This is a genomic window from Cupriavidus ulmosensis (assembly GCF_977008105.1).
This window is the reverse complement of the sequence record NZ_CDRMWP010000001.1, coordinates 897570-951156: the sequence shown is the minus strand read 5'-3', so window position 1 is coordinate 951156 and position 53587 is coordinate 897570. Positions and strand designations below refer to the sequence as shown.

65 protein-coding genes (2 of these 65 only partly in view) are annotated in these 53587 nt (G+C 70.7%); 21 read left to right on the top strand and 44 right to left on the bottom strand.

What is annotated here, in order from left to right:
• Positions 1–1433, top strand: partial view of a tripartite tricarboxylate transporter permease gene (locus ACWTPI_RS04390; RefSeq protein WP_059410676.1) — the 3' portion only. Its footprint begins 70 nt before the window's first position; the window shows 1433 of its 1503 coding nt (coding positions 71–1503); the start codon falls outside the window, past its left edge; its stop codon occupies positions 1431–1433.
• Between the two features lie 21 nt (positions 1434–1454).
• On the opposite strand, the gene ACWTPI_RS04385 is transcribed toward ACWTPI_RS04390, so the two are convergent.
• The gene (locus tag ACWTPI_RS04385) at positions 1455–1676 is read right to left on the bottom strand and encodes a hypothetical protein (RefSeq protein WP_020202061.1); all 222 of its coding nucleotides are present in this window, start codon (positions 1674–1676) and stop codon (positions 1455–1457) included.
• Between the two features lie 202 nt (positions 1677–1878).
• Between ACWTPI_RS04385 and ACWTPI_RS04380 the strand changes: the two genes are divergently transcribed.
• Positions 1879–2121: a hypothetical protein gene (locus tag ACWTPI_RS04380; RefSeq protein WP_020202062.1), complete on the top strand. Its 243-nt coding sequence runs from the start codon at positions 1879–1881 to the stop codon at positions 2119–2121.
• A gap of 5 nt (positions 2122–2126) precedes the next feature.
• Here ACWTPI_RS04380 and ACWTPI_RS04375 read toward each other — a convergent pair whose 3' ends face one another.
• The 28 genes from ACWTPI_RS04375 to nifH all read right to left on the bottom strand — a co-directional run bounded on the left by ACWTPI_RS04375 (position 2127) and on the right by nifH (position 27178).
• Positions 2127–2504, bottom strand: coding sequence for a hypothetical protein (locus ACWTPI_RS04375; protein WP_020202063.1), 378 nt, complete (start codon positions 2502–2504; stop codon positions 2127–2129).
• A gap of 142 nt (positions 2505–2646) precedes the next feature.
• A complete protein-coding gene (locus tag ACWTPI_RS04370; protein ID WP_020202064.1) occupies positions 2647–2931 on the bottom strand; it encodes a hypothetical protein in 285 nt (94 codons plus the stop codon).
• A 151-nt stretch (positions 2932–3082) separates the two neighbouring features.
• A complete protein-coding gene (locus ACWTPI_RS04365; RefSeq protein ID WP_020202065.1) occupies positions 3083–3286 on the bottom strand; it encodes a cold-shock protein in 204 nt (67 codons plus the stop codon).
• Positions 3287–3546: 260 nt separating this feature from the next.
• Positions 3547–3741 (bottom strand): hypothetical protein, encoded by a 195-nt coding sequence (locus tag ACWTPI_RS04360; RefSeq protein WP_059410674.1) that lies wholly within the window; start codon positions 3739–3741, stop codon positions 3547–3549.
• Between the two features lie 168 nt (positions 3742–3909).
• Positions 3910–5067, bottom strand: coding sequence for a CaiB/BaiF CoA transferase family protein (locus ACWTPI_RS04355; RefSeq protein ID WP_020202068.1), 1158 nt, complete (start codon positions 5065–5067; stop codon positions 3910–3912).
• Between the two features lie 30 nt (positions 5068–5097).
• Positions 5098–6072, bottom strand: a complete 975-nt coding sequence (locus ACWTPI_RS04350) for a Bug family tripartite tricarboxylate transporter substrate binding protein (protein WP_059410673.1) — start codon at positions 6070–6072, stop codon at positions 5098–5100.
• A 214-nt stretch (positions 6073–6286) separates the two neighbouring features.
• Positions 6287–7234: a transcriptional regulator GcvA gene (gene gcvA, locus ACWTPI_RS04345; protein ID WP_043365935.1), complete on the bottom strand. Its 948-nt coding sequence runs from the start codon at positions 7232–7234 to the stop codon at positions 6287–6289.
• Positions 7235–7461: 227 nt separating this feature from the next.
• Entirely contained in the window at positions 7462–8667 is a 1206-nt protein-coding gene (locus tag ACWTPI_RS04340; protein ID WP_454731025.1) for a CaiB/BaiF CoA transferase family protein, read from the bottom strand.
• An 8-nt stretch (positions 8668–8675) separates the two neighbouring features.
• Entirely contained in the window at positions 8676–9113 is a 438-nt protein-coding gene (locus tag ACWTPI_RS04335) for a MaoC family dehydratase (RefSeq protein ID WP_059410672.1), read from the bottom strand.
• A 34-nt stretch (positions 9114–9147) separates the two neighbouring features.
• Positions 9148–10329 carry a CaiB/BaiF CoA transferase family protein gene (locus ACWTPI_RS04330; RefSeq protein WP_454731024.1) on the bottom strand — a complete coding sequence of 394 codons (1182 nt, stop codon included), beginning with the start codon at positions 10327–10329 and terminating at the stop codon, positions 9148–9150.
• On the bottom strand, positions 10329–11102 hold the full coding sequence (locus tag ACWTPI_RS04325; protein WP_454731023.1) for an enoyl-CoA hydratase/isomerase family protein: 774 nt from the start codon (positions 11100–11102) through the stop codon (positions 10329–10331). The genes ACWTPI_RS04330 and ACWTPI_RS04325 overlap by 1 nt, the downstream gene beginning before the upstream one ends.
• A gap of 61 nt (positions 11103–11163) precedes the next feature.
• Positions 11164–12159, bottom strand: a complete 996-nt coding sequence (locus ACWTPI_RS04320) for a Bug family tripartite tricarboxylate transporter substrate binding protein (protein WP_020202075.1) — start codon at positions 12157–12159, stop codon at positions 11164–11166.
• 55 nt (positions 12160–12214) lie between these two features.
• A complete protein-coding gene (locus ACWTPI_RS04315) occupies positions 12215–13876 on the bottom strand; it encodes an FAD-binding protein (RefSeq protein ID WP_454731022.1) in 1662 nt (553 codons plus the stop codon).
• A gap of 197 nt (positions 13877–14073) precedes the next feature.
• Positions 14074–15114: an alpha/beta fold hydrolase gene (locus tag ACWTPI_RS04310; protein WP_454731021.1), complete on the bottom strand. Its 1041-nt coding sequence runs from the start codon at positions 15112–15114 to the stop codon at positions 14074–14076.
• Positions 15115–15351: 237 nt separating this feature from the next.
• Positions 15352–15921 (bottom strand): globin family protein, encoded by a 570-nt coding sequence (locus tag ACWTPI_RS04305; RefSeq protein WP_020202078.1) that lies wholly within the window; start codon positions 15919–15921, stop codon positions 15352–15354.
• A 285-nt stretch (positions 15922–16206) separates the two neighbouring features.
• Positions 16207–16776, bottom strand: a complete 570-nt coding sequence (locus ACWTPI_RS04300) for a nitrogen fixation protein NifQ (RefSeq protein WP_020202079.1) — start codon at positions 16774–16776, stop codon at positions 16207–16209.
• 14 nt (positions 16777–16790) lie between these two features.
• Complete coding sequence (fdxB, locus tag ACWTPI_RS04295) at positions 16791–17099, bottom strand: ferredoxin III, nif-specific (protein WP_059410666.1); 309 nt, start codon at positions 17097–17099, stop codon at positions 16791–16793.
• Between the two features lie 35 nt (positions 17100–17134).
• Positions 17135–17326 carry a CCE_0567 family metalloprotein gene (locus tag ACWTPI_RS04290; RefSeq protein WP_454731020.1) on the bottom strand — a complete coding sequence of 64 codons (192 nt, stop codon included), beginning with the start codon at positions 17324–17326 and terminating at the stop codon, positions 17135–17137.
• 36 nt (positions 17327–17362) lie between these two features.
• Positions 17363–17875 (bottom strand): NifX-associated nitrogen fixation protein, encoded by a 513-nt coding sequence (locus tag ACWTPI_RS04285; RefSeq protein WP_454731019.1) that lies wholly within the window; start codon positions 17873–17875, stop codon positions 17363–17365.
• Positions 17868–18281: a nitrogen fixation protein NifX gene (gene nifX, locus ACWTPI_RS04280; RefSeq protein WP_020202083.1), complete on the bottom strand. Its 414-nt coding sequence runs from the start codon at positions 18279–18281 to the stop codon at positions 17868–17870. The genes ACWTPI_RS04285 and nifX overlap by 8 nt, the downstream gene beginning before the upstream one ends.
• Positions 18282–18339: 58 nt before the next feature.
• On the bottom strand, positions 18340–19731 hold the full coding sequence (gene nifN, locus ACWTPI_RS04275; protein ID WP_020202084.1) for a nitrogenase iron-molybdenum cofactor biosynthesis protein NifN: 1392 nt from the start codon (positions 19729–19731) through the stop codon (positions 18340–18342).
• A gap of 29 nt (positions 19732–19760) precedes the next feature.
• Positions 19761–21248 (bottom strand): nitrogenase iron-molybdenum cofactor biosynthesis protein NifE, encoded by a 1488-nt coding sequence (gene nifE / locus ACWTPI_RS04270; protein ID WP_454731018.1) that lies wholly within the window; start codon positions 21246–21248, stop codon positions 19761–19763.
• A gap of 179 nt (positions 21249–21427) precedes the next feature.
• Complete coding sequence (locus ACWTPI_RS04265; protein ID WP_020202086.1) at positions 21428–22279, bottom strand: hypothetical protein; 852 nt, start codon at positions 22277–22279, stop codon at positions 21428–21430.
• A 9-nt stretch (positions 22280–22288) separates the two neighbouring features.
• Positions 22289–22768: a hypothetical protein gene (locus ACWTPI_RS04260; RefSeq protein WP_020202087.1), complete on the bottom strand. Its 480-nt coding sequence runs from the start codon at positions 22766–22768 to the stop codon at positions 22289–22291.
• Between the two features lie 34 nt (positions 22769–22802).
• Positions 22803–23123 (bottom strand): hypothetical protein, encoded by a 321-nt coding sequence (locus tag ACWTPI_RS04255; RefSeq protein WP_454731017.1) that lies wholly within the window; start codon positions 23121–23123, stop codon positions 22803–22805.
• A 15-nt stretch (positions 23124–23138) separates the two neighbouring features.
• Positions 23139–24698 carry a nitrogenase molybdenum-iron protein subunit beta gene (gene nifK / locus ACWTPI_RS04250; protein ID WP_454731016.1) on the bottom strand — a complete coding sequence of 520 codons (1560 nt, stop codon included), beginning with the start codon at positions 24696–24698 and terminating at the stop codon, positions 23139–23141.
• Positions 24699–24766: 68 nt separating this feature from the next.
• The gene (gene nifD, locus ACWTPI_RS04245; RefSeq protein ID WP_020202090.1) at positions 24767–26230 is read right to left on the bottom strand and encodes a nitrogenase molybdenum-iron protein alpha chain; all 1464 of its coding nucleotides are present in this window, start codon (positions 26228–26230) and stop codon (positions 24767–24769) included.
• 66 nt (positions 26231–26296) lie between these two features.
• Complete coding sequence (nifH, locus tag ACWTPI_RS04240) at positions 26297–27178, bottom strand: nitrogenase iron protein (RefSeq protein ID WP_020202091.1); 882 nt, start codon at positions 27176–27178, stop codon at positions 26297–26299.
• A gap of 394 nt (positions 27179–27572) precedes the next feature.
• On the opposite strand from nifH, the gene ACWTPI_RS04235 reads away from it, so the two are divergent.
• The 5 genes from ACWTPI_RS04235 (at position 27573) to ACWTPI_RS04215 (ending at position 30081) form a co-directional block, all read left to right on the top strand.
• On the top strand, positions 27573–28046 hold the full coding sequence (locus ACWTPI_RS04235; protein WP_020202092.1) for a group II truncated hemoglobin: 474 nt from the start codon (positions 27573–27575) through the stop codon (positions 28044–28046).
• A gap of 56 nt (positions 28047–28102) precedes the next feature.
• A complete protein-coding gene (locus ACWTPI_RS04230; RefSeq protein ID WP_020202093.1) occupies positions 28103–28711 on the top strand; it encodes a hypothetical protein in 609 nt (202 codons plus the stop codon).
• A gap of 70 nt (positions 28712–28781) precedes the next feature.
• The gene (locus ACWTPI_RS04225; protein WP_059410657.1) at positions 28782–29342 is read left to right on the top strand and encodes an ankyrin repeat domain-containing protein; all 561 of its coding nucleotides are present in this window, start codon (positions 28782–28784) and stop codon (positions 29340–29342) included.
• 12 nt (positions 29343–29354) lie between these two features.
• Positions 29355–29804 carry an ArsC/Spx/MgsR family protein gene (locus ACWTPI_RS04220; RefSeq protein ID WP_454731015.1) on the top strand — a complete coding sequence of 150 codons (450 nt, stop codon included), beginning with the start codon at positions 29355–29357 and terminating at the stop codon, positions 29802–29804.
• Positions 29805–29844: 40 nt separating this feature from the next.
• Positions 29845–30081: an FmdB family zinc ribbon protein gene (locus tag ACWTPI_RS04215; protein WP_454731014.1), complete on the top strand. Its 237-nt coding sequence runs from the start codon at positions 29845–29847 to the stop codon at positions 30079–30081.
• Here the strand turns inward: ACWTPI_RS04215 and ACWTPI_RS04210 are convergent.
• The 15 genes from ACWTPI_RS04210 to nifA form a co-directional block, all read right to left on the bottom strand.
• Positions 30078–31754: a flavin monoamine oxidase family protein gene (locus ACWTPI_RS04210; protein WP_454731013.1), complete on the bottom strand. Its 1677-nt coding sequence runs from the start codon at positions 31752–31754 to the stop codon at positions 30078–30080. The two genes, ACWTPI_RS04215 and ACWTPI_RS04210, sit on opposite strands and share 4 nt — an antisense overlap.
• A gap of 8 nt (positions 31755–31762) precedes the next feature.
• On the bottom strand, positions 31763–32059 hold the full coding sequence (locus ACWTPI_RS04205) for a 2Fe-2S iron-sulfur cluster-binding protein (protein WP_020202098.1): 297 nt from the start codon (positions 32057–32059) through the stop codon (positions 31763–31765).
• Positions 32060–32111: 52 nt separating this feature from the next.
• Positions 32112–32984, bottom strand: coding sequence for an SIR2 family NAD-dependent protein deacylase (locus tag ACWTPI_RS04200; RefSeq protein ID WP_454731012.1), 873 nt, complete (start codon positions 32982–32984; stop codon positions 32112–32114).
• A gap of 9 nt (positions 32985–32993) precedes the next feature.
• The gene (locus ACWTPI_RS04195; RefSeq protein ID WP_454731011.1) at positions 32994–34157 is read right to left on the bottom strand and encodes a DegT/DnrJ/EryC1/StrS family aminotransferase; all 1164 of its coding nucleotides are present in this window, start codon (positions 34155–34157) and stop codon (positions 32994–32996) included.
• Positions 34158–34164: 7 nt separating this feature from the next.
• Entirely contained in the window at positions 34165–34425 is a 261-nt protein-coding gene (locus ACWTPI_RS04190; protein WP_020202101.1) for a hypothetical protein, read from the bottom strand.
• 1 nt (position 34426) lies between these two features.
• The gene (nifT, locus tag ACWTPI_RS04185) at positions 34427–34645 is read right to left on the bottom strand and encodes a putative nitrogen fixation protein NifT (protein ID WP_020202102.1); all 219 of its coding nucleotides are present in this window, start codon (positions 34643–34645) and stop codon (positions 34427–34429) included.
• 2 nt (positions 34646–34647) lie between these two features.
• On the bottom strand, positions 34648–35829 hold the full coding sequence (locus tag ACWTPI_RS04180; RefSeq protein WP_454731010.1) for a cysteine desulfurase family protein: 1182 nt from the start codon (positions 35827–35829) through the stop codon (positions 34648–34650).
• A 118-nt stretch (positions 35830–35947) separates the two neighbouring features.
• On the bottom strand, positions 35948–36343 hold the full coding sequence (locus ACWTPI_RS04175) for a DUF3024 domain-containing protein (protein ID WP_454731009.1): 396 nt from the start codon (positions 36341–36343) through the stop codon (positions 35948–35950).
• Positions 36340–36615, bottom strand: coding sequence for a nitrogen fixation protein NifZ (locus ACWTPI_RS04170; RefSeq protein ID WP_020423720.1), 276 nt, complete (start codon positions 36613–36615; stop codon positions 36340–36342). The genes ACWTPI_RS04175 and ACWTPI_RS04170 overlap by 4 nt, the downstream gene beginning before the upstream one ends.
• Positions 36612–36992 carry a nitrogen fixation protein NifZ gene (locus tag ACWTPI_RS04165; protein WP_454731008.1) on the bottom strand — a complete coding sequence of 127 codons (381 nt, stop codon included), beginning with the start codon at positions 36990–36992 and terminating at the stop codon, positions 36612–36614. The genes ACWTPI_RS04170 and ACWTPI_RS04165 overlap by 4 nt, the downstream gene beginning before the upstream one ends.
• Positions 36985–37824 (bottom strand): 4Fe4S-binding leucine-rich repeat protein, encoded by an 840-nt coding sequence (locus ACWTPI_RS04160; protein ID WP_454731007.1) that lies wholly within the window; start codon positions 37822–37824, stop codon positions 36985–36987. Before ACWTPI_RS04160 ends, ACWTPI_RS04165 begins: the two co-directional genes overlap by 8 nt.
• Before the next feature lie 15 nt (positions 37825–37839).
• Positions 37840–38244, bottom strand: coding sequence for a HesB/IscA family protein (locus ACWTPI_RS04155; RefSeq protein WP_454731006.1), 405 nt, complete (start codon positions 38242–38244; stop codon positions 37840–37842).
• Positions 38245–38281: 37 nt separating this feature from the next.
• Positions 38282–38476, bottom strand: a complete 195-nt coding sequence (locus tag ACWTPI_RS04150) for a 4Fe-4S binding protein (protein WP_020202109.1) — start codon at positions 38474–38476, stop codon at positions 38282–38284.
• 48 nt (positions 38477–38524) lie between these two features.
• Entirely contained in the window at positions 38525–40123 is a 1599-nt protein-coding gene (nifB, locus tag ACWTPI_RS04145; protein ID WP_454731005.1) for a nitrogenase cofactor biosynthesis protein NifB, read from the bottom strand.
• Positions 40124–40440: 317 nt separating this feature from the next.
• Positions 40441–42141 carry a nif-specific transcriptional activator NifA gene (gene nifA / locus ACWTPI_RS04140; RefSeq protein ID WP_454731004.1) on the bottom strand — a complete coding sequence of 567 codons (1701 nt, stop codon included), beginning with the start codon at positions 42139–42141 and terminating at the stop codon, positions 40441–40443.
• A 321-nt stretch (positions 42142–42462) separates the two neighbouring features.
• On the opposite strand from nifA, the gene ACWTPI_RS04135 reads away from it, so the two are divergent.
• The 14 genes from ACWTPI_RS04135 to ACWTPI_RS04070 all read left to right on the top strand — a co-directional run.
• Positions 42463–43707, top strand: coding sequence for an IscS subfamily cysteine desulfurase (locus ACWTPI_RS04135; RefSeq protein ID WP_059410644.1), 1245 nt, complete (start codon positions 42463–42465; stop codon positions 43705–43707).
• A gap of 53 nt (positions 43708–43760) precedes the next feature.
• Complete coding sequence (gene iscU / locus ACWTPI_RS04130) at positions 43761–44156, top strand: Fe-S cluster assembly scaffold IscU (protein ID WP_020202113.1); 396 nt, start codon at positions 43761–43763, stop codon at positions 44154–44156.
• A gap of 164 nt (positions 44157–44320) precedes the next feature.
• Positions 44321–44653, top strand: a complete 333-nt coding sequence (gene erpA / locus ACWTPI_RS04125) for an iron-sulfur cluster insertion protein ErpA (protein WP_052165828.1) — start codon at positions 44321–44323, stop codon at positions 44651–44653.
• 7 nt (positions 44654–44660) lie between these two features.
• The gene (gene iscA, locus ACWTPI_RS04120) at positions 44661–44984 is read left to right on the top strand and encodes an iron-sulfur cluster assembly protein IscA (protein ID WP_020202115.1); all 324 of its coding nucleotides are present in this window, start codon (positions 44661–44663) and stop codon (positions 44982–44984) included.
• A 43-nt stretch (positions 44985–45027) separates the two neighbouring features.
• Positions 45028–46890, top strand: a complete 1863-nt coding sequence (gene hscA, locus ACWTPI_RS04115) for a Fe-S protein assembly chaperone HscA (protein ID WP_454731003.1) — start codon at positions 45028–45030, stop codon at positions 46888–46890.
• A 13-nt stretch (positions 46891–46903) separates the two neighbouring features.
• Positions 46904–47239: a 2Fe-2S iron-sulfur cluster-binding protein gene (locus ACWTPI_RS04110; protein ID WP_454731002.1), complete on the top strand. Its 336-nt coding sequence runs from the start codon at positions 46904–46906 to the stop codon at positions 47237–47239.
• A gap of 264 nt (positions 47240–47503) precedes the next feature.
• Positions 47504–48640, top strand: coding sequence for a homocitrate synthase (nifV, locus tag ACWTPI_RS04105; protein WP_020202118.1), 1137 nt, complete (start codon positions 47504–47506; stop codon positions 48638–48640).
• A complete protein-coding gene (cysE, locus tag ACWTPI_RS04100) occupies positions 48637–49422 on the top strand; it encodes a serine O-acetyltransferase (RefSeq protein WP_020202119.1) in 786 nt (261 codons plus the stop codon). Before nifV ends, cysE begins: the two co-directional genes overlap by 4 nt.
• 11 nt (positions 49423–49433) lie before the next feature.
• Positions 49434–49772 (top strand): nitrogenase stabilizing/protective protein NifW, encoded by a 339-nt coding sequence (gene nifW, locus ACWTPI_RS04095; protein WP_059410740.1) that lies wholly within the window; start codon positions 49434–49436, stop codon positions 49770–49772.
• Positions 49773–49789: 17 nt separating this feature from the next.
• Entirely contained in the window at positions 49790–50638 is an 849-nt protein-coding gene (locus ACWTPI_RS04090) for an electron transfer flavoprotein subunit beta/FixA family protein (RefSeq protein ID WP_020202121.1), read from the top strand.
• Positions 50635–51768 carry an electron transfer flavoprotein subunit alpha/FixB family protein gene (locus ACWTPI_RS04085; RefSeq protein ID WP_454731001.1) on the top strand — a complete coding sequence of 378 codons (1134 nt, stop codon included), beginning with the start codon at positions 50635–50637 and terminating at the stop codon, positions 51766–51768. The genes ACWTPI_RS04090 and ACWTPI_RS04085 overlap by 4 nt, the downstream gene beginning before the upstream one ends.
• An 11-nt stretch (positions 51769–51779) precedes the next feature.
• Entirely contained in the window at positions 51780–53090 is a 1311-nt protein-coding gene (locus ACWTPI_RS04080) for an FAD-dependent monooxygenase (RefSeq protein ID WP_020202123.1), read from the top strand.
• A complete protein-coding gene (locus ACWTPI_RS04075) occupies positions 53087–53386 on the top strand; it encodes a ferredoxin family protein (protein ID WP_020202124.1) in 300 nt (99 codons plus the stop codon). Before ACWTPI_RS04080 ends, ACWTPI_RS04075 begins: the two co-directional genes overlap by 4 nt.
• A gap of 13 nt (positions 53387–53399) precedes the next feature.
• Positions 53400–53587, top strand: the beginning of a protein-coding gene (locus ACWTPI_RS04070) for an IclR family transcriptional regulator (RefSeq protein ID WP_454731000.1). It continues 598 nt past the right edge of the window; 188 of the gene's 786 nt are visible here — the first part of the coding sequence; its start codon is at positions 53400–53402; the stop codon falls past the right edge of the window.

Here is a 53587-nt window from a genome sequence, read left to right as displayed (position 1 = left end):
TCCTCGGCTGCGTGCTCGGCACGCTGATCGGCGTGCTGCCGGGCATCGGCCCGCTGGCCACCATCGCCATGCTGCTGCCGGTGACCTACACGCTGCCCCCGGTGGCCGCGCTCATCATGCTCGCCGGCATCTACTACGGCGCGCAGTACGGCGGCTCCACCACCGCCATCCTGGTCAACCTGCCCGGCGAGTCGTCCTCGGTGGTGACCACCATCGACGGCTACCAGATGGCGCGGCGCGGGCGGGCGGGGGTGGCGCTGGCCACCGCCGGACTCGGCTCGTTCTTCGCCGGCTGCGTGTCGACGCTGATCCTGGCGGCGTTCGCCACGCCGCTGTCGGAGCTGGCCTTCAAGTTCGGCCCCGCCGAATACTTCTCGCTGATGGTGCTGGGCCTGATCGGCGCCGTGGTGCTGGCCTCGGGCTCGCTGCCCAAGGCGGTGTCGATGATCGTGCTGGGGCTGCTGCTGGGGCTGGTCGGCACCGACGTCAACTCCGGCGCCGCGCGCTTCTCGTTCGACGTGCCCGAACTGACCGACGGCGTGGACTTCGTCGCGCTGGCGATGGGCATGTTCGGCTTCGCGGAGATCATCGCCAACCTCGAACAGAAGGAAAACCGCGAGACCTTCACCGACCACGTCACCAACCTGTGGCCGAGCCGCGCCGATTTCCGCCGCATGATCCCGGCGGTATTGCGCGGCACCGCGCTGGGCTCGGTGCTGGGCATCCTGCCCGGCGGCGGCGCGGCGCTGGCCTCGTTCGCGGCCTACTCGCTGGAAAAGAAGACCTCGAAGTATTCGAGCGAATTCGGCAAGGGCGCCATCGAAGGCGTGGCCGGCCCCGAGTCGGCCAACAACGCCGCCGCGCAGACTTCCTTCATCCCGCTGCTGACGCTGGGCATTCCGCCCAACGCCGTGATGGCGCTGATGGTGGGCGCCATGACCATCCACAACATCCAGCCCGGCCCGCAGGTCATGACCAGCAACCCGGCGCTGTTCTGGGGCCTGATCGCCTCGATGTGGATCGGCAACTTCATGCTCATCATCCTGAACCTGCCGCTGATCGGCATCTGGGTCAAGCTGCTGCAGGTGCCCTACCGCTACCTGTATCCGGCCATCCTGACGTTCTGCTGCATCGGCGTGTACTCGGTCAACAACCAGACCTTCGACGTGTTCACCGCGGCGGCCTTCGGCGTGATCGGCTACCTGTTCATCAAGCTCAAGTGCGAGCCGGCGCCGCTGCTGCTGGGCTTCGTGCTGGGGCCGATGATGGAAGAGAACTTCCGCCGCGCGCTGCTGCTGTCGCGCGGCGCGTTCACCGTGTTCGTCACGCGCCCGCTGTCGCTGGGCCTGCTGATCGCGGCGGCCGTGCTGGTGTGCATCGTGGCGCTGCCGTCGATCAAGGCCAAGCGCGAGGAAGCGTTCCAGGAAGAATGACGCGGGCGGCGCGCAGCCGCGCTAGGCGTTGCTGCGCGCCTCCGCGCGGTCGTGCCCGGCCCAGGTCAGGCGCCATCCGGACGTGGCCGTCTTGGCCACCAGGCCCGCGTCCTGCAGCAACAGCAGGTGGTGGCCGAGCTTGGATGCCTCGACGTTGCCAAGCGCCTTGGCCAGCTGGAGATCGCTCAGCATGGCCTGGCTGTCGGCCCGCAGCGCCGTCAGAACGCGGTCCGCGAAAGACATGTCTCGCCGCATTTGGTCCCCCTCCCGACGTGTCGGGCGCGCCGCCGGCGGCGCGCTCCTGCTGCCAGCATAGGCGCTAACGCGCGCGTCCACCGTGGGATTTTGCGCGGCCCGCCACACTGCCGCGCGCGCCAAACAAATCGCACACCCTCGCCGGCAAACGGCGTATGCTGCCCGGAAAACGCCGGCACGGGAGACAACGATGGCCAGACAGATCAAGCACAAGGCGGAACTGCGCGCGATGATCCGCGCCGAGCAGCAGAAACACGCGGAATGCGCCGGCACCTGCTTCGGCGACGTGGTCTGGCATGCGCCCGATGCCGATGGCTGCAACTGGACCCTTTCCACGATGGAAGGCGAGAACGGCAAGGCCTGCCTCGACAAGATCCGGCCCTTCACCGCATCGCTGCAGCAGACCTACAACGTGCCCGACGAGGGCAAGTAGTCCGGCTAGCTGGGGAAGCGCATGCGCGGCACGCCCGCGGCGGCGCGCGAGCCGACCGGGCGCAGTTCGCCGTCCCACGGCTGCGCCTGCGGGTCGAGCACGTAGTCGCCCTCGCCGCTCTTGTCGTAGAGGTTGTCGCGGATGGCCTGGCCGATGGCCAGGCGGCAAAGCGCCTCGGAGCTGCCGGCGACGTCGCCGGCCAGCGCCGTGTCATCGCTGGCCTGCACGCCGAACGAGCGCCGGCCTTCGCCGACGAAGCTGGTGAAGCGCACGCCGTTCGGGCGGCTGGCGTCGACGAAGCTGACGGCGACGTGATAGGCGATGCCCTTGCCCTCGCCCGGCAGGGTACACAGGAAGTTCGACGGTGCGGCAACCTTGCTCATGGTGTATGCGCTCGCAAGGCCGCGGCGCGCGCGGCCGGATTTGACAGCCGGACAGGCCGCCGGCGCGGACCGTCCCGCGCTGCGGGGGTCCGGCCATGTTACCGGGGATCGCCGCGGCCCGCGCGGCGGCCCCGCGCCGGTGTCAGAGCGATACCACGGACTGCCCGGGAACCGCGCCGTTGATGATGTCCTCGGCATAGCGCAGCACGCCGCGGCGCGCTGCGCCGACGTTGTCCCACTGGGTGCTGTCGAGGCGGAACGTGCGGGCCTGTCCGCCGCTGGGCTCGCCGCCCTCGCGGCAGATCACCACGGCGGCGTCGAAGGTCCGGTCGGGCCTGCGCTCGGGCCAGTTGCGCACCACCGCATGCTTGTAGACGAGCGGGTACAGGTCGTACCCCTTGTAGCTGGCAATCGGGTTGGTATCCATGATGCGCTCCGCGGTTCGATGCTCCCCACTCTACTCCTATCGCCCGCGCGGCCTGCCTTTTATTTGCGGCGGCGGCGGGCGTCGCGGCCATAAAAAAAACCCCGCCAGGCGGGGTTTTTTTCAGCGGTGAAGCTGGGTGAAGCTGCGGCGATCAGATCGGTTCGATCTTGGTCGCTGCCGGGCCCTTCTGGCCCACGCCGGCGACGTAACGCACCTTCTGGCCTTCCTGCAGGGACTTGAAGCCGCTGCCCTGGATTTCGGAGAAGTGCGCGAACAGGTCGTTGCCGCCTGCGTCCGGGGTGATGAAGCCGAAGCCCTTGGAATCATTGAACCACTTGACGGTACCGGTTTCCATGCTGGATATCCTTTAAACCTTAAAAGTTCTGAATGAGCCTGATGCTCACCAGGCACGACGATCAAGGAAGGAACATGGAGCAATTGAATCGCCGCTTGGAGGGGACGATCCATAACATCGGAGTAACCGCTTGAAAGACCTGCACCAGCGTTTATACAGGCCGGCGGGGATGGTGTCAACGAAGCTGCGAAAAAAGTCTGCCGCGCGGCGCAAAAAGGACCGGGGCGAGACCCTTTTGCCGGGCGCCCGGCCCCGCGCGCTCAGTCTTCGTAGCCATCCAGCCCGACCCGGTACAGCGTGGCGCCCACTTTCTCGAGCAGGGCGCGCGCCGCGTCCGTGAACGGCTCGCTGGCCAGCAGCGCGGCCAGTCCCGCCACGGCGTCGTCGACCGAAAGCTCGACCGTTTCGTCGGTGGCGATGCGCTCGAAGGTACTGATCACTACGGTGGGATCCATCCGGACTCTCCTGCAAAGACGTGTTTGGCCGCCCGCGCGCCATGCCCGGGCCGGCAAGCTGCCGCGCATGGTAGCACCAGCGCGCGGCGCCGGCGCCCCTGCCCGCCCGGGGCCAGGCAGGGCCGCGGCGGCGGGCACGGCTTCAGCCCCGGGAGGGCAGCGCCGCGCCTAGCCGAGCCATTGCCGCATGACGTCTTCGTTGTGCTCGCCCACTTCGGGGGGCGCCGTCCAGCCTTCGGTGATGTCGAAGCCGCTGTAGCGCACCGCCGGGCCGAGCGTGGGGACCTCGCCATAGCGCGGGTGGCGCAGGGTCAGCTGCATGCCCCGGTGGCGCACCTGCCGGTTGGCGAAGACCTGGCTCATGCTGTTTACCGGCGCGCAGGGCACGCCGGCTTCCTCCAGCCGGGCGAGGATGTCGTCGGTGGCCCACTTGCGCACTTCCTCGTCGAGCGTGGCATAGAGCTCGTCGCGGTGCACCACGCGGGCCGGCATCGTGCCGTAGCGTTCGTCCCGCAGCAATTCCGGGCGGCCCAGGATCTTCACGAACGATTCGAAGAAATTCTGGAAGCCCGCGCCGATCACGGCCCAGCCGTCGCGCGTCTCGAACGCTTTGTAGGGCACCTGCTGCGCGTGTTCGGAACCCCACTTGCGGGGTTCCTCCCCGGTCATCAGGTACTCGAGCGCGGCGTTGGCGAGGAAGGCGACCTCGCTTTCCAGCAGGCTGGTCATGACGTGCTGCCCCCGGCCGGTGCGCTCGCGCTGCAGCAGGGCGGCGACGATCGCCGTCTGGCAGTTCATCCCCGCCAGCATGTCGAACGCGGACGTGCCGAGCTTGACCGGCGCCCCCTCGCGGGAGCCGGTGATGCTCATGTACCCCCCCACCCCCTGGATGGTCAGGTCGAACGCGCCGAGCGCGGCGTCCGGGCCGTCGGCGCCGAACCCGGATATCGACGCATAGACCAGCCGCGGCGACGCGGCCGCGAGCGTCTCGTAGTCCAGGCCCATCCGTCCCATGACGTCGGGACGGAAGTTCTCCAGCACGACATCGGCCTTGAGGCACAGCGCGCGCGCGGTCTGCCGGCCCTCGTCGCTGCGCAGGTCGAGCACGATGGAGCGCTTGTTGCGGTTGGTCGCGTACCAGGTGATGCCGTTGTCCTTGAAGTACGGCGGCCCTTGCTCGCGCAGCGGATCGCCGCCGCCGGGGGACTCCACCTTGACCACGTCCGCGCCGAGGTCCCCGAGCAACTGGGCACAGTAGGGCCCGGCGAAAAAGCGGGTGAAATCGAGCACCCGTACGCCGCTCAGCGGCTTGTCTGTCTTCTGCATGGTTTTCTCTCTCCTTGGGATGGGCGCGATCTACTCGGCCTTGATTTTCGCTTCCTTGACGATCCTGGACCAGTTGTCGACCTCGGAACGGATGCGCGCCTGGACCTGCTCGGCGGGAAGGTTCACCGCCTGCACGCCCTGCTTGTCGAAGGCGCGCCCGACCTCCGGCGACGCCACGATGCGCGCGACCTCGGTGCCCAGCTTGTCCACGGCGGCCCTGGGCGTCCCCTTGGGCACGGCAAGGCTGTAGAGCGCCGTCACCTCGAACCCGGGGATGCCGGTCTCGGCCACGGTGGGGACATTGGGATACTGCGCCAGGCGCTGCCCGCTGGTCACGGCCAGCACGCGCAGCTTGCCGGCGCGGACGTGGGGCTCGATCGTCGACGTGCTCTCGACGGTGAAGGCCACTTCGCCGCCCAGCAGCCCGACGACGGAGGGGCCGCCCCCCTTGTAGGGAACGTGCGTGGCCTCGAAGCCGGCGGCCCGCTTGAGCATCTCCGTGATCAGGTGCGGCGTGCTGCCGATGCCGGAGGAGGAATAGTTGTACTTGCCCGGGTCCGCCTTCATGAGCTTGATGAATTCGGCGAAGTTCTGCGCCGGGAATTTGTCGGCGACCACCAGCGCGTAGGAGCCGACGCCCAGGCTGGCGACGGGCATGAAGTCGCTCACCGGATCATAGGGAATGCCCTTGTAGAGGCTGGGGCTGGCCGAGAACATGATGGAATTGACCATCAGCATGGTGTAGCCGTCGGCCGGGGACTTGGCCGCGATGGAGGTGCCGACCGTGATGCCCGCGCCGGGGCGATTGTCCACCACCACCGGCTGCCTGATCGTGAGCGAGAGCTTGTCGCCCACGATGCGCGCGAGGTTGTCGTTGGCGCCTCCGGGCGGCTGCGGGACGATGAGCCGGATCGGCTTGTCGGGATAGGTGGGCTCGGCCACGGCCGACGTGGCGAATACCGCGGCGCTCAGCACGACCATCGAAGCCATGAACTTCTGCAGCATGGATGTCTCCTTTTTTTATGGTTTCCACCGTGGTGGCGACACCACTGTGTCACGGTGCCGCGAGGGTAGAAAGCGATAAAAAGTTGTCAGGTCATGCGTGCGGAAGGGGCGAGCGCCAGGCAGGGCGCGTGCCGTGCGTCAAGCGCCGTGTGTCAAGCGCCGTGTGTCAGCGCCGGGCGTCGAAACGGCGCGGCGGCCGGCGCGGGGGAAGGATTCAGGCCTGCTGCGCGGCGCCGGCGCCGGCGTCGCGGACGTCCCGGACCGTCTGCCGGCGCGCTTCTTCGTGGATCCAGGAACGGAACAGTTCGAGCCTCGACTCGTTCTTCTTTGCCTCCGGAAATACCAGGCAATAAGCGTCCTCGCTGGTGAACGTGCCGGGGAACGGCGCCACCAGGCGGCCGGTCGCCACCTCGTCCTCGATCAGGATGCGCGGCAGCAGCCCGAGGCCCAGCCCGGCCACCGCCGCCTGCAGCACCATGTAGAGATGCTCGAAGCGCGGCCCGGCAAGGCCGTTGACGCCGTGCACGCCACGGCTCTGCATCCACTCGGGCCAGCAGGTCTGGCGGCTGGTCTGCTGCAGCAGCACATGGCGCCCGAAGTGGTCGATGGACAGCAGGTTCTCCCGGTTGGCCTGGTAGTAGCTCTGGGAACACACCACCAGCAGTTCCTCGCCCACCAGCTTCTCCGTCACCACCGCGCCCGGCCAGTCGTTGGCGCCGTAGTAGATCGCGGCATCGAAGGGCTCGGACTGGAAATCGAAGGGCTTGGCGCGCGTGGAGAGGTCGACGAATATGTTGGGGAACCGCGTGGAGAATTCCGCCAGCCGCGGGATCAGCCACCGGGTGCAGAACGCGGGCGGCGTCGCCAGCCGGATGATGCCGCCCTTGCCCTTGTGCGCCAGCAGGTTGACCGTGGCGGTCTGCATCTGCTCGAGCGAGGCGCGGATGTCCTCCACGTAGCTCTGCCCCGCTTCGGTCAGGACCAGGCGCTTCTTGACCCGCTGGAACAGCATCAGGCCCAGGTATTCCTCGGTCTGCCGGATCTGCCGGCTGACGGCGCTCTGCGTGAGATTCAGTTCCTGCGCGGCCCGGGTGAAGCTCAGGTGGCGCGCGGCCGCCTCGAAGGTACGCAAGGCGGTCAGTGAAGGTAGTTGCCAGCTCATCGTTCGACCATAGGGCGCTTACCAAGCCTTGCGTAAAGCCCTCAGTTCCTCCATGTCATCCGGCGCGGCACCGCGCGCCCGGTCTTCATCCCACGCTGCGGGGCTGCCTTCACGACGACGACGCCGGCTCCGCCCGCGGCGGCGCGAAGGCTCGCATCCGCCGGGTCGGGCGCCGGGCCCCGGCGGGCTTCCGGATCATAGCATCGCGGGTAGCGCCGCCGGCCGGCTCATATGACGCCGCGCCGGCGCAGGCCCGCGATGTCGTCCGCGGACAGGGCCAGCCATTCGGCCAGCACGTCGGCGCTGTGCTGCCCGACCGCCGGCGGCGCGGTCCAGCCGGCGCCGACGTCGAAGGCCGAATAGGTGACTGCCGATGCGATCTGCGGCGTCACGCCGCCCGCGGGGCCCGCCGAGCCGGCCACCATGTCCCGGTGGGTGTCGCGGCAGTGCGCCAGCGCCTCCTCGATGCTGTGCACCAGCGCGTGCGGCACGCCGGCCTCGCGCAGCCCGATGGCCAGCGCCGCGAAGTCGAACTCCGCGATGCGCGCATCGAGCAAGGCATAGAGCTCCGCCTGGCGGGCGACGCGCGCCGCGGCCGACGAGAAGCGCGGGTCGCGTTGCAGGCTGGGCCGGCCGATGGCCGACACGAGCGCCATGAAGTGATCCTCGCGCGCGGCGTCGATCACCAGCCACCGGTCGTCGCGCGTGCGAAACGCCTTGCGCGGCGCGGCGCGCGTGCTGGCCGCGCCCCGGCGCCCGGGCACCTGCCCGGTATGGAAATGATCCACGGCGGTGTCGAGCAGGAGCGCCACCTGGCTTTCCAGCAGGCTGGTCTCCACGCGCTGGCCCATGCCGGTCGCCAGCCGCTGCAGCAGCGCCGCCGCGATCGCGGCCTGGCAGTGCATGCCGGCGGCGAGGTCGATCGCCGAGGTGCCGAGCTTGATCGGGCCGGCATCCTCGTCGCCGGTCAGGCTCATGTAGCCGCCCAGCGCCTGGATGGTCAGGTCGAAGGCGCCGCTGCGGCTGTCCGGCCCCTCCGAGCCGTATCCCGAAATGGAGGCGTGGATCAGCCGCGGCGCGGCGCCCGACAGGCTCTCGTAGTCGAGCCCCAGGCGCGCCATCACGCCAGGCCGGAAATTCTCGACCAGCACGTCCGCCTGGCCGGCGAGACGGCGCGCCAGGGCGACGCCTTCGGCCGACTTCAGGTCCAGCGTGAGCGAGCGCTTGTTGCGGTTGCACGCCAGGAACGTCAGGCCATTGCCCGCGTGGAAAGGCGGGCCCTGGAGACGCAGCGGATCGCCGGTGCCGGGCAGCTCGACCTTGACCACGTCCGCACCCAGGTCGCCCAGCAGCATGGTGCAGTAGGGTCCGGCGAGCACGCGGGTGAAGTCGAGCACCTTCAGCCCGGCATAGGGCTTGGGCTTGTCATGCATCGGGCGACTCAATCGACGAAGGCCTTGATGTGGGTCGCCACGGCCACGACCTTGCCATGCTGGTTCAGGCATTCCACCTTGGCGGTGATGCGGCGGCTGGCCGGGTCCACGCTGTCCACGACATAGCGCGTGGTGACGGTGTCGCCGAACCTGACGCCGTCCAGGAAGCGCACCTTGTCGTAGCCGAGCGACACGGTGCGCCCTATGCGCAGCCTGGCCGACGCCGTCGACATGAAGCCCATGAGCAGGGTGCCGTGGGCGATGCGCGTGCCATACCCGCCCTTGCGCATGTATTCCTCGTCCACGTGGTTGGGCGAGAAGTCGCCGGTGATGCCCGCGTACAGATAGACGTCGGACTCGGACACGGTCTTGGTGAAGACGACGGTGGTTCCGACGACGACGTCTTCGATCTTGCCCGACGGCGATTGAAAGTATTCGAGTTCCATGAAGAAGGTCTCCGGGGTTGGCATGGTTCAGGGTTTAGGGAACTAGGGGTGCAACCTGGTCCGCGGGCGCGAGCCAGTCCTGCAATACGCTCTCGGTGTGCTCGCCGGCCACGGGCGGCGCCATCCAGTCCTCGGCGACGGCAAAGGCGGAATACCTGGCGGGAGGGCCGAGCACGGCGCGCGCGCCGGGCCGCCCGCCCGGCAGGTCGACGCGCATGCCGCGATGGCGCACCTGCCGGTGTGCAAAGACCTGCGCCAGGTCGTTGACCGGCGCGCACGGCACGCCCGAGCGCTCCAGCCGGCGCAGGAGGTCGCCGGTGCCGTGGCGCGCCGTTTCCGCATCCAGGGCGGCATATAGCGCGGCGCGGTTCTGCACCCGCCCGGACATGGTGGCGAAGCGGGCATCGGCAGCGAGGTCCGGACGGCCGAGCTCCTGCACGAACGCCGCGTACAGGTTCTGGAAGCCGGCCGCCACGACGATCCACCCGTCAGCCGTGCGAAAGGCCTTGTAGGGGACCTGCTGCGCGTGCTCCGACCCCCAGCGCGCGGGCTGCGGCCCGCCCAGCAGGCATTCCACGGCGGCGTTGGCCAGAAAGGCGATTTCCGATTCGAGCACGCTCGTCGAGACATGCTGGCCCAGCCCCGTCGCCGCGCGCTGGAACAGCGCGGCAAGGATGGCCGACTGGCAGTTGACGCCGGTCAGGGCCTCCAGGGCCGAGGTGCCAAGGCGGCTGGGCGCGCCGTCCCGCCCGCCGGTGATGCCCATGTAGCCCCCGGCGGCTTCGGCCAGCAGATCGGCGGCGTCCTGCGGCGCGGGGCCAGCGGGCATCACCGCCGGCACCACGCGCGCATACACCAGCCGCGGCGCGGCCCGCGACAGCTCGGGCCAGCCAAGACCCAGCCCGTCGAGCGTGGCCGCGGGCAGCGCGTCGATCAGCACGTCGGCGCGGCTGCACAGACGGCGCAGCAGTTCGCGCCCCTCGCCGGTGTGCGGGTCCGCCGACAGCGATCGCTTGTTGCGGTTGAAGGCCGCGTGGCAGGCCGCGCCCGCCGTCCACGCGCCGTCCACGCCGTCCACGCGGACCACGTCGGCGCCCAGGTCGCCCAGGCACTGCCCGCCATACTGGCCGGCGACCGAACCGGCGGAGAACTCGAGCACCCGCAGGCCCCGCAGCGCCTTGCCGGCGCCCGGCGAAGAAGAATCGGGAAGGGACATTATCTGCCTCGAAACACCGGGCGCCGTTTCTCGAAGTGCGCGCGCATGCCTTCTTCGTTGTCCTGCGTGGCATCCAGCGGGCGGCGCAGGCGCTGGTCCAGCGCCCCCGCTTCGCGCAGCGACAGGCTGGCCCCTTCGTTCAGCGAACGCTTGAGCGCCGCCAGCGCCAGGGGCGCGGTCGCCTCCATCTCCCGCGCCCAGTTCAGCGCCTCGTCGAGCAGGTGTTCCGCCGGCACGACGCGATCGACCATGCCGAACCGGTGCGCGTCCTCGGCGCCGAACCGGCGCGCGGTAAACAGCAGGTCCTTGGCGCGGGTCACGCCGACGATGCGGCTGAGCGTCACCGGCCCGCCGCTGCCGGGATAGGCGCCCAGCGTCATCTCGGGAAAGCCGAACGTGGCATTGTCCGCCGCCACGCGCAGGTCGCACGCCAGCGCCAGCTCGGCGCCGCCGCCCAGGCACCAGCCGCCGACGGCGGCAATCACCGGCATGGGCAAGTCCCAGAGTTCTTCGGAAAGCGTGAGCAGAAGCTGGCTCTGGGCCGCCTTCTGCTCACGGGACAGCGTCTGGCGCTGCTTGAGATCGGTGCCGGCGGAAAAGGCGCGCCCGGCGCCGGTCAGGATGACCGTGCGCGCCTCGGGCATGGACGCGGCGCGGCCCACCGCGTCGCGCAGCGCCTGCACCAGTTCCGACGACAGCGCGTTGAGCGCCTCCGGCCGGTTCAGCGTGAGTACCAGCGATGCGCCGCGCATCTCTTCGATCAGAATGCTCACGAGCCTTGTCTCCTTTTCTGGTTTTGTGCCGCGCCGCCGGGGCGGACCCGGCGCGGCATGGTCAGTCGCTCTTGATGTGCGTGTCGCGCACCACCTTGAGCCACAGGGCGGACTCCTTCTTTATCAGTTCGTCATACGCCGGCGCGGTGCTCGGCGCCGCTTCGGCACCCTGCGCGGCGAGCTTCTTGATCAGCTCGGGATCGGCCAGCGCCCGGTTGAGCGCCTTGTTCAGGACCGCGATCACGCTCGCCGGGGTCCCCGCGGGCGCGACCAGGCCGAACTTGCCCGACACGTCGAAGCCCGGATAGCCCGACTCCGCCACCGTCGGCAGCGCGGGAAACAGCGCCGTCCGCTTCGGACCGGTGATCGCCACGCCCCGCAGCGTGCCGGGCGTGACGAACGGCACCAGCGCCGCCACGTTCTCGAAGGTGGCCTGCACCTGGCCGGCCATCAGGTCGGTCAGCGACTGGCCGCCGCCCTTGTACGGGACATGCGTGATCGACGCCTTCGTCACCGACTTGAAGAGTTCCGCCGCCAGATGCGTGGCGCTGCCGTTGCCGGCCGAGCCATAGTTGATGGCTCCCGGCTTGGCGTTCGCCAGGTCGACGAACTCCTTGACGGTATGCACCGGCAGCTTCGGATTCACCGCCAGCATGTAGGAGACCGTGGCGATTTCGCCGATCGACACGAAGCTCTTGATGGGATCATAAGGCAGCGAGGGATACAGCCCGGCGGCCGAGGTGTGCGGCAGGGTATTGATGATCAGGATCGTGTAGCCGTCCGGCGTCGCCTGCGCGGCGTAGGTGGTGCCGATCGTGCCGCCGGCGCCGCCGCGGTTGTCGATGTAGACCTGCTGCTTCAGTTCCTCCGCCAGCTTGGGCGCGACGATGCGGGCCAGCACGTCGTTGCCGCCGCCGGGCGGATACGGCACGACCAGCCGCACCGGCCGGCTCGGAAAGGCATCGGCCGCCTGCGCCGCCGGCACCCCGATGGCGAGCGATAGCGCGCACAGGAGCGAGGCTCCCGCGTGCCGCGAGTGTGTGGTTCCGAATCTCATGTTGTCTCCGTTCTATTTATGGAATGCAAAAGCCCTGCTGGCAAGCCCGCGCCGGCTAGTGGATGGGTTCGAGGCTCTGGACCAGTTCGTCGTTGCCGCCGCGGGTGAAGGCGATGTGCTGCAGCCAGCGGGTGTTGTCGGTGGCGGGAAAGTCGGTGCGCTGGTGCGCTCCGCGGCTTTCCGTCCGGCCCAGCGCCGCCTGCAGGACGGTGGTGCCGACTGCCGCCATGCGCCGCGCCTCGCGCAGCTCCACCGCGGCCTCGCGGCTGCCCGCGCGCATCCGGAAGATGTTCTCGCGCAGCGCGCCAAACGCGGCCAGGCCCGCCGTGAGGCCAGGCCCGTTGCGCCAGATGCCGGCCGCCTCCGAGAGAACCTTGCGCATGTCTTCCTTGGCCTGGCGCACATCCTCGGCGCAAGCGCCGCCGTCGGCGTGCGCCAGACGGGCGATGGCGCTGGCTTCGATGGCGGGCCAGTCGCGCGCCGTCGCGGGCAGCATGCCGCGCGCCGCACCGCCGCCGGCGATGGCGCCGAAGACGAGCGTGTCGCTGCAGCCATTGCCGGCGATGCGGCTGGCGCCGTGCACGCCGCCCGCGGCTTCGCCGCCGACGTACAGGCCCGGCACGCCGGACCAGCAATCGCCGTCGACCGCCACGCCGCCCATCATGCTGTGGGCCGCGGGCGCGACGATCGGCGGGGTGGTGGCCGGATCGACTCCCGCGGCGCGCAGCCTGCGGCAATGCGATACGTAGCTTTCGCGCTGCTGCTCGCTGAGCACGGTGGCGTCGAACGCCACGCCGCCCTCGGGAAACCCGCGCCCCTCGTCGATCTCGCGCTGGATGAACAAAGCCAGGCGCGCCTTCTCGATGCCGCGTTCGCCCAGCGGCGGGTTGTAGCCGAGCATGAAGCGCTCCCCGCGGTTGTTCAGCAGGTGCGCGCCGTCGCCAAGCATCGAGGTCGGCATTTCCATGCCCCGGCATTCCTGCGGCCAGACCGTCACGACCGGCTCGAACTGGACGAACTCCATGTCGATCAGGCGCGCGCCGGCATCGAGCGCCATGCCGAGGCCGTCCGCGCCCACGTCGACCGGATAGGTGCTGTCGGCGTAGAGGCGGCCGATCCCGCCCATCGCGATGACGACGGCGCGCGCATGCACCACGGTGATCTGGTCCGAATGGGGCTTCCACAGGACGGCGCCCACCACGTCGGCGCCATCGCGCAGCAGCTCGACCGCCTTTTGCCCCGCGATCTGGTGGATGCCGAGGGAGCGCGCCCGGTTCGCCATCACCTGCAGGATGGCGCCGCCCGTGCTCTCGGGCACGAACACCGACCTGGGATAGCGGTTCCCGCTCAGGTGACGCTGCAATACCTGGCCGCTGCCGTCGGCGGAATCGGCGGCGTGGGCGAAGGGCACGCCCCAGGCGACGAGCTCGTGGAACGCATCGACCGATTTCTCCGCCAGCAGGCGCACCAGCCGCCGGTCGTTGAGGAAGTAGCCGCCCTTGAGCATGTCCTCATAGAACACGTCGGGGCTGTCCATCGGGTCCACGCTGCCGATCGGCGCATTGAAGCCGATGACGTAGGGGGACGCGCCCCGGGCACGGTAGGCCAACGTGACGTCCGCTCCCTGGGCCTGGGCCGCAAGGGCGGCGCGAAAGCCGGCCATGCCGCCTCCCAGGACCAGCACATCCGTCGATACCACCTCCACTTTCCACTGCATCCAGCCTCTCCTTGACATGCCCGCAACCAGGTTGGGGTATGGCAAGGATTCTGAATGCGCCACCGGGGAAGAGAAAGCGACGATTCCTTTCGGTTTGATGAGTAAAACGCACCAACCGGCGCCACCGCGCCGGCGCCGCGGCCCGCGCGCGGTGGCCGACGCGCTATGCCGCCGGCGCGCGCCGGCGGCGGCCAGCCTTAGCGGTTCGCCGGCAGCGCCGGCAGCGCGGCGAGCCCGTCGAGCAGCGCCTTGTGGAAGGCCTGCGGGTCCTGCATCTGCGGCGCGTGGCCCATCTCGGGGAATTCCACCAGCTTCGCGTTGGGCAGCGCCGCGAGCGTCTGCCGGGCCAGCTCGGGGTAGTTGCCGACCCTGGCGCGCACGTCGGGCGGCGCGGCGTCCTTGGCGATGGCGGTGGTGTCCTTGTCGCCGATCAGCAGCAGCGTCGGCGTCTGCAGCGCGCCCAGCTCGTAGACCACCGGCTGGGTGAAGATCATGTCGTAGATCAGCGCCGAATTCCACGCCACCTGCTGCTTGCCCGGGCCGCGGTTCAGGCCGGCCAGCATCTGCACCCACGGCTCGTAGTCCTGGCGCCACGTGCCCGAGTAATAGGTGGCCTGCTCGTAGCTGCGGATCTTGTCGGCGCTGGTGGCCAGCTCGCGCGCGTACCACTGGTCGACCGACAGCGAGGGCACGCCCTTGGCCTTCCAGTCTTCCAGCCCGATCGGGTTGACCAGCGCGAGCTGCGCGGTCTGCTGCGGATACATCAGCGCGTAGCGTATCGCCAGCATGCCGCCGGTGGAGTGTCCGATCACCACCGCCTCCTTGACGCCGATCGATTCCAGCAGCGCGTGCGTGTTGCGCGCCAGCTGCTGGAACGTGTACTGGTAGCGCGCCGGCTTGCTGGACTTGCAGAAGCCGATCTGGTCCGGCGCCACCACGCGGTAGCCCGCGGCGCCGAGCGCCTTGATGCTGCCCTCCCAGGTCGCCGCGCAGAAGTTCTTGCCGTGCAGCAGCACCGCGGTGCGCCCGTTGGGATGCGCCGGCCGGATGTCCATGTAGGCCATGTGCATGGCCTCGCCCTGCGAGGTGAAGTCGTATTGCCGGACCGGCGCGGGGTAGTCGAAGCCCTGCAGCTCGGGGCCGTAGGCCGGGCCTTCGTCGGCGGCGAGCGCGGGCGCGGCGGCGGCGATGGCCGCCGTGCCCAGCAGGGGAAGCAGGAATTGGCGTGACAGACGCATGACAGGAAATCCTGGCGAAGAAAGGGGGAAAAACGGGCGGGCAGCGGACGGGCGGTGCGGCCACCGGATCGGGCCGCGCCGCCGCGGCAACGGCATCGTAGCGGAAAGCCGCCGCGGCTGCAGCGCGGCCGGTGGCGGCTCCGCCACCTTGGAGCCGCTACCGCCCGCGGGGTTCCCCGCCGCCCGCGCGCGCGCGCATGGCGCGGCATTCCCCGCTGCGGTGCTTCGCGGCGGCCGTCAGCCGCGCCCGGGACGGGCCTCGCCGCGCGCGTCGGGCGGCGGCGCCGGGAACCAGCTGCGCACGGTGTCGTAGGGATAGCGCGTGAGGCCGGCGTGGCGCGCCTGCGGCGCCAGCAGGTGCACCGACAGCGGCTCGGCCCAGCCCCAGAAATCGGCGCGCAGCGCGGGCGGGAAACCGGCATCGTCGAAGGCGTGCCAGAGCTGCACCAGCCACAGCTCGCGCCCTTCCTCGTCGAGCAGCAGCGGCAGGCCGGCGCCGGCCTGCAGGTGCGCGTGGTGCTGGCTGTAGTACAGCGGCCCGCCGCACGACTCGACCACGAAGTCGGCCACGCGCGAGGCCACGCACTCGAAGCAGTTGCCGGCGCGCGCGAACAGCGGCGTGAGCCGCAGCCGCCGCATGTGATGCATCACCAGCTCGCGCAGGCCGCTTTCCTCGCAGATCGCCAGCAGGCGGTGCGGCGGCTGCGGCAGGACCGGCAGGCAGCCCGCCGGCGCCTCGCGCCGGCCCGGCTGCGCCTCGGAGACCGGCCAGTGCAGCGTCAGGTAGCAGGCCCGCGTGCACGGCACCCAGCGGGCGCCAGACGGCGATGATGTCGATGACGGCAATGTCGGCGATGTCGGGGAAGGCGATGCGGGCGCGGCGCGGTGGTGCGGATCCATGAGCGTGTCGGGATTGTGGTCCGGTTTGTCGGCTATGGTGCTGGCTCTTGTGTCGGTTATGGCTGGTTATATATTGCCGTATATAACGGTAGACGTGCCAACGCAATTTCCATGCCGTGACCAGAAAAACGACGGCCTGCGCACGCGCAAGCGTCGCCATCGCGGCGTGACAGGTCGGGGGAGCCGCGTCCGCTACTCGGCTCCGAAGCACATGGCGTAATCGGAACACACGCCGCAGCTCGGCGCCTTGCACAGGAAGATCTCCTCCTGCTCGCACAACTGCTTGTAGAAGAACTTCTTCCACTTCATGTCGTGCGTGTTCTTCGCCGCGAGCCGCGGGAACCAGCGGCCGATCAGCGCGGACAGCTCGCGCCGCGACGGCAGCAGCAGGTCCTGCCACAGGTGGTTGTCGCCGAGGCTGGCGCAGGCCAGCGCATGGGCCACCTGGTTGGCTTCCTCGGCGGGCCCGGCGGCGGGATCGGCGTGCGCGTTGAGCAGCGCCACCAGGTCGTCGAACTCGTCCAGGCGCGCCCCGGCGCGGCTGGCGCCGGCCAGCGCGTCCCAGGCCAGCCCCAGCGCCAGGTCCGCGCCCGGAAACCAGCGCGCCAGCAGCCGGCGCGTCTGGCCGGCGTCGAGCCCCGGCAGCGGCAGCAGGCCGGTGCCGCCGCGCGCGAAGCCGGCCGACAGCACGCCGGCCAGCGCCAGCGCGGTGGGATCGTCCCGGTCCGCCGCGCATGCCATCAACACCGCCCGATAGTCCATGACCGGCTCCTCGCTCACAACGCGGCGGCGGCGTGCGTGTAGCACTTCTTCGGGCAGATCTTCGCGCACGCCGTGCAGCCGATGCACAGCTCCTTGTGCGCGATGGTCATGACCTTCTTCTCGTACTCGTCGTCCTCGTCGTCGTCGCCGGCCAGCGCGATGTGCTCGCCGTCCTCGTCCAGGCCGACCAGCTCGAGCACGCCGCGCGGACAGACCCGGAAGCAGCGGCCGCAGCCGATGCATTTCTCCTCGTCGAGCGCGGCGACGAAGGTCGGCGTCCAGATGGCGCCGCTGGGCAGGGTGACGCTGAACATGTCGCTCATGGCGGTTCTCCGTTCTCCGTGGGCGGGCGCGTGGCTCAGGCCACCGCGGCCTTGCGCGCCGCCATCAGCGCGGCGTGGGCGTCGTGGCAGCGCTGCGCCACGGCGAGGATCTGCTCCCAGTTGGTGGGCAGCTCCTCGGACAGGTCGTGCAGGTCCATCTTGGCCTGCGTGGCCTGCGCGTTGAGTTTCTTCAGGCGCGCCTTGAGTTCGTCGGCTTCGGTGCTCATGGTGGTCTCGTTCCTCTCGTTCCTTTCGTTCCGCCTTCAGGCGCCGTAGCGGGCCACGGCCGGATAGGCCTCGATCATGCCGATCGCCTCGTCGAGGAACCTGCCGCCGGCGTCGGCCAGCTTCTCCAGCGACGGAAAACCGAAGCGGTGCACGTCGCGCAACTGCTTGTTGACCACCACCAGCCGGCCGGCCAGCAGCACCAGGCGGCCGAAGCCCTCGTGGCTCATCTTCATCATCGGCGAGACCATCTGGCCGGTCTGGCGCTCGATGGCCACGGCGATGGCGCTGTAGAAGATTTCCAGCCGCCACAGCGTCTCGGGGTCGGGGTCGCCCATCAGCGGGATCGCGCGGCGCTCCTCGGGGGTCAGGATGTAGGGCTTGAGCAACTGCATGTCGCTCTTGCCGTCCCACGCGCCGTGGGTGTCCTGCGCGCGCAGCTGCTTGACCAGCTGCTGCACGAACGGCGTGGCGAGCAGCGCCGCGTCGTCGGTAGCGGCGGTGGCGGCGGTGGAATTGGCGGTGGGCGCTTCGATGCTGGCGTCAGCCATGAGATACCTCGTCGTCTTCGAAATCGTGGGCACGCTCGCCGTCCTTGGCCAGCGCCTTGCGCAGCCACGGCGGCGGCGTGCCCTTGAGCACCTGCTGCAGCCGGCCGAGGATGTCCTCGATGCCCTCGGGCTGCGGCACCTTGATCGGGTGGATCTTCAGCGCCACCACGCGCGCCGCGCCGGAGCCGCCGATGGCGGCCACGTAGAGGATGGCGCAGTCCTTGATGGCGTCCAGCTTGGGCGCGAGCTTGTCCTCGTCGCCGTCTTCCTCCAGCTTGCCGCCGAAGTCGAACGACTCGACGAAGCGGTAGCCGTGCGGCGTGACGTCGTAGGTGACGATGCTCTTGGCCCAGCCGAAGTGCGCATCGACGTACTGCTTGTCCTGGGTGGCGAACGCTATCTTCATGCTCAGTGCTCCTTGGTGTGGATCGGGTAGCCGTTCAGGTATCCACTCGGGTATCCACTCACGCGCCGGCGGCGACGACCGGAATGTCCACCGCGCGCGCCGGGTCGCGCGCGGCGAGGTCGAGCGCCGCCTGCGGCAGCGGCCAGTCGCCCGGGTGATGGTGCGCGATCTGCTCGATCATCAGGTTGGCGACCTCGAAGATCAGGTTCATGGTGCCGCGGTAGCCGACCTGGCGGCGATGCGCGTTGCCGACGCGGTCGAACAGCGGAAAGCCCGCGCGCAGCAGCGGCTTGCCCAGGCGCGCGGCCATCTGCCGGCCGTGCGAATGCGTGATGAGCAGGTCGCAGCCGGCGGCGGCGCGCTCCATGTCCTCCAGGTCGCCGAGCACCACCTGCTGCGCCGGCAGCAGCGCGTGCGCGGCCGACTGCGTGGTGCTGACGCAGCAGCACAGCTCGGCGCCCATCTCGTGCAGCAGGCCGCCGAGCGCCAGCAGCAGGTCGGGCTCGGCGCCGATGGCGACCTTGATGCCGCCGGTGTAGAAATGGCCGTCGAGCATGGCGTCGAGCAACTGGCTGCGCTGGCGCCGGTACCTGGCCGGCACCGGCCGCCCGGAAAGTTGCGCGAGCCGCTCCAGCAGGCGGTCGTTGGCCTCCAGCCCGGTCAGCCGCGGGAAGATCTCGAACCCGGTGCCCGCGATCGATTGCAGCGCCTCGGCCGCCTCGCGGGTCTGCTCGCCCACGCCGATGGTGAAGGCCGAGGCGCCAGCCGCGCGGATCTGCGCGAGCGTGGTGCCGCCCAGCGTGGTGCCGCGCCAGTCGGGCGCGATGTGCCCGTCCAGCGAGCCGGAGATGTCGGGCAGCACGATGGCCTCCAGGCCGAATGCCTCGACGATCTCGCGCAGCTCGTCGATGTCGCCCGGCGACAAATGGCTGCCCGGCAGCAGCGTGACCTGCCCGGCCGCGACCGGCAGCGGCCTGACCAGCGCGCGCACCACCGCGGTGACGGCGTGCTTGTAGCCGTCCTCGAACGCGCCCACGTAGTCGGGCGTGGAGACGTAGACGATCTCGGTGTCGGCCAGCTCCGGCTTGCGCTGGCGCGCCGTGACCAGGTAGCCCTCCACGTCGTCGCCCTTGGTCTCGGTCAGGCCCGTGGAGCAGATGGCGATGATGCGCGGCGCGGCGCGCTTGCGGATGTTGAGCAGCGCCGCCTCGATGTTCTCGTAGCCGCCCAGGATGGTGGTGACTTCGTTCATCGCCGTGGTCTGCAGCGGGATCGCCTCCTTGAAATGGCGCACCAGCAGCACCAGCCCGAACGAGGTGCAGCCCTGCGAGCCGTGCATCACCGGCATGCAGGCATCGAGCCCGAGGAAGGCGAAGCTCGCCCCGAGCGGCTGGCTCATCTTGAGCGGATTGACCGCGCAGGCTTTGCGGGATTCGACGACTTGGGCCATGCTGGCTCCTGGCGATGGCGGCGCGGCCTTCAGGCCGGCACGGCGGCGGGTTGCGGGGCAAATTGCGGGGCAGGTTGCGGGACAGGTTGCGGGACCGGTTGAGCGCCGGGCAGCGCGCCCAGGGTCTCGCCGTCGTCGCCCCACGGCGCCGGGATGCGCACCTGCTGCCACACCGGGTTGTGGATCGCGCGGTCGATCTCGTGCACCAGCTCGACGATGCCCTCGTAGCCGGCGTAGGGATGGTGGCGCTCCTGGTTGATGTCCAGCCACGGCATGCGCGCCTTGAGCGCGACGAACTGCGAGCGCCCGCCCGAGAGCATGATGTCGGCGCGCGCCTCGCGGAGCATGTTGTACATCTCGCGCGGCGTCATGTCGTCGATCATGTGCGCGTCGTCGCCCATGATCTCCTTGATCTTCTGCTTGTCCTCGGCGGTGCTCTTCTTGATGCTGGTGCCGACGATCTCCAGCCCCGCCTCCTGCAGCGCCGCCACCACCGACCACGACTTCACGCCGCCGGTGATGAGCAGCACGCGCTTGCCGGCCAGGCGCTCCCGGTACCGCGCGATGCGCTGCCAGGCGCGCGCTTCCTCCGACGCGATCAGCCGCTCGGCGCGCGCCAGCAGGTCGTCGGGCGCGCCCTGGCGCACCAGCAGCGCGGCGATCTGCCGCAGCGTGTCGCTCATGTCGCCGATGCCGTAGAACGAGCCCTCGAAGTAAGGGATGCCGTAGCGCTGCTGCATCTTGGTGGCGATGTTGATCATCGACTTCGAGCACACCATCATGTTGACCCTGGCGCGGTGCGCGCCGGCGATCTCGTTGTAGCGGCCGTCGCCCGAGATGCACGACAGGATGCGGATGCCCAGCGCGTCGAGCAGCGGCTTGGTCTGCCACAGCTCGCCGGACAGGTTGTACTCGCCGATGATGTTGATGTCGTAGGGCGTGGTGTAGTCGGGCTCGCGCGTGCCGATCACGTAGTCCAGGATGGCCTCGCCGCCAAGCTTGTTGCCGAGGTTCTTGGGCCCGGCGAAGCCCGGCGCGTTGACCGGGATCACCGGCTTGCCGAACTTCTCGCTGGCGCGCTTGCACACCGCCTCGATGTCGTCGCCGATCAGCGCGGTGACGCAGGTCTGGTAGACGAACACCGCCGGCGGGTCGTATTTCTCGATGATCTCGCGCACGCTGCGGAACAGGCGCTTCTCGCCGCCGTAGATCACGTCGAGCTCGTTGATGTCGGTGGTGAAGCCGGTGCGGTAGAGCTGCGAGCCGGACGACGCCGCGTGGCGGTTGTCCCAGGCGTTGCCCTCGCAGGCGATCGGCCCGTGCACGAGGTGGGCCACGTCCACCACCGGCTGCAGCGCGATCTTGGCGCCGTCGAACGCGCAGCCGCCCGCGGCCGCGCCGGGCGAGAGCTGCTTGGTGCAGCCCTTCTTGCGCTCCTTCTCGCTCTTGCCCTGGTTCTTGTCGCAACCGGGCTCGTCGAACACTTCGGCGATCTTGGCTTTCAGCGAAACTGACATGACGGGCTCCTTGCCGGTACGTACCCTTGCACTGGCAATTTCCGTACCACGCGCAAAGCGCCACAAAACCGACGCGGCGGCCACATGACAGTCAGGGAGACACGCGCCGGCACCGGTGTCTTGGCGCGTTTGAATGGATTGCGACAAAGCATTCGCGACACAGCGCCGGCGGCGCGCGCTCAGCGCCGGTCCGCGTTTTCGGCGCCAGTGCCCGTGCCGACCCCGGCACCGATCCCCGCCTGCGCGATGGCCCGCGCGCGCGCTTCCAGCAGCGCGTCCGGCTGTGCGGGCTCGCGCACGGCGAGATAGGCGGCCAGCGCGCGGCGCAGGCTCGGCGCGCGCTGGTAGACGGCTTCGGCGTGGCCCGGGTAGGCGGCGTAGTCGCAGCAGCACACGGCCAGCAGCTGCTCGAAGCGCTCGGGCCGCGCCTCGGCCTCCACGCGCTCGAGCAGCGCGGCGATGGCGCCGGCGCGCAGGTCGCACGCGCGATGCACGCGGTCGCACTCGGCCACCGCCAGCAGCGTCAGGTCGAGCGCGTCGGCGGGCAGCGCGATGCGCCGCGCCAGCGCGGCCAGCAGGATCATGCCGCGCGCGCCGTGCCCGGGATGGCTCGGCCACACCGCCGGCGGCGTGCGGCCCATGCCGATCTTGTGCAGCAGCGCCGCCAGGCGCACCGCCAGCGGCGCGTTGCGGCGCGCGGCCTGGGCCAGCGCGCGCAACTGGTGCTCGCCGACGTCGAGCGGCTCCGGCCCGTCGGCGCCGTGCGGCACGCCGAACAGCGCGTCGAGCTCGGGCAGCAGGCGCTTGAGCCCGGCGCAGCCGCGCATGGCCGCGAAGAAGCCCAGCGGATACGGCGCCATCAGCGCGCGCGCGAGCACCTGACCGCGCTGCGCGGGCGTGAGCCGCTCGATGGCGTCCATCTGCACCGCGCTCACCATCAGCGCCTGCTCCGCCACGCCGAGCGTGGCGGCCTCGCTCTGCGCCGCCAGCAGCGCCAGCCGGATCAGGTCCTGCGCGGTGATGGTGGCCACGGCGCGCGCTCAGTTGTCGTCGGCCAGCACGTCGAGCGCCACCAGTTGCGCGTGCAGCGCGCGCCGCGCGCGCCAGTTCGGCGCGCCGGCCAGGCGCGGGTCGGCGCCCTCGAAGGCGCCGACCGCGTCGCGCTCGTTCCAGTAGATGCAGGCGCCGCCGCGCGCGTCCAGCGCCGCCGCCAGCGCCGCGCGCTCGCTCACCGGCTCGCGCCGGAACACGCCGCGCCCGAGCAGGTGGTCGGCGCGATAGAGCGGCGTGTCCCAGCCATGCTCGGCGCCGAGCGCGCTGATCGCCGGGTATTGCGCGCGCGCCGGCTCGCCGGGCTGGTGGCCCAGCAGCGCGAGCAGCGCGCGCGCCGTGGTCTGGTCATGGATTTCCCGGCGCGACAACGGGTCGGACGCCGCCACCTTGCGGGCGAAGTCCTCGTCGTCGTAGGCAAACCAGGCCCGCGGCACGCCGCCGGCCGGCAGTTCGACCACATAGATCACGGCACGCTCCCAATGCTGTTTACCCTGCCCCGCCCTACTCCACCCCTTCGGCCGCGGTCTTGGCCCAGATCGCGCGGCGGATGCGCTGCGCGATGCCGGACGGGCTGGCGTCGAACGCGCGCTGCGCGGCCGCCAGCGCGCCCTGCGCGATGGCGGCTTCCGCGTGCGTCAGCGGCACGCGGCCGGCCATGTGCGTGGCGCCCGGCACCGCGCGGGCGATGCCCTGCCGGTTCGGGTGCTCGAGCACCGGCACCAGGCGGTCGGCCTCGCGCGCGCCGGCCAGGCAGACCCAGCCGTCGATCACCTCGACCTTGCGGCCGTCCTGCGTGAGCTTGACCAGCACCGTGTCTGCCATGACGGCCTCCCTGCCTCAGCGGATGATGTCGTAGCTGTAGTCGGTCTGCGCGGCGACGATGGTGTTGGCATCGAGCGTCTCGAAGAACTCGTCGAGCAGCGTGACCAGGATCCGCAGCGCGCCGTCGTAGCCCCAGGTGGGGTAGCGGTGGTAGTGGTGGCGGTCGAAGATCGGGAACACCATGCGCACCAGCGGCGTCTTGGTGTCGCGCTCGAGGTACTTGCCGTAGGTGTTGCCGATCAGGAAATCCACCGGCTCGGTAAACAGCAGCGAGCGCAGGTGCCACAGGTCGCGCTTGGGGTAGGCCTTGCAGCCGGCGCCATAGGGCGAGGCGTCGAACAGCGCCTGCACCTTGGCGGCCCAGGCCTCGTTGCCGTTGGTCGCCAGCACGTGGGCCGGCTCGGCGCCGAGCTCCAGCAGGAACTGCGTGTAGCCCAGCATCTGGTCGGGGTCGCCGTACAGCGCGAAGCGCTTGCCGTGCAGGTGGGCCTGGCTGTCGGCCATCGCGTCGACCAGCTGGCCGCGCTCCTTTTCCAGCTGCGCCGGGATCGGCTTGCCGGTCACGCGCGCGATCTCCATCAGGAAATGGTCGGTGCCGGCCACGCCGACCGGCGCGTTCAGCACCACCACTTCCTGGCCGTGCTCGGCGATGAACTTGCTGGTCTTCTCGCAGCAGTATTCCTGGAACACGAAGGTGGCCCTGGCGTGCAGCGCGCGCTCGACCTCTACCTTGGTGGTGCCGCCCTCGTACATGCGGAACTCGCCGTCGGTCGGGGTGTTCCAGGTCTCCGACGGGTCGCAGATCACGTTGACCTGCACGCCGAACAGTTCGAAGATGCGGCGGATCTCCTTCATGTTGCCGACCACGTAGCCGTCGAAGCCGCCGATGAAGTTGACGCTCTCGTCGGGCACGCGCGCGAGCGGCGCGGTGGTGCCCGCCTTGCCGTCCCAGAAATGCTTGAGGATGCCGAGCAGCGCGTTGTCGTAGCCGGTGACGTGGCTGCCGACGAAGGCCGGCGTATGCGCGAACGGCACGTCGTAGTCCTCCGGCACGCTGCCCTTCTGCTTGCTGTTCTTGATGAAGGCGTCGAGGTCGTCGCCGATCACCTCGGCCATGCAGGTGGTGGAAACCGCGATCATCTCGGGCTTGTACAGACTGTAGGCGTTGGCCAGGCCGTCGATCATGTTGTTCATGCCGCCGAACACGGCGGCGTCCTCGGTCATCGAGGAGCTCACGCACGAGGTGGGCTCCTTGAAATGGCGCGAGAAATGCGAGCGGTAGTAGGCCACGCAGCCCTGCGAGCCGTGCACGAAGCTCAGCGTCTTGTGAAAGCCGTTGGCCACGTAGACCGCGCCGAGCGGCTGGCAGGCCTTGGCGGGATTGACGGTGAGCGAGTCGCGCGCGAAATTCTTCTGCTTGTAGTCCTCGGTCTTGGTCCACTCGACGATCTGCTTGACGGTCTCGTCGGCGTGGTTGAACTCGAAGTTTTCCTTCTTGGTGCGGAAGATCTCCTGGTATTCCGGCTCGCGGAACAGCAGTTCGTGGTCGAGGATCTTGTCTGCGGATTGCGGCATGGGGTACTCCTGATATGCGGTTGCTGTGGATGCGGCGCGCGCGGCCGGCAGGCGCCGGCCGCGCAGGCTCAGGCGGCTTTTTTCCAGGGCGCCTTGGCCAGGCCCCACACCGGGCTGGAGATCGCCATGTCCATGTCGCGCGCGAAGATGGCGAAGCCGTCGTAGCCGTGGTACGGGCCCGAGTAGTCCCAGCTGTGCATCTGGCGGAACGGCACGCCCATCTTCTGGAACACGTACTTTTCCTTGATGCCCGAGCCGACCAGGTCGGGCTGGACCTGCTCGACGAACTTCTCGAACTCGTAGCCGGTCACGTCGTCGTAGATCAGCGTGCCGTCCTTCACGTAGTGCGTGGTGCGCTGGTAGTCGTCGTTGTGGCCGAACTCGTAGCCGGTGCCGACCACCTCCATGCCGAGGTCCTCGTAGGCCCCGATCACGTGGCGCGGGCGCAGCCCGCCGACGAACAGCATCACCTTCTTGCCCTGCAGGCGCGGCTTGAACTTGGCGAGCACCGCGTCCATCAGCGGCCGGTACTTGGCGATCACCTTCTCGGCGTTGGCCTTGATGGTGTCGTCGAAGTGGCTGGCGATCTCGCGCAGGCTCTTCTCGATCATGGTCGGGCCGAAGAAGTTGTATTCCACCCAGGGAATGCCGTACTTCTCCTCCATGTGCCGGCTGATGTAGTTCATCGAGCGGTAGCAGTGCAGCACGTTGAGCTTGGCCCGCGGCGTGTTCTCCAGCTCGGCGATCGAGCCGTCGCCCGACCACTGCGCGATCACGCGCAGGCCGATCTCCTCGAGCAGGATGCGGCTGGACCAGGCGTCGCCGCCGATGTTGTAGTCGCCGATGATGGCCACGTCGTAGGGCGTGGAGACGAAGTCCGGGCGCTTGTCGGGGTCGGCCTTGTCGAACACCCAGTCGCGGATGGCGTCGTTGGCCAGGTGGTGGCCCAGCGACTGGCTCACGCCGCGGAAGCCCTCGCAGCGCACCGGCACGATGGTGTGGCCTTCGTACTGCTTGCTCTTGCGCTTGGAGACCGCCTCGATGTCGTCGCCGATCAGGCCGATCGGGCATTCGCTCTGGATCGAGATGCCCTTGTTCAGCGGGAACAGTTCCTGGATCTCGTCGATGATCTTGTCGAGCTTCTTGTCGCCGCCGAAGACGATGTCCTTTTCCTGGAAGTCCGAGGTGAACTGCATCGTCACGAAGGTGTCGATGCCGGTGGTGCCGATGTAGTAGTTGCGGCGCGCGGCCCACGAATACTGGCCGCAGCCCACCGGGCCGTGGCTGATGTGGATCATGTCCTTGATCGGGCCCCACACCACGCCCTTGGAGCCCGCATAGGCGCAGCCGCGGATGGTCATCACGCCGGGCAGCGACTTGATGTTGGATTTGACGCCACAGTCGGGCTTGCCGTCCTCGAAGGTGCCCAAATGCTTGGCGCGCCGCTTGGCCATCTTTTCGGGATAGGCCTTCAGCACTTCGTCGATCAGGGCCTTGTTCGCGGCCTTGCGCTCTTCAACGGTGGCGCTCATGGAAATACTCCGTAAGTAGATTGAGATTGCCGGGCGGGCCGCCTGCGCGGCCCGCCGCGCGGGTCGTTACGCGACCAGTTCCTGGGCCGACTTGCCGACCTGCGATTCGTCGACGGCCTTCATGATCCCGTGCTCCATCAGCAGGTCTTCGAGCTGGTCCATCGTGATCGGGGTCGGGATGGTGCCGTTGCCGGCGTTGTTGTGGATCTTGGTGGCGAGCTGGCGGTACTCGCCGGCCTGCTTGGAGTCCGGCGCGAACTCGAGCACCGTCATGCGGCGCAGCTCGGCGTGCTGCACGATGTTGTCGCGCGGCACGAAGTGGATCAGCCTGGAGCCCAGCATCTTCGCCAGCGCCTCGGCCAGCTCGAGCTCCTTGTCGGTCTGGCGCTCGTTGCACACCAGCCCGCCCAGGCGCACGCCACCGCTGTTGGCGTACTTCAGGATGCCCTTCGAGATATTGTTGGCCGCGTACATGGCCATCATCTCGCCCGACATCACGATGTAGATCTCCTGCGCCTTGTTCTCGCGGATCGGCATGGCGAAGCCGCCGCACACCACGTCGCCGAGCACGTCGTACGAGACGTAGTCCACGCCGTCGTAGGCGCCGTTCTCCTCGAGGAAGTTGATCGAGGTGATGACGCCGCGCCCGGCGCAGCCGACGCCCGGCTCCGGACCGCCGGACTCCACGCAGCGGATGTCCTTGTAGCCGATCTTCATCACGTCCTCGAGTTCGAGGTCTTCCACCGAGCCGGCCTCGGCGGCCAGCGAGAGGATGGTGTCCTGCGCCTTCGCGTGCAGGATCAGGCGGGTCGAGTCCGCCTTGGGATCGCAGCCGACGATCAGGATCTTCTGGCCGAGATCGGTCAGCGCCGCCAGCGTGTTCTGCGAGGTGGTCGACTTGCCGATGCCGCCTTTGCCGTAGAAGGCGATTTGCCGAAGTTGAGACATTGCAGTTCTCCAATCAGGAAGAAGGATTGATACCAAGGTTGCGTAGCCGCGACCATGTCAGCCTGTCGTGCCTGTATGGGTCTTATTCTGTCGAGTCACGCCCCGGCCGGACCAGTGTCCGCGCAAGCCCTCAACAGCAGCTTCCATGCCATGCGCGCGCGGCGCCCCGCCGGATGCGCCCCGAATGTCCGCGAACGGCGCGGCAGCGCGGCTTTGCGGGATGCCGCGCGCGGCCGGCGCCGGCGCGCGCGGGCTTGTCGGGAACCCGACAAAGCGTGCGAACTTCGTCGCGAACGGCACTGCCCGGACGCGCCGCGCGCGCGGCCGCATGCGCCAATGCGTGCCGCATGCGCGGTTTCCCGGGCTGGTACGGTTATTGCGGAAATGCCGTGCCATGAACACACCAGCAACCCGACCCGATCCCGCCGCGCAGCCCGCGCAACCGACGCCGGCCACGCAGCCGACGCAGCCCGCGGCGCAACGCGCGCGGCCGACGCACTACGAGCGCCTCGGCGGCGACGCCGCGGTCGCGCGGCTGGTCGACGCCTTCTACCGCCACATGGACACGCGCGCCGACGCGCGCGGCATCCGCGCCATGCACGAGCCCGACCTGTCGCCGACCAAGGCGGTGCTGGTGAGCTACCTGTGCGAATGGCTCGGCGGCCCGCCGCGCTATTCCACGCAGCACGGCCATCCGCGCCTGCGCATGCGCCACGCCGGCTTCGCCATCGGCGCGGCCGAGCGCGACGCATGGCTGGCCTGCATGCGCGCCGCGCTCGACGAGACCGGCGCCGATGCCGCGCTGCGCGACGAACTGATGCCCGCCTTCTTCAAGATCGCGGACTGGATGCGCAACCCCCGAACCTGATTCCGCCCCGACCCACGCCACCCGCCCATCACGCTTTCCACCGACAAGGACCCGCCATGCCCGCCACGCTTGCCCGCAAGGAGATCGACGACACCGCGTTCGCCCGTCTCGAACACGAAGGCCGCCTGCTCAACCCGCTGCTCAAGGCCCCCACCGGCAAGTCCGGCCGCTTCGGTTTTCGCGGCGAGCTCGCGCTGCGCTTCGCGCCCAGGCTCGCCGACGAGGCCCGCCCGCCCGAGCTGACCTGCGACCAGGTGATGGCCGTGGCCACCATCGGCGAGAAGCAGCTGCCGTTCTTCGCCGGCTACCTGCTGAGCTTCGAATACCTGAAGGACGTGGCCGAGGTGCTCGGCGACACGCTGACGGCCGGCGGCAAGTACTTCCTGTTCTGCGACAACATCGACCTGAGCAGGAAATACCAGGTGCCGTACAAGGGCGCGATGTTCTACGTGCTGCCCATCTTCGAGTCCACCGTCTACAACGAGATGCTCGAACTGCTGTACCTGGAGAAGAACGACCTGAAGAAGCGCGACACCGCCGGCAAGCTCGACGCGGTGGCCGACGCCGCGCTCCGCTTCGACGTGACCTTCGACACCATCACCTACGCCGAAGGGCTGGAGCTGATGGGCCCGGTGCGCAACCCCAACGAGAACCGCCCGGTCTGATCCCCCGCGGGCGCCGGCCGCCTTGGCCCGGCGGCGCCTTCCGACCCACGCCAGACAGCGAGACGCCACCATGATCCCGTCCACCGACACCGCGCTGGCCGTCGCCGGCCGCGTCATCGAGGCCACCGCCGAAGCGGCCGGCGCCGGCGCGCCGCCGGTCATCCCCGCGGCGCTCGCCACGTGGCTGGCCTATCACGACTTCCCGGACCTGCACGCGCGCGCCGCCAACGGCGACACGCCGCTGATGCGCGCGGCCTGGCGCGGCGAGGACGCGGTGGCCGCGGCGCTGCTGGCCTACGGGGCCGCGCCCGGCGCGGTCAACGACGACGGCAACGGCGCGCTCTGGTTCGCCTGCCTGCACGGCAACCCCGTGACCATCGTGCGCCTGATCCAGGCCGGCGCGCCGGTCGACCACGCCAACGACGACGACATCACCTGCCTGATGCAGGCCGCGGCCAGCGGCCGGCTGGAGGTGCTGCAGATCCTGCTGGCGCACGGCGCCTCGGCCAACCTGTACGCGCCCGACGGCCGCAGCGCGCTCGACATGGCCGCCGAGCGCGGCCTGCAGCTGCTGCGCGCGGCGCGCCGCATGGCCATGCCCGCGCTCGACGCCGCGCTGCGGGAAGCCTGAGCGAAACCGCCCATGAGCCATATCGTCTTCTATGAAAAACCCGGCTGCGGCGGCAACGCGCGGCAAAAGGCGCTGCTGCGCGCGGCCGGCCACACGCTGGAAGTGCGCGACCTGCTGCGCTGGCCCTGGACCGGCGAGGCGCTGCTGGCCTACCTGGCGCCGCTGCCGGTCGGCGCGTGGTTCAACCGCGCGGCGCCGCGCGTCAAGTCCGGCGAGGTGGTGCCCGAGGAACTCGACGCCGGCACCGCGCTGGCCCTGCTGCTGGCCGAGCCGCTGCTGATCCGGCGCCCGCTGATGGCGCACGGCGAGCGGCGCATGGCGGGCTTCGACGTCGCCGCCGTGCACGCATGGGTCGGACTCGGCGCCGACGCCCCCGCCGCGGACCGGCCGCTGGAGGGCTGCGCGGCGGCCGCGGGCCACTGCGCCGCGCGGCCCGATGCCGGACCGAAGCGACCCGAATGAATCGCATGAATCCCATGAATCGCGTTGAACGGAGTTGACGATGCCGCTGTACGACTATCTTTGCCAGGCCTGCGGGCACCGCTTCGAGACGCTGGTGCGCGCCGGCGCCACGCCGGCCTGCCCGCGATGCGGCGGCACCGCGCTGGACAAGCAGGTCAGCGCGCCGGCCGCGCCCGGCAAGAGCAAGGCCGTCGTCGCCGCCGCGCGCCGGCAGGCCGCGCGCGAAGGCCACTTCAGCCAGTACAGCGCGGCCGAGCGCAACAAGCTGCTGCGCTAGGCCGGCCGCCGTGCGATCTCCGCGTGGCTGCCCGGCCCGTCGCTGCCCGGCCGCGCGCCGGCCGCCAGCAGCCGCGCGTTCAGCGCCAGCGCGAACTCGCGCCACGCCGCCGCCAGGTCGAGCACGATGGCGCGCTGCAAGGCCGCGTCCGGCCGATGCTCCTCGGGAAAACCGGACAGCGCGCGCGCGCTGCCGTTGAAGGCCAGCGCCGCGCCCATGAGCTGCCGGTTCCAGCCGTCGAAGACGGCCAGCAGCACCGGCGTCAGTGCATGCCGGCCGGCCTGCGCCGGACCCGCGCGGCCGGCGCCGAGCCCGGGCAGCAGCGTGTCGAGCGCGTCCAGCGCCTCGCTGTAGACCTGCTCCGCGGTGGCCAGCAGCGCGCGCTGCGTCGGCTGCTGCGGCTGCTGGCTCGACAACAGCCGCTCCAGGTGCTGGCGATAGCGCGAGGGCGCCTGCTCGCGGCGCGCCGACACGCAGGCGGCGAACGCCGCGCGCGCCTCGGCCGCCCTGTCCTCATTGCCGTCATTGCCGTCATTGCCCGCATCGGCGCCGGCGCCGTCCGCCGCCGGCGCCAGCGCCCGCGCGATGCGCGCCGCCGCTTCCAGCGCGCCTTCGAGGTGGCCGGCGCCATGCGCGGCGCTCTCGCTGCCGCCGAAATGCAGCCGTCCCGACCAGTGCGCCAGGCGCAGCCCGGGATCGGCCTGGGGCAGCGCCGCCGGGCCGGCGCGGTCGGCGCGGCTGCAGGTCCACGGCTCGTCGGCCCAGTCGAGCAGATGCTGGCGGCCGCCGTGCTGCGCCTCGGCGCCGTACAGCTGGGCCAGCTGGCTCTCCACCAGCAGCGCGGTGCCGCGCCGGAACTCGGCGCGCTGCGCCGCGCCGAGCGCGACGAAGCCGCCCAGCGCGCCGGCCTCGGTGGCGTCGTCGCTGGCATCGAAGACCTCGCCCAGCATGGCCTGGGCATGGCGCACGAAAGCATTGCCCGAATGCCCCGCCTGGCGCCAGAACGGGCGGGCGTAGGTGGTCACCACCTTGGCCTGCGCCGCCATCCAGGTCGGCGTGGCGGCGAGCATGCCGGCCAGCGCCGCGGGCAGCGGCGGCTCGAAGGCGATGCGCTCGTGCGCCAGGCGCGGCGGCAGAGCCAGCACCACGTGGCGCGCGCGCAGCAGGCGCGTGCCGCCGCCAGCTTCGAGCTCGAGTTCCAGTTCGACGTGGGTGCCGCGGTCGCGCAGCCGGCGCAGCGCGCAGCCGGTGCGCAGGCTGCCCGCCGGCAGCGCGTCGGCCAGCGCCGCCACCAGGCGCTGCGCGCCGCCGGCGATGCGGCGCGCGCCGGCATGCACGCCGCCGGGCGCCATGCGCCGCTCGGGCGCGCGGTTCGGGTCGGTGAGCCAGAGCGCGTCGCCGGGGTCGTGCTGGGGCCGGCTGGCCAGCCCGAGCTCGTCGAGCAGCGCGGCGACGCGCGGCTCGGTCTCGGGCCAGAACCACGCCGGGCCGAGGTCCAGCATCTGTCCGGTGGCTTCGCAGCGCCGCGACAGCGCGCGGCCGCCGAGCCGCGCGCGCGCCTCGACCAGCACCAGCGAGCGCCCCTGCGCGTGCAGCGCGCGCGCCAGCGCGAGGCCGCACACCCCGGCGCCGACGATGGCCACGTCGGCCAGCAGCGCTTCGACCCCGGCCACGGCGCGGCTCAGACGAAGCTCAGCAGCTCGACCGTCACCGGCTCTTCGCCCAGCACCGCCTGGCAGGCCAGGCGCGACTTGGCGCCGACGCCGACGATGGTGTCCAGCTTCTCGTTCTCGCCGCGCTGGATCTTCGACAGGCTCTTGCGCCCCTCCTGCACGAAGACGTGGCAGGCGCCGCATTCGGCCTTGCCGTCGCACTTGTGCGCGATGGGCTCGCCGCTGGCGAGCAGCGCCTGCAGCAGCGTGGCGCCGGCGGCCACGTCATAGGTCTTGCCGGCGGGCAGTACGGTCAGTGCGGTCATGATTTCGGTTTCTCCGGTTGGTTTGCGATGCATGAAAAAGCGCCGGGCGCCGCTACGCGGCCAGGGCGGGCCGCAGCGCGGCCACCAGCGCGTCGGCGAACGCCGGCAGCGGCATGGCGATGCGGGCGATGCCCTGCTCTTCCAGGAAGCGCGCCTCCATGCGCGTGGGCGCGTCGGGCAGCACCGCCCAGTGCGCGCCGGACGAGCGCTTCATGATCTGGCGCGCGAAGCTGCGCGTGAGCTGGTCGTCGAAGCGGCAGCCCAGGAACAGGAAGCCGCGCCCGCCGCGCCAGGCCTGCACGGCCGGCGGGATCGGGGTCTGGATGTCGATCTCGGTCAGCACCTCGACGTAGTCGCTGTCGGACACCAGGTAGTTGGCGGCCGGCGCGTGGCCGCCGATCGGCTTGTACAGCAGCGCGCCGGCGGCGGGCACGTCCGGCAGCGGCTCGCCGTGCGGGCCGTAGGCGCCGAACCACGTGCCGAAATGCTCGGCCTGCGACAGGCCCTGCACCTGCGCCCAGCCGCCGCGCGGGCGCGCCTGCGCCAGCGCGGCGGCGAAGGTGTCGTCGTACCAGGTGTCGACCCACAGCCCCGCGCCGCTGGCGGCCAGCGCCAGGTGCAGCGGCGACGGCGACGGCGTGGCGGCGAAGGCCTCGTTCAGCAGGTTGACCACCGACTTGCGGTGCTTGAAGTTCTCGATGAACTGCGCGGCCTGGGTGAGCCGCTTGCGGATCTTGTGCGGCACGCTGATGCGCGCGGTCAGAAGCTCCGCCAGCGCCACCGGCGTGGCCGGCACGGCGGCGTCGGCGCACAGCGCCAGCAGCCCCGGGCCGAGGTAGGGAATGATGGCGCCGGCATTCAGCTGGCGGGCGATCTGATCGATGTCGGTTGGGTCGATGTCGGTTGGGTCAATGTCGGCGGGCATGTCCGGACCTCAGAGATAGATGGCGGCGCCGGCACCGACGTTGGTCGCGGTGTCCTTGAGCGTCTTGACGATGTACTTGACCTGGCTGGCGTCGAGCTGCGCGTGCAGCGGCAGCGCCAGCGCGCGGTCGCCGATGCGCTCGGTGTCGGGCAGCAGGCCGCGCTTGTGCGCGGCCGCGTCGCCGGTGTTCATGTAGTGGAACTGCTGGTGCAGCGGATGGCTGTAGGGCGCGGTCTCGATGCCGCAGGACCGCATGTCGTCGATCATCTGCGCGCGCGCGCTCTGCGTGAAGCGCTTGCCCAGGTGCACCACGTAGAGCATCCAGTGGACTTCCTCCACGTCCTCGGCGAGGTACGGCGGCTTGATGCCCTCGAAGCTCTGCATCTGCTCCTGGTACCAGGCCTCGACCTGCTTGCGCCGCGCCAGCCGCTCGTCGAGCCCCGCGAGCTGCGCCAGCCCGAGCGCCGCGGTCAGCTCGCTCATGGCGCCCTGCAGCGGCACCCGCGCGCCGACCGAGACCGAGGCGCGGTCGGCCACGCGGCGCTGGCGCAGGTAGCGCAGCTCGTGCGCGAGCCGCTCGTCGTCCGTGACCAGCATGCCGCCCTCGCCGGTGCACAGCGCCGACGGCGCGGAGAAATCGAACACCGATACGTCGCCGAAGGCGCCCACGCCGCGCCCCCTGTAGCGCGAGCCGAGCGCCTCGGTGCTGTCCTCGATCAGCGCCACGCCGTGCGCGTCGGCCAGTTCGCGCAGCGGGCCCCAGGCGGCCGGATGGCCGTTGGTGTTGCCGGCCAGGATGGCGCGCGTGCGCGGGCCGATCCTGCGCGCGGCCTTCTCGGCGCTGAGGCAGCCGCTCCAGTAGTCGATGTCGGCGAACACCGGCGCGGCGCCGGCCAGCGTGACGGCGTGCGCGACCTGATGCCAGGTGTGCGCGGCGCACACCACTTCGTCGCCGGGGCCGATGCCCAGCGCGCGCAGCGCGATCCAGGTGCCGGCGGTGCCGCTCGCCACCGCCACCGCGTGGGCGCGGCCGGTCCAGCCGGCGAAGGCGCGCTCGAACGATTCGCGCATGGGCCCGTCGCTCCAGCGCGCGGATTGCAGCACCGCGCCGACCAGCTCGGCTTCGCGCGCGCCGCAGTCGGGCTCGCTGAGGGAAATGGCGTCGATTTCCATGTGCGGCCTAGTCCTGCGTCAGGATCAGCGCGTCGGCCTCGTCGGGCCGCTGCGTGACGGACCAGCAGTGCCCGTTCGACGCCGCCAGGTAGACGCTGCGCGCGCCCAGGCGCAGCGCGGCGGTCTCGTCGCGCATGTCGAGCGCGTCGACCAGCAGCGCGCGCACGCCGGGATGGCGCGCGCGCCACTGGGCGGCGGCGTCGCGCAGCGTGGGCGCCGCGCCCACCAGCTCGGCGGCGGCGCGCAGTTGTTCGGTGCTCAGGCCCATCTCATTCCTCCTTGCCGGCGATGCGCCTGGCCTCGACGGTGATCGGCAGCGGCGTGTCGGCCGCCATGACCGGCAGCTCGAGCTGCCAGCCGTTGGCCAGCGTGACCAGGCCGCCCCACATGCCGGGCTGCGCCATCGCCACGATGGGCTCCTCCAGGTCCTTCTTCGGCACGTAGGCGCTGAGCGCGCCTTTGCTGTCCTTGCGGATCATCACTTTCATGGTCAGGGCTCCAGCGTTGCGTCAGGGGTTCGGTGGGCGGGCATGTCGTCTTCGAGCAGCGGCGCCAGCAGCGGCGGCAGCCCGGCCACCACGTGCCCGATGTTCTGCGCCGTGGTGGTCTCGCCGAGCGACAGGCGCACGGCCGCCAGCGCCTCGTCGCGCGGCACGCCCATCGCCGCCAGCACGTGCGACGGCTCGCTGCCGCCGGACGAGCAGGCGGCGCCCGAGGAAGCGGCCACGCCCAGTTGCCCGAGCCGCTGCAGCACCACCTCGGCCGGCAGCCGGCCGAAGCGCAGGTAGCTGGTGCCGGGCAGGCGCGGCGCCTGCGCCGAGAACACGTGCACGGCCGGCAGCGCGCGCCGCAGGCCCTGCTCCAGCATGTCGCGCAGCGCGGCCTGCCGCGCCGCCTCGCGCGCCACGTCGTGCTGCGCATCGCCCAGGCGCGCCAGCGCCGCGGCGAAGCCGGCGATGGCGGGCAGGTTCTCGGTGCCGCCGCGGCGGTGCCGCTCCTGGCTGCCGAACAACTGCGGCACGATCGCGCAGCCCTGGCGCAGCAGCAGCGCGCCGGCGCCCTTGGGCCCGCGCAGCTTGTGCGCGGAGAGCGAGACCGCGTCGACGCCGAGCGCGGTGAAATCGAAGGGCAGCTTGCCGGCCAGTTGCGTGGCGTCGACGTGCATGCGCGCGCCGGCGGCGCGGGCCAGCTCGCGCACCGCGGCCACCGGCATCAGCACGCCGGTTTCGTTGTTGGCGGCCATCAGCGAGACCAGCGCCACGCCGGGGCCGATCAGCCGGGCCGCGCTGTCGAGGTCGAGCGTGCCGTCGGCGTGCACGGCGATGAAGTCCACCGCGATGCCGCGCGCGGCCAGCGCGTGCGCCAGGCGCAGCTGGCCGGCGTGCTCCACCGCGCCGAACACCAGCCGCCCGCGCCCGCCGGCGGCGGCGTGCAGCCCCAGCACGGCGAGGTGGCCGGCCTCGGTGGCGCCGCTGGTGAAGATCAGCTCGGCCGGCTTGCAGCCGAGCGCGCGCGCGGCGGTGGCGCGCGCCGCCGCCAGCGCGCGCCGGGCTTCCTCGCCGGGCGCGTGCTGCGACGACGGGTTGGCCCAGGCGCCGCTCAGCGCGGACAGCATGGCCTGCGCCACGGCAGGCGCCGGCGGCGTGGTCGCGTTGTGGTCGAGGTAGATCATCGGGCTCCGCCTGTTTCGCGTTTTTCGCTGCTTGCGCGTCTTGCGCTGCTTGCGCTTTCCGCGCTCGTTCCGTTCCGTGCGCCGGTTCCGTGCCGCCGGCGGTGGCCGCTGCGCCGTTTCATGGCCAGTACACGCGCTCGGCATCGACGCACAGCGCGTCCAGCAGCGGGGCCAGCTCGGCGCTGCGCTGGCGCAGCACCCAGCACCGCGCCGCGTGGTCGCGCGCGTGCAGGCACCACTGCCCCTCGCCATCGCGCGCCAGCCAGGCGATGTCGATCAGCCCGCCCGCGGCATCCACGTTGCGCGAGCAGCACGGGCTTTCGATGCGCAGGCCCTGCGCCTCGCGCAGCACGCGCGGCCGCACGTAGCGGTAGCGCGCGCGCTGGCGCAGGGCGCGCTCGACGCGGTAGCGGGTCAGGTCCAGCACGCCGCCCTCGCCGCCCTCGCCGCTGTCACTGCCGACGCCGCGGCCTCCCGCGTCGGCGTCCCGCGGCGCGCGCCCGGCGGACGTCATGCCGCCGCTCCGCCCTGGGGCAGCAGCCCGGCGGGCGCGGGCGCGATCTCGTCCTCGGTGCAGCCGACCACACAGCCGCCGAACTCCACCAGGTAGACCGGCTCGCCGCTTTCCACCACCTGCCCGACGTTGACGATCTCGCCCACGCTGCCGGCCTCGGCCAGGCATTCGCCATCGGCGCGGCCCGGGTAGCTGCCGTCGTTGCGGAGGTCGTCGAGCGCGATCACGCGCATGCCCCATGAGTAGGCCGCGGGGGCCGCCAGCATATTCATGATGTCTGCTCCCGCGCCGCGCCGGCGCCCTCGCCGGTATCCGCGCCCATCGCGCGCAGCGCCCCGGCGCGCTCGCCCAGGCGCGCCAGCACGTCCTCGGGCAGGTTGTCGAGCGTGCACAGTTCCTTGGCGCGCATGCCGACGCGATGGCCGCTCTCGACGAAGTCCACCGCGTAGATGTAGAACTGCTGCAGGAAGGTGTTGATGGCGGTGACGTAGCCGATCTCGCCGCGCGCCACCAGCACCTCGCCGATGTCCTTGCCGTTGTAGGTGCCGTCGTTGCGGATCACCGAGCGCGCGATCACGCGCTCGCCGTAGTGGAAGCGCGGCGGGAAGGCGACCTCGATCAGGTCGTCGTCGCGGTTGATGTCAGACATGGAGCGCTCCTTGCCGGCTGCCGGCGGTGGGAACGGACGCGGGAACGGACGCGGGCGCCGCCATGCGGCGCTCCCGCACCGCGCGGCGCACTTCGGGATCGGGGTCGTCGGCCAGCGCCGCGAGCGCGGCGCGTTCGGCGCGCTGCGCCACTTCCCAGCGCACGCGCCAGTCGGCGTCGCCCGCCATGCCGGCCAGCAGCGCCGGCGGCAGGCGCTGCGCCACGATGCGCCTGACCTCGGCTTCCGGGTCGCGCGCCAGGCGCCACAGCGCCGGCATTTCCAGGCGCTGGGCCACGCGCATGCGCACGCTGCGCTCGGCGTCGGCGGCCATCGTCGGCAGCAGGGCCGGCGGCAGGCGCCGCGCCACCAGCTCGCGCACGCCGTAGTCGGGGTCGTAGCGCAGCGCCGCGAGGTCGGGCGGCGCCAGGCGCAGCGCCACGCGCATGCGCACCTCGCGGTGCGGGTCCGCGGCAAGCCGGCGCAGCTGCGCCAGCGGCAGCCGCAGCGCCGCCTGCAGGCGCACGGTCTCGTCGGGATCGGCGGCCAGCGCCGGCAGGCGGAAGACGTCGGCATGGCGCGCGGCGATGGCGCGCACCTCGAAGTACGGGTGCGCGAGCTGCGCGTTGCCCTGCTCGGGATGCCAGCGGAAGAAGCGGTCGATGCGGCGCGCGTAGGCGTCCTGCATGCAGGCGTGGCCCGGCTCGCAGCCGCGCTGGTCCGGCAGGCCGCGCAGCGCGACGTATTCGCAGCCGGCGCAGTCCACCGGGCCGCCCCGCCAGTGCCGCGCGGGAATGTCCCCGGCGGGCGGACGCACCGCATCGATGGCATCCATGTCCGCGCTCCGCGTTCAGGACGCCCGCGGCGGTGCCGGCGGCCGGCCGCGGCCGATCGCGCCGACCTCGATGCGCGCCACGCCGGGCTCCGCCGCCGCCGAGCTGCCGCAGCCGCACGCGCCCTGCGCGGGATTGAAGAAGGTCAGCCCCGACTGCGTGGGCGTGTCGGCGAAGTCGATGGTCACGCCGTCGAGCATCAGCCGGCTGACCGCCGGCAGGAACAGGCGCAGGCCGTCGGCCTCCAGCACCTGCTCGCCGGGCTGCGGCGCCGGCTCCGCGCTGAACTCCGCGTTGTAGCCCGAGCAGCCGCCCGCGCTCACGAGCAGGCGGAAGCCGGCGCCGGCCGGCAGCCCCGAGAAACGCACGATGCGGCGCATGAACTTGTCCGCGGCGGGGGTGATGGTGAGGTTGGGCAGCATGGTTCGGCTTCTCTCCTGGGTAGTGGGCGGCCCGGCTTCAGGCCGGGACGATGCAGCCGTCCACCGGGCACACTGCGACGCATTGCGGATCGTCGTAGTGCCCCTCGCATTCGGTGCATTTCTTGGGGTCGATGACAAAGATGCCGCCCTTCTCGCGGATGGCGACGTTGGGGCATTCGGGCTCGCAGGCCGAGCAGCCGGTGCAGGTCGAAGCGATGATCTTGAGGGACATGATGACTCTCTTCTGTGTTTTCTCTTGTGTGGGGAATGGCTGGCGGCGTCAGGCCACCTCGGCGGCGCCCGCGGTGTAGGCGCCCTGCCGGATCGCGGCGTCGCCGCGGTCCCGGTGCGCGACCGCGCCGCTGGCCACGCGGCCGCGGTAGTCGTCGAACCAGGCCAGCGCCGCCTTCTCGATGAACTCGCCGACGTACTGGTCCACCGGCTCGATGCCGGCCTGTGCCAGCTCGTCCTTCGGGCAGGCGCCGATCTTGGCCACCAGCACCGCGTGGCAGTCGTTGATGGCGCGCACCACCGAGGGCAGCTGCTCGTCGTCGCCGTAGCCGCCCTGGCAGTACAGGTCCACGCGCCGGTGGCCGACGAACAGCGCCTCGCTGGCCGACACCTCGAAGATCTGGAATTCCGTGACGTGGCCGAAATGCTCGTTGACGCGGCCGCCGCCCTTGGTGGCCACCGCCACCAGCACCTTGAGCGGATCGGCGGCATCGAGCGCCCGCGCCGCGGCCAGCGCCTCTTCCTTGGCGGCGTGCTGGGCCTGGCGCTCGGCCTCGACCCGGCTCTGGTACTCGCGCCGGCGGTCGAGGTCGTAGACCACTTCCATCTGCTCGATCTTGTCGAGCGTGAATTCCTCGCTGCGGTCCTCGCCCAGCAGGCCGACCGCGTCGGCGCGGCACTGGCGGCAGTGGCGCATCAGGTTGGCGCCGCCCATGCAGGCGTCCTGCACCGCCTTGAGCTCCTGCGCGCTCGGCCCGCGCTGGCCGTTGAGGCCGAAGTAGGTGCCGTGCTCGGGCTCGGAGATCAGCGGCATGATGTTGTGCAGGAACGCGCCGCGCTTCTTGACCTCGCGGTTCACCTCGATCAGGTGCTCGTCGTTGATGCCGGGGATCAGCACCGAGTTGATCTTGGTCAGCACGCCGCGCGCGGTCAGCATCTCGAGGCCCTTCATCTGCTGCTCGTGCAGGATGCGGGCCGCCTCATAGCCGGTGACGCGCTTGTGCTCCCAGAAGATCCACGGGTAGATCTTCTCGCCCACGGCGGGATCGACCATGTTGATGGTGATGGTGACGTGGTCGATGTTGTACGTGCAGATCTCGTCCACCAGCTCGGGCAGTGCCAGGCCGTTGGTGGAGATGCACAGCTTGATGTCGGGCGCCTGCTCCTGCAGCATGCGGAAGGTGTCGAAGGTCTTCTTCGGGTTGGCCAGCGAGTCGCCGGGGCCGGCGATGCCGAGCACCGTCATCTGCGGGATCTCGCTCGCCACCGCGACCACCTTCTTGACGGCCTGCTCGGGCGTGAGCTTCTGCGAGACCACGCCCGGGCGCGATTCGTTGGAGCAGTCGTACTTGCGGTTGCAGTAGTTGCACTGGATGTTGCAGGCGGGCGCCACCGCGACGTGCATGCGCGCGTAGTGGTGATGCGCTTCCTCGGAGTAGCACGGGTGGTTCTTCACCTTTTCCCAGATCTCCGCCGGCATGTCGTCGGGGCCGCCCGAGGAACCGCAACTGGCCTTGCCCTCGCCGCCCTGCGTGCCACAGCCGCCGCCGCCGGCGGGCACGTCGGCCTTGGCGCCGAGGGGGCGGATCTGGCCGATGCCGATGTAGGTGGTGGCGGGCATGGCGCCGGCATTCGAGCTCGCTTGCATGGAAATCTCTCCTCGCCACCGACCACGGTCGCGTGCAAGCGTTAAAGCCAAATCCATGCCACCCGGCAAGATGCTTGCCGATCAAGGACTTAGCGGCATCCGCGGGGATTTTGTCGCAACCCCGCGGGCGCCGCGCACCGACAGTCCGGCCCGATTCTGTCGGTCTTGCGACAAAGCGCACACGGCGACGCCGGCCATTGTGGTGGCGTCGATGATGGCGCAAGCGGGGAAGAAGAGAAGGGGGAGGACGGAACGCGGGGAAGCGGAAAAAAACGGAAAAAGCGGGAGAGCGGCGCGCCGCGCGCGCGCCGCCCTGGTCAGAACCTGCGCACCTCGATGCCGTATTTCTGCAGCGCGTAGCCCATCTGCCGCGGCGTGATCTTGAGCAGCCGCGCGGCCTTGGCCTGCACCCAGCCGCAGCGTTCCATCGCCCACATCAGCCGCTCGCGCTCGCCTTCCGGCTTGCCGTCGCAGGGCGCCGCCGCCTGTGCGTCGGGCGGGTTCTCGCCGGGCACGCCGGGCACGCCGGCGGGCCAGCCCGGCGGCATGGCGGCGCCGTCGGCGCCCGCGTGCTGCGGCTCCGCCATCGGCACCTCGGTGATGGGGATGCCGGCCAGACTGCCGGGGCGCACCGCGTCCTCGCGCTCGAGGTGGTGCAGCACCTTGGTCAGGCAGCGGTCCTCCTGGCACAGGAACGCCAGGCGGTTGATCACGCCGTCGTGCGTCATAGTGGCGGTGCGCTCGACGCAGTTCTCCAGCTCGCGCACGTTGCCGGGCCAGTAGCAGCTGGTCAGCACGCGCATGGCCTCGGCGCTGAAGCGGATCGCGCGCCCGTTGTCGCGGTTGAAGCGGTCGAGGAAGTGCTGCGCCATCGCCGGGATGTCCTCGCGGCGCTCGCGCAGCGGCGGCAACTGGATGCTGACCACGTTGATGCGGTAATAGAGATCGGCGCGGAACTCGCCGGACTTGACCATGCGCTCGAGGTTGCGGTTGGTGGCGAGGATCAGGCGCACGTCGACCTTCACCGCGGTGCCGCCGCCGACGCGCTCGAACTCGCGCTCCTGCAGCACGCGCAGCAGCTTGGCCTGGAACGAGGCCGAGATGTCGCCGATCTCGTCGAGGAACAGCGTGCCGCCGTGCGCCAGTTCGAACCGTCCCTTGCGCTGTCCCTGCGCGCCGGTGAACGCCCCCTTCTCGTGGCCGAACAGCTCGCTCTCCAGCAGCGACTCGGTCAGCGCAGCGCAGTTCACGCAGACGAAGGCCTCGCCGCTGCGCGGCGACAGGTTGTGGATGGCGCGCGCGATGACTTCCTTGCCGGTGCCGCTCTCCCCGCGCAGCAGCACCGTGGTGCGCGCCGGCGCCACCTGCCGCACCTGGCCGAACACCTCCTGCATCGGCGCCGACACGCCCACCACTTGGTCGAGCTGGTGGCGCGGCTTGATGACCTTCTGCATGCGCCGCACCTCGGCCTGCATGTTGTCGTGCGCCGCGCTCACGCTGCGGTGGAGCAGCAGCGCCTGTCCCATCAGCGTGGCGACGATCTTCATCAGATGGAGGTCGTCGGTGAAGGCGCGCAGGCCGCCGGGATTGAGGCAGTCGACGGCGAGCACGCCGAGCATGCGCCGGTCGGCCTGGATCGGCATCGCCAGCATGGCGATGCAGGCGCCCGGCATCAGGTCGGCACCGCCGGTGCGGTTGAGAAACAGCGGCTCGTCGCGCACATCGCGCACGATGGCCGGCACGCCGCTGCCGTAGACCCGCCCGACGATGCCCTCGCCCACCTTGAAGCGCAGGCGCTGCTGCTCGTCGTAGGACATGCCGGCGGCGCACAGGCCGCGCAGCTGCCCTTCGGGCTCGCCAAGCACCACGAAGGCGCGCCGCCAGTCCACCGCGTGCAAAAGATAATTCAGCGCCTCGCGGAAGGTCTTGGTGACGTCCAGCGACGAAACCAGCGTCTTGCTGACCTCGTAGACGGCATCCAGCTCGCGGCGAGCTTCTGTTGCCTGTGTTTTCAGCATGGTTCCCCCCGTTGCGGGCGATGCCACGCTCGTTCGAGCCAGCGGCACAGCGTGAGGACGGACTATTGGAATGCGAAAAATCACGCAAGATTCATGCCGCGATTTCGTCCCCAACACGGAGCACGCGCGCCCCGCGCGCCACCCGCACAAATCCGACAAACGGGACAACCGCCGCCGCGCGGCAGCGGCCGCGCTCCGACAAAAACAACAGCCGCCGCCGCCCGGCCGGCCCATGCGGCGCAAAAAGCCAGTGGCATGGAAGTTGCGGAAATGCCGCTGCCTGGCAGCCACTGCCACCCCCACACATTCCAGGAGCCAGCCATGCCGGACCTCCACCGCGACCGCGCCTTCCCCCGTCATGGCCGGCCCGTCTATCTCGACTACGCGGCCACCACGCCGGTGGACCCGCGCGTGGCGCGGCGCATGATCCCGTACCTGACCGAGCTGTACGGCAACGCCGCCAGCCGCTCGCACGCCTACGGGTGGGCGGCCGAGGAAGCAGTGGAGCTGGCGCGCGAGCAGGTGTGCGCGCTGATCAATGCCGATCCGCGCGAGATCGCCTGGACCTCCGGCGCCACCGAATCCAACAACCTCGCCATCAAGGGCGCGGCGCGCTTCCACCGCGCCCGCGGCAACCACCTGGTGACGCTGGCCACCGAGCACAAGGCGGTGCTCGACACCATGCGCGAACTCGAGCGCGAGGGCTTCGCGGTCACGGTGCTGCCGGTGCTGGCGAGCGGCCTGGTGGACCCGGACGTGTTCGCGGCCGCGCTCACGCCCGGCACCGTGCTGGCGTCCGTGATGCTGGTCAACAACGAGACCGGCGTCATCCAGGACATCGCCGCGCTGGGCGCGCTGTGCCGCGCGCGCGGCGTGCTGCTCCACGTCGACGCCGCGCAGGCGGCGGGCAAGGTGCCGATCGACCTGGCCGAGCTGCCGGTCGACCTGATGTCGCTGTCGGCGCACAAGCTGTACGGGCCGAAGGGCATCGGCGCGCTGTACGTGCGGCGCCGCCCGCGCGTGCGCATCGAATGCCAGATGCACGGCGGCGGCCACGAGCGCGGCCTGCGCTCCGGCACGCTGCCCACGCACCAGATCGTGGGCATGGGCGAGGCGTTCTGGCTCGCGCGCGAGAGCATGGCGTCCGACAACGCGCGCATCCGCGCGCTGCGCGAGCGGCTGTGGGCCGGCCTGTCGCGCATGGAGGCGGTGGCGCTCAACGGCGACGCCGAACGGCGCGCGCCGCACTATCTCAACGCCAGCTTCAGCTACGTCGAGGGCGAATCGCTGCTGATGGGCATCAAGGACGTGGCGGTCTCGTCGGGATCGGCCTGCACCTCGGCCAGCCTGGAGCCCAGCTACGTGCTGCGCGCGATGGGCCGCAGCGACGAGCTGGCGCACAGCTCGGTGCGCTTCTCGCTCGGGCGCTTCACCACCGCCGAGGAGATCGACTTCACCATCGCGCGCATCGCGCAGGTGGTGGCCCGGCTGCGCGACATGAGCCCGCTGTGGGACATGGCGCGCGCCGGCGTGGACCTGAGCACGATCCAGTGGGCCGCGCACTGATTTCCCGGCTTTCCCGGTTTTCCCCATCCTTCACCAACCACGCGGAGCACCTCATGGCATACGGCGACAAGGTCATGGACCACTACGAGAATCCCCGCAACGTCGGCGCCTTCGACGCCGATGCCGAAGGCGTCGGCACCGGCATGGTCGGCGCGCCGGCCTGCGGCGACGTGATGCGGCTGCAGATCCGCGTCAACAGCGCGGGCGTCATCGAGGACGCGAAGTTCAAGACCTACGGCTGCGGCTCGGCGATCGCCTCGAGCTCGCTCGTGACCGAATGGGTGCGCGGGCGCACGCTGGACGAGGCGCTGGCCATCAAGAACACGCAGATCGCCGAGGAACTGGCGCTGCCGCCGGTCAAGATCCACTGCTCGATCCTGGCCGAGGACGCCATCAAGGCGGCGGTGGCGGACTTCCGCGCGCGCCACGCCGCGGCCGACCCCGCCTGAATTCCCGAATCCCTGGACTCCCCGCCCCCCTGAACCCGCGCTTCGCCCCGGCCGGCACGCAACCGACTCCGGCAAAGAAACTGGAAATGGAAACCGACATGGAAACGCAAACCTCGACCCACGCACTCCCCGGCGCGTCCGCTGCGCCCGAAGCACCCGACGCGATGCCCGGCCTGCTGGACTTCACCCCGCAGGCGGCCGCCAAGGTGGCCGCGCTGATCGAGGAGGAAGGCAATCCCGGCCTCAAGCTGCGGCTGTACGTCACCGGCGGCGGCTGCTCGGGCTTCCAGTACGGCTTCGCCTTCGACGACCAGGTCGGCGACGACGACACGCAGATCGTCACCGCGGGCGTGGCGCTGCTGGTCGACGCGATGAGCCAGCAATACCTGCTCGGCGCGCGCGTCGACTACGAGGACGGGCTGGAAGGCTCGCGCTTCGTCATCCACAACCCCAACGCCCAGAGCACCTGCGGCTGCGGCAGCTCGTTCTCGGTGTGAGGCGGCCATGACGATCTCGCTCACCCCCGCCGCCGCCCGCCACGTCGAGAAGTCGCTGCGCAAGCGCGGCAGCGGCATCGGGCTGCGCCTCGCGGTCAAGACCAGCGGCTGCTCGGGCTTCGCCTACGCGCTGGAGTTCGTCGATGCCGCCAATGCCGAGGACCAGTGCTTCGAGAGCCTCGGCGTGACGGTGGTGGTCGACCCGCGCAGCCTGGTCATGCTGGACGGCACCGAGCTCGACTTCGTGCGCGAGGGCCTCAACGAGGGCTTCAAGTTCCACAACCCGAACGCCACCGCGAACTGCGGCTGCGGCGAGAGCTTCGCGGTCTGACGCGAAGCGGCGCCAAGGCTCACTGGACAAGGAATACCGGCTCATGGCTCTACTGCAGATCGCCGAACCCGGCCAGAGCACGGCGCCCCACCAGCGCCGGCTTGCCGCGGGCATCGACCTGGGCACCACCAACTCGCTGGTGGCCACGGTGCGCGGCGCGCAGGCGCAGGTGCTGCCGGACGAGCACGGCGAATGCCTGCTGCCGTCGGTGGCGCGCTACCTGCCGGACGGCGGCGTGGAGGTCGGCCGGCAGGCGCAGGCGCGCGCGGCCGACGACCCGCTCAACACCATCGTCTCGGTCAAGCGCTTCATGGGCCGCTGCCTGGCGGACCTCGGGGATGCCGCCGCGCTGCCGTTCCGGCTGGTCGACCAGCCCGGCATGGTGGGGCTGGCCACCGCGGCCGGCGAGCGCTCGCCGGTGCAGGTCAGCGCCGACATCCTGCGCGTGCTGCGCGGGCGCGCCGAGCAGTCGCTGGGCGGCGAGCTCGCCGGCGTGGTGATCACCGTGCCGGCCTATTTCGACGACGCGCAGCGCCAGGCCACCAAGGACGCCGCGCGCATCGCCGGCCTGCCGGTGCTGCGGCTGCTCAACGAGCCGACCGCGGCGGCCATCGCCTACGGGCTGGACCGCGCGGCCGAGGGCACCTTCGCGGTCTACGACCTCGGCGGCGGCACCTTCGACATTTCCGTGCTGCGCCTGTCGCGGGGCGTGTTCGAGGTGCTGGCCACCGGCGGCGACGCCGCGCTCGGCGGCGACGACTACGACGCCGCGCTGACCGGCTGGTTCCTGCGCAAGACCGGCCGCGCGGCGCAGTCCGCGGCCGACAAGGCCGCGCTGCGGCGCGCCGCGCGCGCCTGCAAGGAGGCGCTGTCGGCGCGCGCCGCCGCGCCGTTCCGGGTCAGCCTGGGCGGCGCGGAACTGCATCTCGACGTCGACCGCGGCGACTTCGAGGCGGCCACCGCCGCGCTGACCGCGCGCACCGTCGCCGCCGCGCGGCGCGCGCTGCGCGACGCCGGGCTGGCGGCGCAGGACGTCGATGGCGTCGTGCTGGTCGGCGGCTCGACCCGCATGCCGCAGATCCGCGCGGCCGTGACCGCGTTCTTCGGCCGCGAGCCGCTCACCGACCTCGACCCCGACCAGGTGGTGGCGCTCGGCGCGGCGATGCAGGCCAACGTGCTGGCCGGCAACGGCGGCGCCGACGAGTGGCTGCTGCTCGACGTCTGCCCGCTGTCGCTCGGCATCGAGACCGTGGGCGGGCTGGTCGAGAAAATCATCCCGCGCAACTCCACGCTGCCCACCGCGCGCGCGCAGGAGTTCACCACCTTCAAGGACGGCCAGACCGCGATGTCGATCCACGTGGTGCAGGGCGAGCGCGAGACCATCGCCGACTGCCGCTCGCTGGCGCGCTTCGAGCTGCGCGGCATCCCGCCGGCGGTGGCCGGCGCCGCGCGCATCCGCGTCGGCTTCCAGATCGACGCCGACGGCCTGCTGGCGGTGACGGCGCGCGAGCAGGCCAGCGGCGTGCAGGCGCACGTCGAGATCAAGCCGTCGTACGGGCTCACCGACCTGCAGGTCGCCGACATGCTGCGCGAAGCCATCGGCAGCGCGCAGGCGGACATGCAGCTGCGCATGCTGCGCGAGGCGCAGGTCGACGCGCGGCGCGTGCTGGACGCCACCGAGTCGGCGCTCAAGGCCGATGGCGCGCTGCTGTCGCCGGCCGAGCACGGCGAGGTCAGGCGCGCGCTGTTCGCGGTCGCGGAGGCGCTCGAAACGCAGGCGCCGGCCGCGGACCTCAAGCGCCTCGCCGCCGCGCTCGGCACCGCCACCGAAGCGTTCGCCGCGCGCCGCATGAACGCCTCGATCCGCAAGGCGCTCGCCGGGCGCACCGTGGACAGTCTGGACTGAACAGGTGGCGCCCATGCCCCGCGTGCACATACTGCCTCATCCCGAACTCTGCCCCGACGGGCTGGACATCCAGGCCCGGCGCGGCGCCTCGCTGTGCGAAAGCCTGCTGGCCTCGGGCATCGCGCTCGAGCATGCCTGCGAGATGGTGGGCGCGTGCGCCACCTGCCACGTCCACGTGCGCGCCGGCGGCGCCGGCCTGCCGCCGCCCGACGACGAGGAGAGCGACCAGCTCGACCATGCCTGGGGCCTGGACGCGCAGTCGCGCCTGGCCTGCTGCGTGAAGCTGCGCGACGCGGACCTCACCGTGGAACTGCCGCTGCATACGCGCAATCACGCGCGGGAGCGCTGACGGACCCGAACGGCTGCTGGTTTGCTCCCCTCTCCCGCGTGCGGGAGAGGGGAGCAAACCAGCAGTCACCGAAACGCGCCGGCAATCCGAACGCCAACACCCGCCCCGACCACCCCGCTGTCAGAAACGGAACATTCGCGACACGCGCCGCGCGTGCCGCGCCGCCGGCTGGCCGGCAACGTTCGCCGGCACCGTTTTTTTGTCGCGTTTGCGCATGGCACACCCCTTGCAAAGAAGAGCGGGAACGGACCAAGGACCCCTGCCATGTCGAACCCCATCATCAACGACACCACGCTGCGCGACGGCGAGCAGACCGCCGGCGTGGCCTTCACGGTTGACGAGAAATGCGCGATCGCCGCGGCGCTGTCGCGGGCCGGCGTGCCCGAGATGGAGATCGGCATCCCGGCGATGGGCGAGGAGGAGATCGCCTGCATCCAGGCCATCACCGACCTGCAGCTCGATGCCGAGCTGATGGTCTGGGGGCGCCTGACCGACACCGACCTCGCGGCGGCGCTGCGCTGCCGGCCCGACATCGTCCACCTGTCGATCCCGGTCTCCGACATCCACCTGCAGTACAAGCTGCGCCAGCCGCGCGCGTGGGTGCTGGCGCAGATCACGCGCGTGCTCGGCGCGGCGGTGAAGAGCGGGCGCAAGGTGTCGCTGGGCGCGGAGGACGCGTCGCGCGCCGACCCGGCCTTCCTCGCCGACGTGGCGCGCCACGCGCAGCAGTGCGGCGCGCAGCGCATCCGCTTCGCCGACACGCTGGGCGTGCTCGATCCCTTCTCCACCTACGAGGCCATCGCGCGGCTGCGCGACGCGGTCGACATGGAAATCGAGATCCACGCGCACAACGACCTCGGCATGGCCACCGCCAACACGCTGTCCGCGCTGCGCGCCGGCGCGACCCACGCGAACACCACCGTCAACGGCCTGGGCGAGCGCGCCGGCAATGCCGCGCTGGAGGAAGTGGTGATGGCGGTGCGCCATCTGCACGGCCGCGACACCGGCGTGGACACCACCGCGCTGCTGGGCATCTCCCGGCTGGTGGCGCTGGCCTCGGGCCGGCCGGTGGCGCTCAACAAGAGCATCGTCGGCGGCGGGGTGTTTACGCACGAGTCCGGCATCCACACCGACGGGCTGGCCAAGAACGCCTCCACCTACGAGAGCTTCGACCCCGCCGAGCTCGGCCGCCAGCGCAGCGTGGTGCTGGGCAAGCATTCGGGCTCGCAGGGCGTGCGCCAGGCCTACGAGGCGCTCGGCGTGGTGCTCGACGACGCGCTGGTCGGCCCGCTGCTGACCCGCATCCGCAACCACGCGATGCAGTACAAGCAGACCCCCAGCGCCGCCGACCTGCGCCGCTTCCTGTTCGAGGCGGTCGAGACCGCGGGGGAGTTGCCGTGAGCGGCGGGGACTGCGCCGTGGCCATCGCGCCGGACGCCGCCGTGCCCCCGCCGCCGTGGCACCGGCTGCTGCGCGCCGACGCGCGCTGCGTGCTGGAGCGCGACCCGGCCGCGCGCAGCCTGGTGGAGGTCTGGACCATCTACCCCGGCGTGCAGGCGCTCGCGCTGCACCGCGTGGCGCACGCGCTGTGGCGGCGCGGCTGGCGCTACCTGCCGCGCTGGCTGTCGTTCGTGGCGCGCCTGTTCACGCATATCGACATCCACCCGGCGGCGCGCATCGGCGAGCGCTTCTTCATCGACCACGGCGTGGGCGTGGTGATCGGCGAGACCGCGGAGATCGGCAACGACGTCACGCTCTATCACGGCGTCACGCTGGGCGGCACGAGCTGGCACCCGGGCAAGCGCCACCCGACCCTGGGCGACCACGTGGTGGTCGGCGCCGGCGCCTCGGTGCTGGGGCCGATCACGGTCGGCAGCCATGCGCGCATCGCGGCCAACTCGGTGGTGATCGACGCGGTGCCGGAGCACGCCACGGTGGTCGGCATTCCCGGGCGCGTGGTGGCGCGGCGGCGCCAGCGCGCCGCCCACGGCTTCGACCTCGACCACCACCTGATTCCCGATCCGGTGGGCAAGGCCATCGCCTGCCTGCTGGAGCGCGTCGCGGTGCTGGAGCAGCAGGCCGGCGCGGCGCCGCGGGCGGACCCCGGCAAGGGCTGCGAGGCCTGCGAAGACCGCTGTGCCGAACCGGCGTTCGACCAGCCCCGTTCCGAAACCCTCAACTGAGGATGCGCATCATGGAAAACCTGACCCAGCAGCTCAAGGCCCTGTCCTCGGCCGAAGACTTCCTGCAGTTCTTCGGGGTGTCGTTCGACCAGAAGATCGTCAACGTCAGCCGGCTTCACATCCTGAAGCGGTTCTTCCAGTACATCCGCCAGCAGGCCGAGCTGCCCGCCGACGACGAGCTGGCGCTGTTCACCTCGTACCGCGCGCTGCTGGAAAAGGCCTACGGCGACTTCGTGGTCTCCACGCCGGCGCGCGAGAAGGTGTTCAAGGTGTTCCAGGACGTCGACGGGCAGCAGCACGTCTCGCTCGACAGCGTGCGCGCCGCGCTGCCCGCGCGCGCCGTGGCCTGACGCGAAGGAGCATCGCCATGCATATCGTCGTCTGTATCAAGCAAGTGCCGGACTCCGCGCAGATCCGCGTCCACCCCGTCACCAACACCATCATGCGCCAGGGCGTGCCGGCCATCGTCAACCCGTACGACCTGTTCTCGCTGGAAGAGGCGCTGCGGCTCAAGGACCGCTTCGGCGGCAAGGTGACCATGCTGTGCATGGGCCCGCCGCAGGCCGAGGACGCGCTGCGCAAGTGCATCGGCTATGGCGCGGACGATGCCGTGCTGGTCACCGACCGCGCCTTCGCCGGCGCCGACACGCTGGCCACCTCCTACGCGCTGGCCGCCGGCGTGCGGCAGATCGCGCGCGAGCAGGCGGTGGACATCGTCTTCACCGGCAAGCAGACCATCGACGGCGACACCGCGCAGGTCGGCCCCGGCATCGCCAAGCGCATGGGGCTGCAGTTGCTGACCTACGTGTCGCGCATCGTCGAGACCGACCTGGAGCAGCGCACCATCACCGTCGAGCGGCGCGCCGAGGGCGGCGTGCAGGTGCTCAAGACCGCGCTGCCGTGCCTGATCACCATGCTGGAGAACACCAACGAGCTGCGCTTCGCCACGCTGCCGGCGATGATCCACGCGGCCGGCTATCCGGTGCGCAAGTGGAACAAGGAGCAGGCCGGCATCGAGGACCTGGGCAAGATCGGCCTGAAGGGCTCGCCCACGGTGGTCAGCAAGGTGTTCGGCCCGACCCCGCGCAGCGAGAAGGCCGAGATGCTGGCGCTGGAAACCTCCAGCCTGCGCGACGTGTCGCTCAACCTGCTGCAGAAGATCTTCACCCGCCATCCGACCCTGGAGGCGGACCTGCTGATGAAGGAGGCACCATGAACGCCCCGACTCCCGCCGCCACCCCCGCTACTCCCGCTACTCCCGCCGCGAAGAAGCCGGCCGGCCGCGCCGGCCGCAACCTGGAGCTGCCCGAGCACCTGAAGGCCTACAAGGGCGTGTGGGTCTTCCTCGAGCACGAGCGCGGACAGGTGCACACGGTCTCGTGGGAACTGCTGGGCGAGGCGCGCAAGCTGGCCGACACGCTCGGCAGCGCGGTCAGCGTGGTGGTGCTCGGCGGCCCCGCCGAGCCGCTCGAGCAGTTCGCCGCGCAGGCCTTCACCTACGGCGCCGACAAGGCCTACGTGGTGCACGACGCGGTGCTGCAGGGCTACCGCAACGAGCCCTTCACCAAGGGCCTGACCGACCTCGTCAACAAGTACCAGCCCGAGATCCTGCTGCTGGGCGCGACCTCGATGGGCCGCGACCTCGCGGGCTCGGTGGCCACCACGCTGCTCACCGGGCTGACCGCGGACTGCACCGAGCTCAACATCGACCCGGTCTCGCGCGCGCTGGCGGCGACGCGGCCGACCTTCGGCGGCTCGCTGCTGTGCACGATCATGACGCTGGCCTACCGCCCGCAGATGGCGACCGTGCGCCCGCGCGTGATGGCGATGCCGCAGGCCCAGGCCGAGCGCGGCGGCGAGATCGTGCAGGAAACGCTGGGCATGGTGGAGAGCGCCATCGTCACCAAGCTGCTCGACTTCATCGCCGACGCCAGCAGCAACAAGATCAACCTGCCCTACGCCGACGTCATCGTCAGCGGCGGCAAGGGCCTGAAAAACCCGGAGAACTTCAAGCTGGTGTTCGAGCTGGCGCGCGTGCTGGGCGGCGAGGTGGGCGCGACGCGGCCCTGCGTGCAGGCCGGCTGGGTCGAGGCCGAGCGCCAGGTCGGGCAGACCGGCAAGACGGTGCGGCCCAAGCTCTACATCGCCGCCGGCATCTCCGGCGCCATCCAGCACCGCGTGGGCATGGAGAGCGCGGACGTGATCGTGGCGATCAACACCGACCCCAACGCGCCGATCTTCGACTTCGCCCACTACGGCATCGTCGGCAACGCGCTGCAGGTGCTGCCGGCGCTGACGCAGGCGTTCGCCGAGCACCTGTCGCGCGGCGGCCGGCACGCCGCCTGAGGAGAGACATCATGAAGAAACCGTCCCAGTTCGACGCCATCGTGGTCGGCGCCGGGCCTTCCGGCAACGCTGCCGCCTACCTGATGGCCAAGGCCGGCCTGAAGGTGCTGCAGATCGAGCGCGGCGAATATCCGGGCAGCAAGAACGTGCAGGGCGCGATTCTCTACGCCCAGGCGCTGGAAGAGATCATTCCCGACTTCCGCGAGGACGCGCCGCTGGAGCGCCACATCATCGAGCAGCGGCTGTGGATGCTCGACGACAGCTCGTTCGTCGGCACCCACGTGCGCAGCGAGGACTACAACAAGCCGCCCTACAACCGCTACACCATCATCCGCGCGCAGTTCGACAAGTGGTTCAGCGGCAAGGTGCGCGAAGCCGGCGCGCTGCTGATCTGCGAGACCACGGTCAGGCACCTGATCCTGGACGGCGACCAGGTGGTCGGCGTGCAGTGCGACCGCGAGCAGGGCGACGTCTACGCCGACGTGGTGATCCTGGCCGACGGCGTGAACTCCACGCTCGCGCGCAAGGCCGGCTTCCACGGCGAGATCGAGGCCGGCAACGTGGCGCTGGCGGTCAAGGAAATCCTGTTCATGCCCGAGGAGACCATCCGCCAGCGCTTCAACGTCGGCGAGGAGGAAGGCGTGGTCATCGAGATGGTGGGCAAGATCACCGACGGCATGATGGGCACGGGCTTTCTCTACACCAACAAGGAGTCGCTCACCATCGGCGTGGGCTGCATGCTCGGCGACTTCAAGGCCAACCCGAACCGCACCAGCCCCTACGTGCTGCTCGAGCAGATGAAGCGCCACCCGTCGATCGCGCCGCTGATCGCCGGCGGCGAGATGAAGGAATACTGCGCGCACCTGATCCCGGAGGGCGGCTTCCATGCCATCCCGCAGGTCTACGGCCACGGCTGGATGATCGTGGGCGACTCGGGCGGCTTCGTCAACGCCGCGCACCGCGAAGGCTCGAACCTCGCCATGACCACCGGCCGCCTGGCCGCGCAGACGGTGATCCGGGCCAAGGCCGCGGGCAGCGGCTACCGCGCCGGCGCGCTGCGGGCCTACAAGGCGGCGCTGGACGACAGCTTCGTCATGAAGGACCTGCGCAAGTACCGCGACATGCCGCGCGTGCTGCACCAGAACCCGCAGTTCTTCACCACCTACCCCGAGCTGCTGGGGCGCGCCGCGCGCACCATGATCACGGTCGACGGCGTGGACAAGAAAACCAAGGAGCGCGAGATCCTGTCGAGCTTTCGCCGCACCCGTTCCCTCACCGGCCTGGTGGGCGACGCCTACAAACTCTGGAGGGCCTTCCGATGAGCGCAATCCCCGTCAACGTCGAGGAAAAACTGTTCCAGAACCGCTACCGCGTGGATGCGGGGCGGCCGCACATCCGCATCAAGGACGCGGACGTGTGCCTGAACGAGTGCGGCAGCAAGAGCTGCACCTTCGTCTGCCCCGCGTCCTGCTACAAGGCCGAGGGCAACGGCGCGGTGACGCTGATCACCGACGGCTGCCTCGAATGCGGCAGCTGCCGCATCCTCTGCACCGACCACCAGAACATCGAGTGGGACTACCCGCGCGGCGGCCACGGCATCCTGTTCAAGTTCGGCTGAAGGCGCGCGCACCATGCCCCGGCGCGCCGCCGTCGCGTCGCTGGCCGACGAGCACGCCGCGGCCGGCGGGGTGGCGGCGGTCGACCGCGCGCTGTGCCTGCTGTCGGCCTTCGGCGCCGACACGCCGGCGCTGACGCTGAGCGCGCTCGCGCAGCGCACGCGCCTGTACAAGAGCACCGCCCTGCGGCTGCTGGCCTCGCT

Bases quoted from the DNA above. Each gene is read 5' to 3' on its own strand.
- ACWTPI_RS04385 (WP_020202061.1), bottom strand. From the start codon at position 1,676: ATGTCTTTCGCGGACCGCGTTCTGACGGCGCTGCGGGCCGACAGCCAG.
- ACWTPI_RS04380 (WP_020202062.1), top strand. From the start codon at position 1,879: ATGGCCAGACAGATCAAGCACAAGGCGGAACTGCGCGCGATGATCCGC.
- ACWTPI_RS04375 (WP_020202063.1), bottom strand. From the start codon at position 2,504: ATGAGCAAGGTTGCCGCACCGTCGAACTTCCTGTGTACCCTGCCGGGC.
- ACWTPI_RS04370 (WP_020202064.1), bottom strand. From the start codon at position 2,931: ATGGATACCAACCCGATTGCCAGCTACAAGGGGTACGACCTGTACCCG.
- ACWTPI_RS04365 (WP_020202065.1), bottom strand. From the start codon at position 3,286: ATGGAAACCGGTACCGTCAAGTGGTTCAATGATTCCAAGGGCTTCGGC.
- ACWTPI_RS04360 (WP_059410674.1), bottom strand. From the start codon at position 3,741: ATGGATCCCACCGTAGTGATCAGTACCTTCGAGCGCATCGCCACCGAC.
- ACWTPI_RS04355 (WP_020202068.1), bottom strand. From the start codon at position 5,067: ATGCAGAAGACAGACAAGCCGCTGAGCGGCGTACGGGTGCTCGATTTC.
- ACWTPI_RS04350 (WP_059410673.1), bottom strand. From the start codon at position 6,072: ATGCTGCAGAAGTTCATGGCTTCGATGGTCGTGCTGAGCGCCGCGGTA.
- gcvA (WP_043365935.1), bottom strand. From the start codon at position 7,234: ATGAGCTGGCAACTACCTTCACTGACCGCCTTGCGTACCTTCGAGGCG.
- ACWTPI_RS04340 (WP_454731025.1), bottom strand. From the start codon at position 8,667: ATGCATGACAAGCCCAAGCCCTATGCCGGGCTGAAGGTGCTCGACTTC.
- ACWTPI_RS04335 (WP_059410672.1), bottom strand. From the start codon at position 9,113: ATGGAACTCGAATACTTTCAATCGCCGTCGGGCAAGATCGAAGACGTC.
- ACWTPI_RS04330 (WP_454731024.1), bottom strand. From the start codon at position 10,329: ATGTCCCTTCCCGATTCTTCTTCGCCGGGCGCCGGCAAGGCGCTGCGG.
- ACWTPI_RS04320 (WP_020202075.1), bottom strand. From the start codon at position 12,159: ATGAGATTCGGAACCACACACTCGCGGCACGCGGGAGCCTCGCTCCTG.
- ACWTPI_RS04315 (WP_454731022.1), bottom strand. From the start codon at position 13,876: ATGCAGTGGAAAGTGGAGGTGGTATCGACGGATGTGCTGGTCCTGGGA.
- ACWTPI_RS04310 (WP_454731021.1), bottom strand. From the start codon at position 15,114: ATGCGTCTGTCACGCCAATTCCTGCTTCCCCTGCTGGGCACGGCGGCC.
- ACWTPI_RS04300 (WP_020202079.1), bottom strand. From the start codon at position 16,776: ATGGACTATCGGGCGGTGTTGATGGCATGCGCGGCGGACCGGGACGAT.
- fdxB (WP_059410666.1), bottom strand. From the start codon at position 17,099: ATGAGCGACATGTTCAGCGTCACCCTGCCCAGCGGCGCCATCTGGACG.
- ACWTPI_RS04290 (WP_454731020.1), bottom strand. From the start codon at position 17,326: ATGAGCACCGAAGCCGACGAACTCAAGGCGCGCCTGAAGAAACTCAAC.
- ACWTPI_RS04285 (WP_454731019.1), bottom strand. From the start codon at position 17,875: ATGGCTGACGCCAGCATCGAAGCGCCCACCGCCAATTCCACCGCCGCC.
- nifX (WP_020202083.1), bottom strand. From the start codon at position 18,281: ATGAAGATAGCGTTCGCCACCCAGGACAAGCAGTACGTCGATGCGCAC.
- nifN (WP_020202084.1), bottom strand. From the start codon at position 19,731: ATGGCCCAAGTCGTCGAATCCCGCAAAGCCTGCGCGGTCAATCCGCTC.
- nifE (WP_454731018.1), bottom strand. From the start codon at position 21,248: ATGTCAGTTTCGCTGAAAGCCAAGATCGCCGAAGTGTTCGACGAGCCC.
- ACWTPI_RS04255 (WP_454731017.1), bottom strand. From the start codon at position 23,123: ATGGCAGACACGGTGCTGGTCAAGCTCACGCAGGACGGCCGCAAGGTC.
- nifK (WP_454731016.1), bottom strand. From the start codon at position 24,698: ATGCCGCAATCCGCAGACAAGATCCTCGACCACGAACTGCTGTTCCGC.
- nifD (WP_020202090.1), bottom strand. From the start codon at position 26,230: ATGAGCGCCACCGTTGAAGAGCGCAAGGCCGCGAACAAGGCCCTGATC.
- nifH (WP_020202091.1), bottom strand. From the start codon at position 27,178: ATGTCTCAACTTCGGCAAATCGCCTTCTACGGCAAAGGCGGCATCGGC.
- ACWTPI_RS04235 (WP_020202092.1), top strand. From the start codon at position 27,573: ATGAACACACCAGCAACCCGACCCGATCCCGCCGCGCAGCCCGCGCAA.
- ACWTPI_RS04230 (WP_020202093.1), top strand. From the start codon at position 28,103: ATGCCCGCCACGCTTGCCCGCAAGGAGATCGACGACACCGCGTTCGCC.
- ACWTPI_RS04225 (WP_059410657.1), top strand. From the start codon at position 28,782: ATGATCCCGTCCACCGACACCGCGCTGGCCGTCGCCGGCCGCGTCATC.
- ACWTPI_RS04220 (WP_454731015.1), top strand. From the start codon at position 29,355: ATGAGCCATATCGTCTTCTATGAAAAACCCGGCTGCGGCGGCAACGCG.
- ACWTPI_RS04215 (WP_454731014.1), top strand. From the start codon at position 29,845: ATGCCGCTGTACGACTATCTTTGCCAGGCCTGCGGGCACCGCTTCGAG.
- ACWTPI_RS04205 (WP_020202098.1), bottom strand. From the start codon at position 32,059: ATGACCGCACTGACCGTACTGCCCGCCGGCAAGACCTATGACGTGGCC.
- ACWTPI_RS04200 (WP_454731012.1), bottom strand. From the start codon at position 32,984: ATGCCCGCCGACATTGACCCAACCGACATCGACCCAACCGACATCGAT.
- ACWTPI_RS04195 (WP_454731011.1), bottom strand. From the start codon at position 34,157: ATGGAAATCGACGCCATTTCCCTCAGCGAGCCCGACTGCGGCGCGCGC.
- ACWTPI_RS04190 (WP_020202101.1), bottom strand. From the start codon at position 34,425: ATGGGCCTGAGCACCGAACAACTGCGCGCCGCCGCCGAGCTGGTGGGC.
- nifT (WP_020202102.1), bottom strand. From the start codon at position 34,645: ATGAAAGTGATGATCCGCAAGGACAGCAAAGGCGCGCTCAGCGCCTAC.
- ACWTPI_RS04180 (WP_454731010.1), bottom strand. From the start codon at position 35,829: ATGATCTACCTCGACCACAACGCGACCACGCCGCCGGCGCCTGCCGTG.
- ACWTPI_RS04175 (WP_454731009.1), bottom strand. From the start codon at position 36,343: ATGACGTCCGCCGGGCGCGCGCCGCGGGACGCCGACGCGGGAGGCCGC.
- ACWTPI_RS04170 (WP_020423720.1), bottom strand. From the start codon at position 36,615: ATGAATATGCTGGCGGCCCCCGCGGCCTACTCATGGGGCATGCGCGTG.
- ACWTPI_RS04165 (WP_454731008.1), bottom strand. From the start codon at position 36,992: ATGTCTGACATCAACCGCGACGACGACCTGATCGAGGTCGCCTTCCCG.
- ACWTPI_RS04160 (WP_454731007.1), bottom strand. From the start codon at position 37,824: ATGGATGCCATCGATGCGGTGCGTCCGCCCGCCGGGGACATTCCCGCG.
- ACWTPI_RS04155 (WP_454731006.1), bottom strand. From the start codon at position 38,244: ATGCTGCCCAACCTCACCATCACCCCCGCCGCGGACAAGTTCATGCGC.
- ACWTPI_RS04150 (WP_020202109.1), bottom strand. From the start codon at position 38,476: ATGTCCCTCAAGATCATCGCTTCGACCTGCACCGGCTGCTCGGCCTGC.
- nifB (WP_454731005.1), bottom strand. From the start codon at position 40,123: ATGCAAGCGAGCTCGAATGCCGGCGCCATGCCCGCCACCACCTACATC.
- nifA (WP_454731004.1), bottom strand. From the start codon at position 42,141: ATGCTGAAAACACAGGCAACAGAAGCTCGCCGCGAGCTGGATGCCGTC.
- ACWTPI_RS04135 (WP_059410644.1), top strand. From the start codon at position 42,463: ATGCCGGACCTCCACCGCGACCGCGCCTTCCCCCGTCATGGCCGGCCC.
- iscU (WP_020202113.1), top strand. From the start codon at position 43,761: ATGGCATACGGCGACAAGGTCATGGACCACTACGAGAATCCCCGCAAC.
- erpA (WP_052165828.1), top strand. From the start codon at position 44,321: ATGCCCGGCCTGCTGGACTTCACCCCGCAGGCGGCCGCCAAGGTGGCC.
- iscA (WP_020202115.1), top strand. From the start codon at position 44,661: ATGACGATCTCGCTCACCCCCGCCGCCGCCCGCCACGTCGAGAAGTCG.
- hscA (WP_454731003.1), top strand. From the start codon at position 45,028: ATGGCTCTACTGCAGATCGCCGAACCCGGCCAGAGCACGGCGCCCCAC.
- ACWTPI_RS04110 (WP_454731002.1), top strand. From the start codon at position 46,904: ATGCCCCGCGTGCACATACTGCCTCATCCCGAACTCTGCCCCGACGGG.
- nifV (WP_020202118.1), top strand. From the start codon at position 47,504: ATGTCGAACCCCATCATCAACGACACCACGCTGCGCGACGGCGAGCAG.
- nifW (WP_059410740.1), top strand. From the start codon at position 49,434: ATGGAAAACCTGACCCAGCAGCTCAAGGCCCTGTCCTCGGCCGAAGAC.
- ACWTPI_RS04090 (WP_020202121.1), top strand. From the start codon at position 49,790: ATGCATATCGTCGTCTGTATCAAGCAAGTGCCGGACTCCGCGCAGATC.
- ACWTPI_RS04085 (WP_454731001.1), top strand. From the start codon at position 50,635: ATGAACGCCCCGACTCCCGCCGCCACCCCCGCTACTCCCGCTACTCCC.
- ACWTPI_RS04080 (WP_020202123.1), top strand. From the start codon at position 51,780: ATGAAGAAACCGTCCCAGTTCGACGCCATCGTGGTCGGCGCCGGGCCT.
- ACWTPI_RS04075 (WP_020202124.1), top strand. From the start codon at position 53,087: ATGAGCGCAATCCCCGTCAACGTCGAGGAAAAACTGTTCCAGAACCGC.